The sequence below is a fragment of the Ideonella sp. WA131b genome (assembly GCA_023657425.1).
Taxonomy (GTDB): domain Bacteria; phylum Pseudomonadota; class Gammaproteobacteria; order Burkholderiales; family Burkholderiaceae_C; genus Rubrivivax.
Map to the genome: position 1 here is coordinate 1,925,285 of JAGTJW010000001.1, position 56,439 is coordinate 1,981,723.

At 70.7% G+C, this 56,439-nt stretch carries 51 protein-coding genes, 3 tRNA genes and 3 pseudogenes (2 of these 57 only partly in view); 48 read left to right on the top strand and 9 right to left on the bottom strand.

The features are described from left to right. Together KA711_08885 and KA711_08890 are read left to right on the top strand one after the other, a co-directional pair. On the top strand, positions 1–116 hold the 3' end of the coding sequence (locus KA711_08885; protein ID MCM0609100.1) for a DUF799 family lipoprotein. It extends 541 nt beyond the left edge of the window; 116 of the gene's 657 nt are visible here — the last part of the coding sequence; the start codon falls outside the window, past its left edge; the stop codon is at positions 114–116. A gap of 472 nt (positions 117–588) precedes the next feature. Continuing rightward, a complete protein-coding gene (locus KA711_08890) occupies positions 589–2,868 on the top strand; it encodes a patatin-like phospholipase family protein (protein ID MCM0609101.1) in 2,280 nt (759 codons plus the stop codon). On the opposite strand, the gene KA711_08895 is transcribed toward KA711_08890, so the two are convergent. Both KA711_08895 and KA711_08900 read right to left on the bottom strand, forming a co-directional pair. Next, on the bottom strand, positions 2,869–3,969 hold the full coding sequence (locus tag KA711_08895; protein ID MCM0609102.1) for a M14 family metallopeptidase: 1,101 nt from the start codon (positions 3,967–3,969) through the stop codon (positions 2,869–2,871). Beyond that, the gene (locus KA711_08900; protein MCM0609103.1) at positions 3,966–5,156 is read right to left on the bottom strand and encodes an amidohydrolase; all 1,191 of its coding nucleotides are present in this window, start codon (positions 5,154–5,156) and stop codon (positions 3,966–3,968) included. Before KA711_08900 ends, KA711_08895 begins: the two co-directional genes overlap by 4 nt. Positions 5,157–5,229: 73 nt before the next feature. On the opposite strand from KA711_08900, the gene KA711_08905 reads away from it, so the two are divergent. Genes KA711_08905 through KA711_08915 form a run of 3 tightly spaced genes read left to right on the top strand, consistent with a single transcriptional unit; the run spans position 5,230 to position 8,764 of the window. Beyond that, the gene (locus KA711_08905; GenBank protein MCM0609104.1) at positions 5,230–7,311 is read left to right on the top strand and encodes a molybdopterin oxidoreductase family protein; all 2,082 of its coding nucleotides are present in this window, start codon (positions 5,230–5,232) and stop codon (positions 7,309–7,311) included. Beyond that, a complete protein-coding gene (locus KA711_08910; GenBank protein ID MCM0609105.1) occupies positions 7,280–8,398 on the top strand; it encodes an aminopeptidase in 1,119 nt (372 codons plus the stop codon). The genes KA711_08905 and KA711_08910 overlap by 32 nt, the downstream gene beginning before the upstream one ends. A gap of 36 nt (positions 8,399–8,434) precedes the next feature. Next, a complete protein-coding gene (locus tag KA711_08915; protein ID MCM0609106.1) occupies positions 8,435–8,764 on the top strand; it encodes a polyhydroxyalkanoic acid system family protein in 330 nt (109 codons plus the stop codon). On the opposite strand, the gene KA711_08920 is transcribed toward KA711_08915, so the two are convergent. Genes KA711_08920 through KA711_08930 form a run of 3 tightly spaced genes read right to left on the bottom strand, consistent with a single transcriptional unit; the run spans position 8,691 to position 9,858 of the window. After that, positions 8,691–8,978 carry a hypothetical protein gene (locus KA711_08920; protein MCM0609107.1) on the bottom strand — a complete coding sequence of 96 codons (288 nt, stop codon included), beginning with the start codon at positions 8,976–8,978 and terminating at the stop codon, positions 8,691–8,693. The two genes, KA711_08915 and KA711_08920, sit on opposite strands and share 74 nt — an antisense overlap. Next, the gene (locus KA711_08925) at positions 8,975–9,343 is read right to left on the bottom strand and encodes a hypothetical protein (protein ID MCM0609108.1); all 369 of its coding nucleotides are present in this window, start codon (positions 9,341–9,343) and stop codon (positions 8,975–8,977) included. Before KA711_08925 ends, KA711_08920 begins: the two co-directional genes overlap by 4 nt. 20 nt (positions 9,344–9,363) lie before the next feature. Continuing rightward, positions 9,364–9,858, bottom strand: a complete 495-nt coding sequence (locus KA711_08930) for a hypothetical protein (GenBank protein ID MCM0609109.1) — start codon at positions 9,856–9,858, stop codon at positions 9,364–9,366. A gap of 187 nt (positions 9,859–10,045) precedes the next feature. Between KA711_08930 and KA711_08935 the strand changes: the two genes are divergently transcribed. Next, complete coding sequence (locus tag KA711_08935) at positions 10,046–10,519, top strand: hypothetical protein (protein ID MCM0609110.1); 474 nt, start codon at positions 10,046–10,048, stop codon at positions 10,517–10,519. A 248-nt stretch (positions 10,520–10,767) separates the two neighbouring features. After that, the gene (locus KA711_08940) at positions 10,768–11,352 is read left to right on the top strand and encodes a glutathione peroxidase (GenBank protein ID MCM0609111.1); all 585 of its coding nucleotides are present in this window, start codon (positions 10,768–10,770) and stop codon (positions 11,350–11,352) included. A gap of 3 nt (positions 11,353–11,355) precedes the next feature. On the opposite strand, the gene KA711_08945 is transcribed toward KA711_08940, so the two are convergent. Continuing rightward, a complete protein-coding gene (locus KA711_08945) occupies positions 11,356–11,610 on the bottom strand; it encodes an acyl-CoA-binding protein (protein ID MCM0609112.1) in 255 nt (84 codons plus the stop codon). Positions 11,611–11,774: 164 nt separating this feature from the next. On the opposite strand from KA711_08945, the gene KA711_08950 reads away from it, so the two are divergent. The 5 genes from KA711_08950 (at position 11,775) to KA711_08970 (ending at position 17,238) form a co-directional block, all read left to right on the top strand. Continuing rightward, complete coding sequence (locus tag KA711_08950) at positions 11,775–13,193, top strand: wax ester/triacylglycerol synthase family O-acyltransferase (GenBank protein ID MCM0609113.1); 1,419 nt, start codon at positions 11,775–11,777, stop codon at positions 13,191–13,193. A 31-nt stretch (positions 13,194–13,224) separates the two neighbouring features. Further along, positions 13,225–13,698 carry an SRPBCC family protein gene (locus tag KA711_08955; protein ID MCM0609114.1) on the top strand — a complete coding sequence of 158 codons (474 nt, stop codon included), beginning with the start codon at positions 13,225–13,227 and terminating at the stop codon, positions 13,696–13,698. A 52-nt stretch (positions 13,699–13,750) separates the two neighbouring features. Further along, on the top strand, positions 13,751–14,161 hold the full coding sequence (locus tag KA711_08960; GenBank protein ID MCM0609115.1) for a DUF2946 domain-containing protein: 411 nt from the start codon (positions 13,751–13,753) through the stop codon (positions 14,159–14,161). A 129-nt stretch (positions 14,162–14,290) separates the two neighbouring features. Continuing rightward, complete coding sequence (locus tag KA711_08965; protein ID MCM0609116.1) at positions 14,291–16,675, top strand: TonB-dependent receptor; 2,385 nt, start codon at positions 14,291–14,293, stop codon at positions 16,673–16,675. Positions 16,676–16,707: 32 nt separating this feature from the next. Further along, a complete protein-coding gene (locus KA711_08970; GenBank protein ID MCM0609117.1) occupies positions 16,708–17,238 on the top strand; it encodes a YcnI family protein in 531 nt (176 codons plus the stop codon). A gap of 19 nt (positions 17,239–17,257) precedes the next feature. Here the strand turns inward: KA711_08970 and KA711_08975 are convergent, their stop codons facing one another. Then, the gene (locus tag KA711_08975) at positions 17,258–18,463 is read right to left on the bottom strand and encodes a methyltransferase domain-containing protein (GenBank protein MCM0609118.1); all 1,206 of its coding nucleotides are present in this window, start codon (positions 18,461–18,463) and stop codon (positions 17,258–17,260) included. Between KA711_08975 and KA711_08980 the strand changes: the two genes are divergently transcribed. Then, positions 18,462–19,763 (top strand): SAM-dependent methyltransferase, encoded by a 1,302-nt coding sequence (locus tag KA711_08980; protein MCM0609119.1) that lies wholly within the window; start codon positions 18,462–18,464, stop codon positions 19,761–19,763. The genes KA711_08975 and KA711_08980 overlap by 2 nt on opposite strands. 115 nt (positions 19,764–19,878) lie before the next feature. Here KA711_08980 and KA711_08985 read toward each other — a convergent pair whose 3' ends face one another. Further along, a complete protein-coding gene (locus tag KA711_08985) occupies positions 19,879–20,523 on the bottom strand; it encodes a GntR family transcriptional regulator (GenBank protein MCM0609120.1) in 645 nt (214 codons plus the stop codon). Positions 20,524–20,687: 164 nt separating this feature from the next. Here KA711_08985 and scpA point away from each other — a divergent pair, with 164 nt between their 5' ends. The 35 genes and pseudogenes from scpA (at position 20,688) to KA711_09160 (ending at position 55,596) form a co-directional block, all read left to right on the top strand. Continuing rightward, positions 20,688–22,859 (top strand): methylmalonyl-CoA mutase, encoded by a 2,172-nt coding sequence (gene scpA, locus KA711_08990; protein MCM0609121.1) that lies wholly within the window; start codon positions 20,688–20,690, stop codon positions 22,857–22,859. A 72-nt stretch (positions 22,860–22,931) separates the two neighbouring features. Beyond that, positions 22,932–23,210, top strand: a pseudogene (locus KA711_08995) (GIY-YIG nuclease family protein). A 267-nt stretch (positions 23,211–23,477) separates the two neighbouring features. Next, entirely contained in the window at positions 23,478–24,437 is a 960-nt protein-coding gene (meaB, locus tag KA711_09000; GenBank protein ID MCM0609122.1) for a methylmalonyl Co-A mutase-associated GTPase MeaB, read from the top strand. 32 nt (positions 24,438–24,469) lie between these two features. Further along, positions 24,470–26,002, top strand: a complete 1,533-nt coding sequence (locus tag KA711_09005) for an acyl-CoA carboxylase subunit beta (GenBank protein ID MCM0609123.1) — start codon at positions 24,470–24,472, stop codon at positions 26,000–26,002. 155 nt (positions 26,003–26,157) lie between these two features. Continuing rightward, positions 26,158–26,421 (top strand): AbrB/MazE/SpoVT family DNA-binding domain-containing protein, encoded by a 264-nt coding sequence (locus tag KA711_09010; protein ID MCM0609124.1) that lies wholly within the window; start codon positions 26,158–26,160, stop codon positions 26,419–26,421. After that, complete coding sequence (locus KA711_09015; GenBank protein MCM0609125.1) at positions 26,418–26,813, top strand: type II toxin-antitoxin system VapC family toxin; 396 nt, start codon at positions 26,418–26,420, stop codon at positions 26,811–26,813. Before KA711_09010 ends, KA711_09015 begins: the two co-directional genes overlap by 4 nt. A gap of 2 nt (positions 26,814–26,815) precedes the next feature. Continuing rightward, positions 26,816–27,046 carry a hypothetical protein gene (locus KA711_09020; protein ID MCM0609126.1) on the top strand — a complete coding sequence of 77 codons (231 nt, stop codon included), beginning with the start codon at positions 26,816–26,818 and terminating at the stop codon, positions 27,044–27,046. Positions 27,047–27,080: 34 nt separating this feature from the next. Next, a complete protein-coding gene (locus KA711_09025) occupies positions 27,081–28,484 on the top strand; it encodes a DUF389 domain-containing protein (GenBank protein ID MCM0609127.1) in 1,404 nt (467 codons plus the stop codon). Between the two features lie 29 nt (positions 28,485–28,513). After that, positions 28,514–29,608: pseudogene (locus KA711_09030) on the top strand (ATP-grasp domain-containing protein). After that, a complete protein-coding gene (locus tag KA711_09035; protein MCM0609128.1) occupies positions 29,606–30,808 on the top strand; it encodes a hypothetical protein in 1,203 nt (400 codons plus the stop codon). Before KA711_09030 ends, KA711_09035 begins: the two are co-directional and overlap by 3 nt. Then, positions 30,805–31,881, top strand: coding sequence for an alkaline phosphatase family protein (locus KA711_09040; GenBank protein MCM0609129.1), 1,077 nt, complete (start codon positions 30,805–30,807; stop codon positions 31,879–31,881). Before KA711_09035 ends, KA711_09040 begins: the two co-directional genes overlap by 4 nt. 8 nt (positions 31,882–31,889) lie before the next feature. Beyond that, positions 31,890–32,357, top strand: a complete 468-nt coding sequence (locus KA711_09045; protein MCM0609130.1) for a VOC family protein — start codon at positions 31,890–31,892, stop codon at positions 32,355–32,357. A gap of 89 nt (positions 32,358–32,446) precedes the next feature. Then, positions 32,447–33,178, top strand: a complete 732-nt coding sequence (locus KA711_09050; GenBank protein ID MCM0609131.1) for a tellurite resistance TerB family protein — start codon at positions 32,447–32,449, stop codon at positions 33,176–33,178. A gap of 160 nt (positions 33,179–33,338) precedes the next feature. Then, a pseudogene (locus KA711_09055) lies at positions 33,339–33,883 on the top strand (LysR family transcriptional regulator). Then, positions 33,880–35,319, top strand: coding sequence for a 3-isopropylmalate dehydratase large subunit (gene leuC, locus KA711_09060; protein ID MCM0609132.1), 1,440 nt, complete (start codon positions 33,880–33,882; stop codon positions 35,317–35,319). Before KA711_09055 ends, leuC begins: the two are co-directional and overlap by 4 nt. Before the next feature lie 73 nt (positions 35,320–35,392). Then, positions 35,393–36,043 carry a 3-isopropylmalate dehydratase small subunit gene (gene leuD / locus KA711_09065; GenBank protein MCM0609133.1) on the top strand — a complete coding sequence of 217 codons (651 nt, stop codon included), beginning with the start codon at positions 35,393–35,395 and terminating at the stop codon, positions 36,041–36,043. Positions 36,044–36,057: 14 nt separating this feature from the next. Beyond that, positions 36,058–37,164: a 3-isopropylmalate dehydrogenase gene (gene leuB / locus KA711_09070; protein ID MCM0609134.1), complete on the top strand. Its 1,107-nt coding sequence runs from the start codon at positions 36,058–36,060 to the stop codon at positions 37,162–37,164. Between the two features lie 361 nt (positions 37,165–37,525). After that, the gene (gene asd, locus KA711_09075; protein MCM0609135.1) at positions 37,526–38,671 is read left to right on the top strand and encodes an aspartate-semialdehyde dehydrogenase; all 1,146 of its coding nucleotides are present in this window, start codon (positions 37,526–37,528) and stop codon (positions 38,669–38,671) included. A 206-nt stretch (positions 38,672–38,877) separates the two neighbouring features. Then, on the top strand, positions 38,878–41,331 hold the full coding sequence (locus tag KA711_09080; protein ID MCM0609136.1) for a hypothetical protein: 2,454 nt from the start codon (positions 38,878–38,880) through the stop codon (positions 41,329–41,331). Positions 41,332–41,338: 7 nt separating this feature from the next. Further along, positions 41,339–42,142 carry a tRNA pseudouridine(38-40) synthase TruA gene (truA, locus tag KA711_09085; protein MCM0609137.1) on the top strand — a complete coding sequence of 268 codons (804 nt, stop codon included), beginning with the start codon at positions 41,339–41,341 and terminating at the stop codon, positions 42,140–42,142. Between the two features lie 16 nt (positions 42,143–42,158). Further along, positions 42,159–42,830 carry a phosphoribosylanthranilate isomerase gene (locus KA711_09090; GenBank protein ID MCM0609138.1) on the top strand — a complete coding sequence of 224 codons (672 nt, stop codon included), beginning with the start codon at positions 42,159–42,161 and terminating at the stop codon, positions 42,828–42,830. Between the two features lie 16 nt (positions 42,831–42,846). After that, positions 42,847–44,115 (top strand): tryptophan synthase subunit beta, encoded by a 1,269-nt coding sequence (gene trpB / locus KA711_09095; GenBank protein ID MCM0609139.1) that lies wholly within the window; start codon positions 42,847–42,849, stop codon positions 44,113–44,115. Between the two features lie 76 nt (positions 44,116–44,191). Then, entirely contained in the window at positions 44,192–45,013 is an 822-nt protein-coding gene (gene trpA, locus KA711_09100; GenBank protein ID MCM0609140.1) for a tryptophan synthase subunit alpha, read from the top strand. A 28-nt stretch (positions 45,014–45,041) separates the two neighbouring features. Further along, on the top strand, positions 45,042–45,914 hold the full coding sequence (locus tag KA711_09105; protein ID MCM0609141.1) for an acetyl-CoA carboxylase carboxyltransferase subunit beta: 873 nt from the start codon (positions 45,042–45,044) through the stop codon (positions 45,912–45,914). A 111-nt stretch (positions 45,915–46,025) separates the two neighbouring features. Beyond that, positions 46,026–47,354 carry a bifunctional tetrahydrofolate synthase/dihydrofolate synthase gene (gene folC, locus KA711_09110; GenBank protein ID MCM0609142.1) on the top strand — a complete coding sequence of 443 codons (1,329 nt, stop codon included), beginning with the start codon at positions 46,026–46,028 and terminating at the stop codon, positions 47,352–47,354. A gap of 29 nt (positions 47,355–47,383) precedes the next feature. Next, complete coding sequence (locus KA711_09115) at positions 47,384–48,127, top strand: SPOR domain-containing protein (protein MCM0609143.1); 744 nt, start codon at positions 47,384–47,386, stop codon at positions 48,125–48,127. A gap of 18 nt (positions 48,128–48,145) precedes the next feature. Continuing rightward, positions 48,146–48,643 (top strand): CvpA family protein, encoded by a 498-nt coding sequence (locus tag KA711_09120; protein ID MCM0609144.1) that lies wholly within the window; start codon positions 48,146–48,148, stop codon positions 48,641–48,643. A gap of 10 nt (positions 48,644–48,653) precedes the next feature. Beyond that, complete coding sequence (purF, locus tag KA711_09125; protein MCM0609145.1) at positions 48,654–50,192, top strand: amidophosphoribosyltransferase; 1,539 nt, start codon at positions 48,654–48,656, stop codon at positions 50,190–50,192. Continuing rightward, the gene (locus tag KA711_09130; protein MCM0609146.1) at positions 50,189–51,394 is read left to right on the top strand and encodes an O-succinylhomoserine sulfhydrylase; all 1,206 of its coding nucleotides are present in this window, start codon (positions 50,189–50,191) and stop codon (positions 51,392–51,394) included. Before purF ends, KA711_09130 begins: the two co-directional genes overlap by 4 nt. Before the next feature lie 18 nt (positions 51,395–51,412). Further along, positions 51,413–52,864, top strand: coding sequence for a glutamate--tRNA ligase (locus KA711_09135; GenBank protein MCM0609147.1), 1,452 nt, complete (start codon positions 51,413–51,415; stop codon positions 52,862–52,864). A gap of 64 nt (positions 52,865–52,928) precedes the next feature. Next, positions 52,929–53,004, top strand: a tRNA-Ala gene (locus tag KA711_09140). A gap of 36 nt (positions 53,005–53,040) precedes the next feature. Then, positions 53,041–53,116: transfer RNA gene (locus KA711_09145), tRNA-Glu, on the top strand. 88 nt (positions 53,117–53,204) lie between these two features. Then, positions 53,205–53,281, top strand: a tRNA-Asp gene (locus tag KA711_09150). A gap of 97 nt (positions 53,282–53,378) precedes the next feature. Further along, positions 53,379–54,815: an aldehyde dehydrogenase family protein gene (locus tag KA711_09155; protein MCM0609148.1), complete on the top strand. Its 1,437-nt coding sequence runs from the start codon at positions 53,379–53,381 to the stop codon at positions 54,813–54,815. A 28-nt stretch (positions 54,816–54,843) separates the two neighbouring features. After that, positions 54,844–55,596: a glucose 1-dehydrogenase gene (locus KA711_09160; GenBank protein MCM0609149.1), complete on the top strand. Its 753-nt coding sequence runs from the start codon at positions 54,844–54,846 to the stop codon at positions 55,594–55,596. A gap of 796 nt (positions 55,597–56,392) precedes the next feature. Here the strand turns inward: KA711_09160 and KA711_09165 are convergent. Further along, positions 56,393–56,439: the final stretch of a zinc-dependent alcohol dehydrogenase family protein gene (locus KA711_09165; protein MCM0609150.1), read on the bottom strand. The gene runs 1,078 nt beyond the window's last position; the window shows 47 of its 1,125 coding nt (coding positions 1,079–1,125); its start codon lies off the right edge, out of view; the stop codon is at positions 56,393–56,395.

Genomic DNA, 56,439 nt, shown 5'->3' on the forward strand with positions numbered 1-56,439 from the left:
ACCGCAACCACGCGGTCGCGGGTGTGGCGATGAGCCGGCTGCTGGCCAGTCCCTCGCCGCGCGGGCTGCCGCCCGGGCCCCGGGCCTCGCCTTCGCGGTCGGGCGCCCGCCCTTGAATCGCCCTGCCCCTGCTGCGGCCCGAAGCACGGTCTGCGCTTGTCGCGGCGGCCCGCCCTGGACGATTCGAGACTGCGCGTCTCTCGGGCCGGCCGGCTCAGCCGGTGGCCGACCCGCGGCCGACGGGGTTCGTCCCCAGGATCTTCATGCCGGACTCTGGCCGCGCGCTGGCGCGACCGCCGGCTGTTGACGGCGGCTGTGAAAACGGACTGTCCAGATGCGTCGATGCGTGGCGCGCAGCCTCGCCCGCCCGGCGGCGGCGGCGAAGCTGAACGGCAAGGGATCCGGGGCCTTGCCCTGCGCTCCGTTTGTGGCAGTCTTGCGCCATGCCGAGGCCGCGAACCTGCCCGAACCCCGGAGGAGTGAACGCATGAGTGCCGATCGTTCCTGTGGCCCGTCGATCTGCCATCCGACGCCGCTGGCGCGCGCGATTGTGTTGCGCCGGTGCCGGCCGATCCGTGGCGCGCTCCAATGGGGCCGCCGCTTCGGCGAGCGACGCTCCGAGGCTGTTCTTGGGCAAGTGGCCGCCCTGGCCCCGCGCGAGATGCGCCGCGCCCCCATCGGCTTCTTGCAGTGAGGCTCGCGGCCGCGGCGGCGGCTCTCCTGCTGGCCCTGGCGCCGCTGGCCCTGGCCGCAGACCCGGCGCCGCGCATCGGCCTGGTGCTCGGCGGCGGCGGTGCGCGCGGGGCGGCGCACATCGGCGTGCTCGAGGAACTTGAGCGCCTGCGCGTGCCCGTGCATTGCGTGGCCGGCACCAGCATGGGTGCGCTGGTGGCCGGCGCCTGGGTGGCCGGCCGCAGCCCGGCCGAGATGCGCGCCGCCCTGCAGGCCGCCGACTGGAAGGAGATGTTCCTCGACGGCGCTGGCGATGCCGATCTCGACCTGCGGGCGCGCCGCCTGCGCCAGCGCTTCCTGCCGGGCAGCGAGACGGGCATCGTCGACGGCAGCGCCGTCACGCCGCCGGCCCTGTTGCAGGGCCAGCGCATCAAGTTCTTCCTCAACGCGCTGGTGCGCGCCGAGACGGGCGAGCCGCTGATCGAGCGGCTGCCGTTGCCGCTGTCCATCATCGCCACCGACATCGGCACCGGCGAGCGCGTCGTCATGCGCGACGGCCCGCTGACCGAGGCCATGCGCGCCAGCATGGCCGTGCCGGGTCTGCTCGCGCCGTTCACCTGGCGCGGGCGCAAGCTGGTGGACGGTGGCCTCGTGGACAACGTGCCCGTGCGCGAGCTGCGCGAGCGCTGTGGCGCCGACGTGGTGATCGCCGTCAACGTCGGTTCGCCGCCGCTGCCGGCCGACGCCATCTCAGGCGTGCTCAGCATCACGGCGCAGATGGTGGCGCTGCTGACCGAGCAGAACGTGGGCGCCTCGCTGGCCCAGCTCACGCCGCGCGACGTACTCATCCGCCCCGAGCTGGGCGACATCACCGCGGCCGACTTCGCGCGCCACGCCGAGGCGGCCGAACGCGGCCGCGCCGCCGTGCGCATGCACGAGACGGCGCTGGCCGCGCTGTCGGTGGACGAGCGCGCCTGGGCGGCGTGGCGGCGCGGTGCCCACGTGCGCGAGCGCGACGTGCCGCGCGTCGACGCCATCGAGGTGGTGGGCCTCGAGCGCGTGGCCCCGGAGGTGCTGCTGCGCCACGTGCGGCAGCGTACCGGCTCGCCGCTGGATGCCGACGAGCTGGCTGCCGACCTGCAGCGGGCCTACGGCGACGGCCACTACGAGCGCCTGGACTACACCGTGCGCCGGGAGGGTGCCCGCACCGTGCTGCGCCTGCTGCCGGTGGAGAAGACCTGGGGTCCGGACTACCTGCGCCTGGGCTTGCAGTTGCAGAGCACGCTCAACCAGGGCTCGACCTACCAGCTGCGCGCGGCACTGCAACGCACCTGGCTCAACGCCTTGGGTGCGGATCTGCTGCTGGCGGCCGAGCTCGGCAGCGTCACGGGCATCAAGCTTGAGTTCACGCAGCCGCTGCTGGCCTCGCAGCGCGTGGTCGTCGACGCGGTGGCCGAGTACCGTCGCGAGCGCAGCGACTATTTCTTTCTCGAGCAGCGCATCGCCGAGTACCGGAGCGTCCAGAAGCGGCTGGAGCTCGGGCTGGGACTGAACCTGATGCGCCTGGGTGGACTCCGCGTCGCCGGCTGGACCGGGCAGTCCGCGCGCACGCTGGAGACCGGTATCGACCTGTTCGCGGCCCTGCCCAGCCCCGACTCCACGGGCTGGGTGCTGGAGCTGGACTTCGACCGGCTCGACCGTCTGTACTTCGCCCGCAGCGGCTGGGCGCTGCGGGCCCGTTGGCTGGCCGATGAGCGCAACGGCTGGCGCCGCGCCCACGCCGAGGGCCGCGCCGCCGCGCCCTGGGGCAACTGGGTGTTCGCCGGCCGCGCCAGCTGGACGGCGTCCACCGAAGGCATGCTGCCGCTTCCGGAAGCGGCGCGCCTGGGCGGCTTCCTCAACCTCACGGGTTTCGCCGCGGGGCAGCTCATCGGCGACCATGTGGCCTATGGCCACGTGCGCGCCGAGCGCATCATCGGCCGCCTGCCGCTGGGGCTGCGTGGCGACATGCGCCTGGGCCTGGCGCTGGAGGCCGGCCGCGTGGGCGAGCCCTACACGCGCCAGAAGCGCGACGGCCTGCTGCGCGGCGCCGCGCTGTACCTGGGCGGCGAGACGCCGCTGGGCGCGGTCTACGTGGGCTTGGGGCGGGCCAGCGGTGGCGCCTACAACGCCTACCTGTTCCTGGGCACGCCCTGATCAGGCCGCCAGGCCGGCCACGGCCTGGCGGGCCGCGGCGAGGCCCTGCTCGACGATGGCCTGCTTCCAGGCCGGGGTGTCGGTGTAGAAGGCGTCGCGAAAGCGGCGCTTGATGGCCGTGCGCGTGGCGGCGTCGGCCTGCGGATGCAGCTCGAGCCACTGCTCGGCGCGCAGGCACAGGATGACCTCGTCGGTGGGCTCGGTGCCGTACTCCAGGGCCATGGGCGTGATCTCGGCCTGCGGGCAGTCGCGGTAGGCCAGTTCGGTGAGCAGGCCCTGCAGCCGGGCGCTGCTCGACGAGCCGTCATACATGGAGGTGACCTCGGCGCCCCACCACGCGCGGGCGCGTGCGATGGCCGCGGCGTCGTCAGGGCCGGCCCAGATCATCTCGCCGTGGCCCTGCGGACCGAGGCCCGTGTGCAGGTCGATCCAGCCCAGGCGCGTGCAGCGCGTGGCGTGCTCGCGCAGCACGGCGGCGAAGCTGCGCGCGCTCCAGGTGGGCGCCGTGCCGCCGAAGAACAGGCCCTGGGGGTGGCGGTACTGCCCGCCCGAGACAGCCGCCTGCAGGGCCTTGGGCCCGTGCGCCGCTGCGTAGGCGGCCAGCACGGCCTCGTTCTCGGGCGCGGGTGGCCAGGTGGCGGGAACGGCCGCCGCCGCGATGGTGTCGTAGGCCGGGTTGGCGGGCAGCTCGGTGAGCGTGGCGTAGTCCAGGCCGTTGCGATTGAGGTCGACGTTCTCGTGCGTGACGCGCCGCCACCACGAGAAGCCGTAGGGATTGAGCGCGTGCACGTAGAGCACCGCCACGCCGGCCGCGCGGGCGGCCGCGGCGAAGCCGGCATCGGCCAGCAGCGCACCCTGCACGCCCGAGCCGCAGTAGCCCTCCACGCCGTGGCAGCCGCTGCTCACGAGCAGCACACGTTCGGCAACCAGCGCGCCGGCCCGGGCCACGTCCATGGCCAGCGGCTCGCCGTCGCGCCCCTTCAGCGGGTGCTCGTGGCTCTGCACCGCCAGGCCCGCGGCGGCGCAAGCGCGCAGGAACCCTGCGCGCGCCTCGCTGTAGCTCTGTGCGAAGAAGCCGGTCGCGTCCACGGCGCCGCTCATTTCGGCGCCAGCCAGGCTTCGGCCAGCTTCACCCAGCAACTCGCGCCCACCGGGATCAACTCGTCGTTGAAGTCGTAGCTCGGGTTGTGCAGCATGCAGGGGCCGAGGCCGTGCCCGCCCTCGCGGTGGGTGCCGTCGCCGTTGCCGAAGGTGAAGTAGCAGCCGGGCTTGGCCTGCAGGAAGAAGCTGAAGTCTTCCGCGCCCATGGTCGGCTCGAAGGGCACGACCTTGGCCTCGCCCACCACCTGCGCCAGCGTGCGGCGCACGAACTCCGTCTCGGCGGCGTGATTGACCGTAGGGGGGTACACGCGCGTGAACTCGAACTCGCAGGTGGCGCCGAAGGTGGCGGCCAGCCCGGTGGCGATCTCACGCATGCGGGTCTCGATCAGGTCGAGCACCTCGATGCTGAAGGTGCGCACGGTGCCGCGGATCTCGGCCGAGTCGGGCACCACGTTGATGGCCTCGCCGGTGTGGATCATCGTGGCGCTGATCACGCCGGGGTCGATGGGCTTCTTGTTTCGCGTGAGGATGGTCTGCCAGGCCATCACCATCTGGCAGGCCACGAGCACCGGGTCCACGCCCAGGTGCGGCAGCGCGGCGTGGCTGCCCTTGCCGCGGATGACGGCCCGGAAGCCGTTGCTCGAGGCCATCATCGCGCCCGGGTTCACGCCCACCATGCCCACGGGCATGCCGGGCCAGTTGTGCGCGCCGAACACGGCTTCCATCGGGAACTTCTCGAAGAGGCCGTCCTTGATCATCTCGCGCGCGCCGCCGCCGCCTTCCTCGGCCGGCTGGAAGATCAGGTAGACGGTGCCGTCGAAGTGGCGGTGCCTGCTGAGGTGCTTGGCCGCGGCCAGCAGCATCGCGGTGTGGCCATCGTGACCGCAGGCGTGCATCTTGCCGGGATGCTTGCTGGCGTGTGGGAAGTGGTTGTGCTCGGTCATCGGCAGCGCATCGATGTCGGCGCGCAGACCCACGGCGCGCGGGCTGGTGCCGTTCTTCACGATGCCCACCACGCCCGTCTTGCCCAGCCCGCGGTGGACGGGGATGCCCCAGTCGGTGAGGGCCTTGGCGATGACGTCGGCGGTCCGCTCCTCCTGGAAGCACAGCTCCGGGTGGGCGTGGATGTCGCGGCGGATGCGCGCGATCTCGGCCGCGTCGGCCAGGATGGGTTCGAGCAGATTCATGGCAGGCCCGTCGGTCGAATAGTCGGCCATCTTAGCCATGCGGCAGCCCGGGGCGCGGGCGGATAATCCCGCCATGGACGAGAGCGCAAGCGCCCACGAGGCCAGCCGCACCGTGCAGGCCGTGTGCCCGCACGACTGCCCCGACACCTGCGCCTTGCACGTCAGCGTGGCTGGCGCGCCGGGCGCGGAGCGCGTGGTGCGCGTTGCCGGTGACCCGAAGCACCCGCCCACGCACGGCGTGCTTTGCACCAAGGTCAGTCGTTACGCAGAACGCACCTACAGCGCGCAGCGGCTGCTCACGCCGCTCAAGCGCTCGGGCCCCAAGGGGCCTTCGGGCGCAGGCAGCTTCCAGGCCATCGGCTGGGACGAGGCGCTCGACACCATCGCAGCCCGTCTGAGGGCCATCGCTGCGCGCGAGCCCGAGGCCATCCTGCCCTACAGCTACGCCGGCACCATGGGCCTGGTGCAGGGTGACGGCATGGCGGCGCGTTTCTTCCACCGCCTGGGCGCCAGCCTGCTGGACCGCACCATCTGCGCCAACGCCGGCGGCGAGGCGCTGGCCGCCACCTACGGCGGCAAGCTGGGCATGCGGGTGGAGCAGTTCGTCCACAGCAAGCTCATCCTGATCTGGGGCAGCAACCCGATCACGAGCAGCGTGCATTTCTGGACCTTCGCGCAGCAGGCCAAGCGCGCGGGTGCCAAGCTGGTGTGCATCGACCCGCGCCGCACCGAAACAGCCGAGAAGTGCCACCAGCACATCGCCCTGCTGCCGGGCACCGACGGCGCGCTGGCGCTGGGCCTCATGCACGAGCTGGTGATGAACGGCTGGCTCGACCACGATTACATCGCCCGCCATGTCGACGGCTGGGAGAAGCTGCGCGACAAGGCCCTGGCCTGGCCGCCCGAGCGCACGGCCGCGGTGTGCGGCATCACCGCCGACGAGGTGCGCGGCCTGGCGCGCGACTACGCGCAGACGAAGCCCGCCGCCATTCGCCTGAACTACGGCATGCAGCGCGTGCGCGGCGGCGGCAATGCCGTGCGGCTGGTGGCGATGCTGCCCTGCCTGGTGGGCGCCTGGCGCCACCCGGCTGGCGGGATGCTGCTCAGTGCCAGCGGCAGTTTCCGCGGTGCCCGGCGCGATGCGTGGCTGCAGCGGCCCGATCTTCTCGGCCCGCGGCACCCCCGCACCATCAACATGAGCACCATCGGCGACGCACTCACCCACCCGGGGGGCGGCGGCTTCGGCCCGCGCATCGAGGCCGTCGTCGTCTACAACAGCAATCCCGTGGCCGTGGCGCCCGACAGCCGCAAGGTGGTGCAGGGCTTTGCGCGGGAGGACCTCTTCACCGTCGTGCTGGAGCACTTCCAGACGGACACCGCCGATCACGCCGACCTCGTGCTGCCCGCCACCACGCAGCTGGAGCACTGGGATGCCCACTCGGCCTACGGCCACACCTACGCCATGCTCAACCGCCCGGCCGTGCCGCCGCTGGGGCAGGCGCTGAGCAACGCCGAGATCTTCCGCCGTCTGGCTGCGCGCATGGGCTTCGACGAGCCGTGTTTTGCAGACAGCGACGAGGCCATGGCGTTGGGTGCCTTCGATGCCGCCGTGGTCGACGTGGACGAGCTGCGCGCGCGCGGCTTCAGCCGCCTGAAGCTGCCCGAAGCACCGTTTGCCGAGGGTGGTTTTGCCACGCCGTCGGGCAAGGTGGTGGTCGACGCCCCCGGCCTGGGCGTGCCCGACTTCGTGCCCAACTACGAAAGTGCGCAGTCGGCGCCCGAGCTGGCCGCGCGCTATCCCCTGGCGATGATCTCGCCGCCGGCGCGGCATTTCCTCAACAGCAGCTTCGTCAACGTCGAGAGCCTGCGCGCCGCCGAAAAGGAGCCCCGTCTGGAGATCCACCCCGACGACGCCGTGGCGCGCGGCATCGCGCAGGGTGCGACCGTGCGCGTGTTCAACGACCGTGGCAGCTACGTCTGCAAGGCCGACCTCAACGGCGCCGCGCGGCCCGGCGTCGTCAACGGGCTGGGCATCTGGTGGCGCAAGATGGGCCTGAACGGCACCAACGTCAACGAGCTCACGCACCAGCGCCTCACCGACATCGGCCGTGCGCCGGCCTTCTATGACTGCCTCGTCGAGGTCGAAGCCTGTTGAGCGGCGGAGGCGCCTGGTGAGGCTGGGTCTGCTGGGCGCGCTGGCCGTGGGTACGCTGGCGCTGATGCTGGGCGGCTGCGGCACGATCGGCTACTACGCGCAGGCCGTGGGCGGCCACATGGACCTGATGCAGCGCGCCCGCCCGGTGCCCGAGGTGCTGGCCGACCCGGCCACGCCCGCGCCGCTGCGCGAGCGGCTCGCGCTGAGCCAGCGCATGCGCGACTTCGCCGTGGCCGAGCTCAAGCTGCCCGAGGGCCCGAGCTACCGCCGCTACGCCGACCTGGGCCGCAACGCCGTGGTCTGGAACGTGGTGGCCGCGCCCGAGCTGAGCCTGCAGCTCAAGACCTGGTGCTTTCCGGTGGTGGGCTGCGTGGGCTACCGCGGCTACTACACGCAGGCCCGCGCCGAGGCGCTGGCCGCCGAGCTGCGCGAACAGGGCCATGAGGTCATGGTGTACGGCGTGCCGGCCTACAGCACGCTGGGCAAGCTCGAGTGGATGGGCGGCGACCCGCTGCTCAATACGTTTGTGAGCGGCTCCGAGGCCGACCTGGCGCGGCTGATCTTCCACGAGCTCACGCACCAGGTGGTCTACGTCGACGACGACACCACCTTCAACGAGAGCTACGCCACGGCGGTGGAGCGCATCGGCGGCCGGTTGTGGATGGAGCGCTTCGCCACGCCCGAGGCGCGCGCGGCCGACGCGCTGCGTCAGGCGCGCGCCGCGGCCTTCCGCGCCTTCGTGCGGCCCTGGCGCGCCGAGCTCGACGCGCTGTACCGCAGCGGCCAGCCTCCCGGGGCCCTGCGCGCCGCCAAGGCCGAGGTGATGGCGCGCGGGCGCCGCGCCTACGAGGTGCTCAAGGCCGACCCGGCCAGTCCGCTCGCGGGTTTTGCCGGCTACGACGGTTGGTTCGCGCGCGCCAACAATGCCTCCTTCGCGGTGATGGGGGCGTACAACGACCTCGTGGCCGGCTTCGAGCGCCTGCACGAGGCCTCGGGCCGCGACTTCGCGCGCTTCCACGCCGAGGTGCGTGCCCTGGCCGCGCTGCCGCGGGCGGAGCGCCGAGCCAGGCTCGGCGCGGCGCCCTGATCCCCTGCCACCCTGCTGCAAGACGGAGCTGACCCCGTGCCCGACATCCACATCCACCGCGACCATTCGCTCGGCCTCCAGCGCGCCCGCGAGGTGGCCTGGCAATGGGCCGAGCAGGCCGAGACCAAGTTCGACATGGAATGCACCGTGATCGAGGGCGAGACGAGCGACACGGTGGAGTTCACGCGCAGCGGTGTCAGCGGCCGCCTCATCGTCGCGCCCGACCACTTCGATCTCGAGGCCAAGCTGGGCTTCCTGCTCGGCGCCTTCGCCAAGACGATCGAGGGCGAGATCACGAAGAACCTCGACGCCCTGCTGGCGGCACCGGCAAAGAAGCCGGCTGCGTCCCGAAAGGGCGCTCGCTGAGCCGCGCCCGCACCAGCTGCCACAGCCGCCAGGCGTTGACGGGCGCCAGCACCAGGTGCAGCACCAGCACCGGCAGCAGGCCGGCCTGCGTGGCGTAGGGCACGAAGGCGACGTTGGCCACGAGCGCCAGGATGCGCAGCCGCAGCATCTCGGACGACGCGAAGCAAGCCAGCGTTGCCAGCGCCGCCATCCAACCCAGGATGTCGTGGTTCATGGCGCTGCCCCGGGCGCGACCCGGTAGCAGACGATCAGCGCCGCCGTCAGCGCGCACATCATGGCGTTGACGAGGTTCACCCGCACGGCGGTGTCGAAGCGGCGGCCGTTGTGCTCGTGCAGCCAGCCGGCCATCGTCAGATTGGCGCCCAGCCAGGTGCACCAGGTCAGGAGCGATTGCTGGCTGGAGTTCTGCTCCTGCACGATCAGCGCCATGTTCGGCAGGTAGGACAGCACGCGCACCGAGCTGAACAAGGTGAAGGCCCAGCCCAGCAGCAGCAGGTAGCGCTCGCGCGTGAACAGCGCCGGCCGCGGCGCGCGCAGCGGCCGGCCGACGCGGTCGGTGGTGTGCTCGGTGGGCAGCATGGCGTGCTTCTGGCGCTGCTTCAGTGCGTGACGAGGAACACGCGCGGGTAACCCTGAGCCTCCAAGTGGTGCACCGTGGTCGCGCCCAGGCGCAGGTCGCTGCTGCGCACCAGCACCGGCACCTCGGCCGACAGGTCGTGCGCCACCTGATGGCCCCACACCATCTGCGTTGCCAGTTCCACCGCCGCGGCTGCGTCCGGTCCAGGCTCCACGTTGACCGGGATCACCTGCGTTCCCATGGCGTCTTCGAGCTGCCTGGCCTGCGCCTGCGTGGCGTACAGACCCCGGCGCGTACGGGCACCGGTGTCGGCGGGCGCGGCCCATGGAGATGCCGGCATCACGTGGCCGGTGTCGTCGAACAAGGGTGGGATCACGGTGGGTGCGGCGGCCAGCGCTTGTGCGCGGCCGTCGACCGCGGCGTAGATGTCGGGCCCGGTGCCGCCACAGGCCGCCATCAGGACGGCCAACGCGGCGCTCGCCATCAGCTGCAGCGGGCGAAGAGGGGGATGGTTCATGGCGGTGTTTCTCCGGTGTCGGGGACTTTGACGTGAGGCCCTCATCAGGAGATACGCCGTCGCCCACCATGACCGGACATGCCGGACAGCCAGAAGCCGACCCGCTTCGTGCGTTCGAGCGACAGCCCGATGCCGCCGCACCGGCGCGTTCGCTACCATGGCCGGCACAACAACCAGGGCGGTCCCGATGGGCGACATCACCCCATTGCTGGCCCGTACCCGTGACGGCGACCGGCTGGCCTTCGACGCGCTGTTCGAGCGCCTCTACCCCGAGCTGCGCCGCCTGGCGCATGCACGGCTGTCGGGGCACCAGCGGGGCACCGTCATGGAGACCACCGTGCTGCTGCACGAGTGCTACCTGCGTTTCCTGAAGGCCGGCAACCTGGCGCCGGCTGACCGCGGGCACTTCATCGGCTATGCGTCGCACGTGATGCGCTCGATCATCGTCGACGCCGTGCGCGCAGCCAGTCGCGAGCGGCGCGGCGGCGGTGCCGAACACGTGACGCTGGACACCTTCATCGCGGAAGGTCTGGCTCAGCCGTACGAGGAGCTGCTCGACATCGACCGGGCGCTCGACGACCTGGCGCGCCTGGAGCCGCGGCTGGCGCAGGTGGTGGAGATGCGCTACTTCGTCGGCCTCACCGACGCCGAGATCGCCTAGGCGCTGGGCGTCACCGACCGCACCGTGCGCCGCGACTGGGAGAAGGCGCGGCTGTTGTTGGCGCACGCGCTGCGCGGCTGATCCGCCGTCGCTGAAGCGGCCCGACGGCCGCGTCGGCGCTGTCTGGACGCAGCCTCAGTCCGGCCCGCGAACCCGGCCATCCGGTCGACGCCTCGGCGTCTCGGCGACAGTTGCGAGATCATCCAGGCTCAACCGCTCGCCCCCGCGGTTTTGCCGGACACCCTGCCATGCCTGGACTCCCGATTCCGATCGCCGCCGCCGCCCTGGGGCTGCTTCTGGGGCTTGTCGCCCCCGCCGCCGCCCAGTCGCGACCGGCTCCCGCTGCGTGTCCGCCGCTGCTCCAGCAGACCGTGCCCCGCCTGCAGGACGACAAGCCCCAGGATCTGTGCCAGTACGCGGGCCGGGTGCTGCTGGTCGTGAACACCGCCAGCTACTGCGGCTTCACCTCGCAGTTCGAGGGCCTGGAGGCGCTGAACGCCCGCTACGCGGCGCGCGGCCTGGTGGTGATGGGCTTTCCCAGCGGCGACTTCAAGCAGGAAGACAAGGACGCGAAGAAGACCGCCGAGGTCTGCTTCAACACCTACGGCGTGAAGTTCCCGATGTTCGCCACCGGCCCGGTGCGCGGCGCCGACGCGCAGCCCATCTTCCGCCAGCTGGCCCAGGCCACCGGCCAGCAGCCGAGCTGGAACTTCAACAAGTACCTCGTGGGCCGCGACGGCAAGCCCATCGCCCACTGGGGCAGCATGACCGGGCCCACCAGCGGCAGCATCACCAGCGCCATCGAGAAGGCGCTGGCCTCACCGGCCCCGTAGCGCCTACTTCAGCGACTCGATGAGGTCGGTGTATTCCTGCATCGCCTCGTCGGCGCTCTTGCCCTTCACGGCCGCCCAGGCGTCGTACTTGGCGCGGCCCACCATGTCGGTGAAACCGGGGCGCTTGCCCTCGACGTCGCCCTCGGTGGCCTGCTTGTACAGCGAGTAGATCTGCAGCAGCGTCATGTTGTCGGGCTTCTCCGGCAGCTGCTTGCTGGCAGAGACGGCGGCTTCGAACGCGGCTTTGAGGTTGGCCATGGCGGGTGCACCCGGGTGAGTCTGAGCTTGACGCTGGCGATGCTACACAGCATCGTCGCCGCCTTCGGCGCGTCGCGCCGCGTCCGTTGCCCAGGAGAAACCCGATGAACGGCGTCGCCAGCACGCCGCAGCCCAGCCCCCACGCCGACCCGCGCGCCGAGCGCATGTCGCGCGTGGACACCGCCTGGCTGCGCATGGACAACGACGTCAACCTGATGATGATCGTCGGCGTCTGGCTGCTCACGCCGGCCATCACGCTGGAGGCCCTGCGCGAACGCATCCAGGCCAAGCTGCTGCAATACGACCGCTTTCGGCAGAAGGCGGTGGCCGACGCCATGGGTGCCCAGTGGGTGGACGACGAGGCCTTTGACATCACGCAGCACGTGCTGCCGATGACGCTGGAGCCTCGGCCCGGCGAGAGCGAGCGCCATGCGCTGCAGCGTGCCTGCGGCGAACTGGCCGCCACGCCGCTCGATCCGCATCGCCCGCTGTGGCAGATGCACCTTGTCCAGGACTACGAGGGCGGCAGCGCCCTGGTGGCGCGCATCCACCACTGCATCGGCGACGGCATCGCCCTCATCAGCGTGATGCTGAGCATCACCGACGGCGGCGCCGATCCTCCCAGGCGTCGCCGCAAGGCCGTGCCCGACGAGGGCCACGAGCCCGACTGGCTCGCCGATGCCGTGCTCAAGCCGCTGACCGATCTCACCATCAAGGCCATCGGCATGTACGGCAGCGGCGTGGGCCGCAGCATGGAGGTGCTGGCCAATCCGGCGCAGCCGCTGCTGTCGAGCGTGGGCATGGCGCGCGGCGGGCTGCAGGTGGCGCAGGACGTGGCCGCGCTGGCGCTGATGTCCGACGACTCGCCCACGCTGCTCAAGGGCAAGCCGGTGGGCCGCAAGGTCGTGGCCTGGGGCGAGCCGATCCCGCTGGATCAGGTCAAGGCCATCGGCAAGGCCCTGGGCTGCACCGTCAACGACGTGCTGCTGGCCTGCGCGGCCGGCGCCATCGGCAGCTGGCTGGCCGATCAGGGCCAGGATCCGGCTGGCAAGGAGATCCGCGCCATGGTGCCGGTGAACCTGCGCCCGCTCGACAAGGCCTGGCAGCTGGGCAACCGCTTCGGCCTGGCGCCACTCGTGCTGCCGGTGGGCATCGACAACCCCATCGAGCGTGTGTACGCCGTGCACCGCCGCATGGCCGACATGAAGGGCAGCTACCAGCCGCTGCTGGCGTTTGCGATCCTCAGCGTCAGCGGTCTGTTCATCAAGCCCGTGCAGGACGCCGTGCTGGGCCTGTTCGCCAAGAAGACGACCGCCGTGATGACCAACGTGCCCGGTCCGGCCGTGCCGCTCAAGTTCTGCGGCAGCACGCTGCGCCAGACCATGTTCTGGGTGCCCGCCTCGGGCGATGTGGGCGTGGGCGTGAGCATCCTCAGCTACGGCGGCGGCGTGCAGTTCGGCCTGATCACCGACGAGAAGCTCTGCCCCGAGCCGCAGCAGATCATCGACCGCTTCGAGCCGCAGTTCGAGCAGCTCACCTGGCTGACGATGATGCTGCCCTGGGCCGGCGAGCCCGATTTCTGAACCCCGAACCCCACCACGAAGGAGCAAGGCCATGGCCGTGAGCGTTGACATCGACCTGGGCTACGAGTTCACCGTCAAGGCCTCGTTCGACGAGGTCTTCGACCTGCTGTCCGACGTGCCCACCTCGGTGGGCCACTTTCCCAAGGTCGAGCAGCTCGTCGACATGGGCAAGGGCGTCTACCGCTGGGAGATGGAGAAGGTCGGTACGGCGCAGGTCAACATCCAGACCGTCTACGCCAGCCAGTACGTGGCCGACCGCAAGAAGGGCTCGGTGGTCTGGACGCCGGTCAAGGGCGTGGGCAACGCGCAGGTCGGCGGCAGCTGGAGCATCGCCAAGGCCAAGAAGGGCACGGCCATCACGCTCAAGACCCAGGGCACGGTGGAGGTGCCGCTGCCGGGCCTGATGAAGATGGTGGTGGTGCCGGTGGTGAAGAACGAGTTCGAAGGCCTGGTCGAGAAGTACATCGACAACCTCATCAAGCGCTTCGGTGGCGAGGTCGGCTGAGCAAGCCTCGCTGCGCCGGGCCGCCCTGCGGCTGGTGAACAATCGTGGCCCCGTGAGCCCGCTGAACCGACTCCGTCACCGCTTTCGCCTTCCGGCCTGGACCGCCCTGTGGGCCGTCTGGGCCATGGCGTTGATGCCGGCGGTGTCGCAGATGCTGGTGCACGCCGGGGGCGGTGGCACCGCCTGGGCCGAGGTCTGCACGCCGCAGGGCACGCGCTGGGTGGCTTTGCCCGAGGCGGTGGCCGACGGCGCGGGTGGCGACGTGACTCACCCGGCCAGCCACCTGGAACACTGTCCCTTGTGCCGGCTGGCGCACGACGCGCCGCCGCTGCCTGCCAGAAGCACCGAAGCACCGGCGCTGCTGCACCTGTCGCAGGCCGTGCCGGCCCTGTTCCTGCACGCCCCCCAGAGGCTGCATGCCTGGCGCAGCGCCCAGCCGCGCGGGCCCCCACTCCTGAGCTGAACCCTCAGCAGCCGGCCCTGCCGCGCCCCGCCCCTGGGCGGTCGGCGGCAGGGTCTTTTCCGGGTTCCCGGCCGCCTGTTCGCGCCCCCTCGGCGCGGCGCGTGGCCTTCAGGAGTGTTCCTCGTGCAACTGTCCTTCAGATTTGGGCCGCCGTCCCCCCGGCAGGCCGTCGCCTTGGCCTGTGTTCTCTCGTTCGCGTCCGGGGCTCAGGCCCAGACCGCCGCTTCCAGCGAAGCCGCCAGCAGCCGCAACGCCGGCATCGTCACCGTCACGGCGACCCGGCTGGGGTCGCTGCCGACGCAGATTCCGACCACCATCGAAGGCATCAGCGGCGTCGAGATCGACGCCACCATCAACGCCACCGACAGCGCCGACGCGCTGAAGTACTTCCCGAGCCTGCTGGTGCGCAAGCGCTACCCGGGCGACTACGACCACGCCGTGCTGTCCACGCGCGCCAGCGGCACCGGCAACAGCGCCCGTTCGCTGGTCTACGCCGACGGCATCCTGCTGTCCAACCTCCTCGGCAACGGCGCCTTCTTTGCGCCCCGCTGGGGCCTGGTCACGCCCGAGGAGATCGAGCGCGTCGACGTGCTCTACGGCCCCTTCAGCGCGGCCTACCCCGGCACCAGCGTCGGCGCGGTGGTGGACTACGTCACGCGCATGCCCACGCGCTTCGAGGCGCACGCGAAGCTGGCCGGCTTCTCGCAGCGCTTCGACGTCTACCGCACCGACGAGCGCTTCGGCGGCGGCCAGGCGGCCGCCAGCGTGGGCAGCAGCGTGGGTGACTTCGCGTGGTGGTTCAACCTCAGCCGCCAGGACAGCGAGAGTCATCCACTCGTCTACGCCACGCGCACGCCCAGCACGGCAGCGCCCGCCGCCGGCGCCGTGGCCGTGACGGGCGCGGTGGCCGAGAAGAACCGCTTCGACCAGGACTGGCTGCTCATCGGCACCAGCAGCCAGGCGCACACGGTGCAGGACCACGCCAAGCTCAAGCTGGCCTGGCGGCTGCAGCCCGCGCTGCGCGCCAGCTACACGCTGGGCTTCTGGGACAACTCCGTCGAGCGCCAGCCCGGGGGCTGGTTGCAGGACGCCAGCGGCCAGCGCGTGGACATCCGGCCCGACAACTTCCCCGTCAGCGTCGGCGGCACGCGGGCCGTCGCCATCGACGGCCGCAGCTACACGCTCAGCGCCGCCGACTTCGGCCGCACGCGCGAGCGGCTGCAGCACGTGATGCAGGGCCTGTCGCTGCGGAAGTCCACGGGCGGGGTGTTCGACTGGCAGTTCGCGGCCAGCCTGTTCGATTACGCGAAGGACGAGGTTCGGGCTTGGGCGCCGGTGGCCGCGACGGCCACAGCGGCCTCCAACCCGGCCGGCGGCCGCATCACCGACCAGGCCGGCACCGGCTGGAACACCCTGGCTGCCAAGGGCACGTGGCGGCCCACAGGCCCGGGCAGTGGCGAGACCGGCCGCCACGTCGTCGAGTTCGGCCTGCAGCGCGACGCGCACCAGCTGCGCAACAAGGTGTCGACGACGGCCGACTGGATCTCGGGCGCGCCCGCAGCCGGCAACCCGGCCTCGCGCTTCGAGGGCAACACCACGCTCACCAGCCTGTGGGCGCAGGACGCCTGGGCCTTTGCCACCGACTGGAAGGCGGTGATGGGCCTGCGGTTCGAACAGTGGCAGGCCGAACGCGGCCTGACGGCCAACGGCGCCGCTGCGTTTGCCCACCCGACGCGCCGGGAGAGCGCCGCCAGCCCCAAACTGGCGGTGGGCTGGCAGCCGCGTGACGACTGGTCCTTGAAGCTGTCCAGTGGCCGTGCCGTGCGCTTCCCGACGGTGAGCGAGCTGTTCCAGGGCGGCGTCAACGCCAGCACCGGCGCCTTGAGCAACGGCGATCCCAACCTCAAGCCCGAGGACTCCTGGACGACCGAGCTCAGCAGCGAGTGGGCCTGGCCGCAGGGCGCCTCGTTGCGCGTCACGCTGTTCCACGAAGGCACGCGCGACGCGCTCTACAGCCAGACCAACACCACGGTCACGCCCAACGTGACCAACATCCAGAACGTCGACCGCATCCGCACCCAGGGCTTCGAGCTGGCGACGTCGGCACGCGACCTGGGCGTGCGCGGGCTGGACCTGAGCGGCAGCGTGACCTTCGCCGACTCCATCATCACGGCCAACAGCCGTTTCCCCGCCAGCGTGGGCAAGTGGCAACCGCGCGTGCCGCGCTGGCGCGCCAACGCCGTGGCCACCTGGCGGCCGACCGAGGCGCTCAGCGGCACGCTGGGCGTGCGCTACGGCGGCAAGCAGTTCAACAGCCTCGACAACAGCGACCCGAACGGCGCGCGCTACCAGGGCGCGAGCAGGTTCCTGGTGGCCGACCTGCGTCTGCGATGGCAGGCCACGCGGCAGTGGAGCGCCGCGGTGGGCATCGACAACCTGACCAACGAGCTGTACTGGAACTTCCACCCCTACCCGCTGCGCACGGTCGTGGCGGAACTCAAGTTCGACCTGTGAGCAAAGCCATGAAGAAGCACCGAGTCCTTTCGATGGCCGCCATCCTGGCGGCAGCGGCCTGCGCCCCGGTGGCGGCGCACGTCACCCTGGAGGAGGCCAAGGGCCAGGCAGGCCGGCCCTACAAGGCCACGCTGCGCGTGGGCCATGGCTGCGAAGGCAGCGCCACGCACACCTTGCGTGTGCTGGTGCCGGCGGGCTTTCGGGGTGCCAAGCCCATGCCCAAGCCGGGCTGGACGCTGCAGACGAAGCGCGAGCCGCTCGCGCAGCCCTACGAGAGCCACGGCCGCCGCATCACCGACGACGTGGTCGAGATCACCTGGGCGGCGGCCCGCCGCGAGGCCTGGCTGGCCGACGCCCACTACGACGAGTTCGTGCTGCGCGGCCAGTTGCCGGCGCAGCCCGGACCCCTCTGGTTCAAGGTGCAGCAACTCTGCGAGAAGGGCCAGTGGGACTGGTTCGAGACGCCGGCGGACCCCAAGAGCACGAGCCGAGCCGGCCTGAAGGCACCCGCTGCGCTGCTGGAGGTGCTGCCCGCCGCGAGCATCGAGCAGCACCGGCACTGAGCCGAGGCCCGCGAGGACCTCACGCCGTCGCGGCCAGCCACCAGAGCTGGCCGGCCACGGGCTGGCGCTGCTCCAGCCGCAGTGTGGCGGCCTCGGGCGGCTGGCGGTGCGCCAGGCCGTGCCGCTCGGCCAGGGCCTGCAGGTAGGCGCGGCCGTGCGCGTAGCGCGCGGTGGGCAGCAGGGCCACGGCGGTGCCCGCGGGCGCGGACTCCACGCTGAAGGCGAACACGCCGCCGGGGGCCAGCGCGCGCCGCACGGCAGCGAACACGGGGTCGAGGTCGCCGAGGTAGATGAACACGTCGGCCGCCAGCACCAGGTCCAGCGAACCCGCGGGCTGCTGGCGCAGGTGGGCCAGCAGCTCGGCGGCGTGCAGGGCGTCGTAGACGCCCGTGGCGCGGGCGCGCTCGATCATCGCGGTCGAGACGTCCAGGCCCTCCAGCCGCTGCGCCAGGGGCCGCACCAGGCGGCCGACGACGCCGGTGCCGCAGCCCAGGTCCAGCGCGGTGGCATAGCGGCGGGCCACCAGGCCCGGCAGCAGCAGCTCGGGGGCCCGGTACTCCAGCGTCTCCAGGTGCCGGTCGAAGTCGGCGGCGTAGCCGTCGAACAGCGCCTCGACGTAGCCGTCGGGGGGCAGGGGCGGCGCGTCTGCGTCGTGGGCGCCCCGCAGGCCGGCCAGCAGCCAGGCGGCCAGCGGGCCGGGCTCCAGCGCCTGCGCACGCTCGAGCGCGGTGACGGCGGCAGCGGACTGGCCCAGGTCCTTGTGCAGCGAACCCGCCAGCCGCCAGGGCTCGGCCCAGTCGGCGTGCCGCTCGCACAGGGCCCGCGCCCCGGCCAGGGCCTCGTCGAGGCGGCCCAGCCGCGCCAGGCACTCGGCGCGGCGCAAGGCCGCGCGGGGTGGCGCCTCGGGCAGCGAGATCAGCTGCTCATACGCGAGCAGCGCATCGGCCGGGCGGCCCAGGGCCAGCAGCGCCTCGCCCAGGTGGGCCCAGGCCGGCCCGTGCGCGGGCGCCGTGGTGCTGGCCTGCCGCAGCAGCGGCAGCGCCTCGGCCGCACGGCCCCGCGCCAGCAGCGTGGCGCCCAGGTTGGCCAGCGTCGAGGGCCGCCCGGGCAGCGCCGCCAGCGAGGCGCGGTAGTGCGCCTCGGCCTCGGCCAGCCGGCCGGCCTGCTGCTCGGCCAGGCCGGCCCCGAAGGCGCGGCGGGCGGTGTCGAAGGCGGCGTCGTCCATGCGCCCGATTGTCGCGGCCGCCCTGGCCAGGGCCACGCGGCCCGCCGCCACACAATCAGGTGCCGTGAACGAACCTGCCGTCACCGACCCCGCGCCTGCTGCCGCCGACCCGGCACGCGAGCGCTTCGTCGCGCTGCTGCGCGAGCAGCTGGTGCAGGGCAGCTGGCGCCGGCTGGTGCTGTCGGGTCCGCGCATGGCCGCCGGGGCCGAGCCCGACCTGCAGCGCGTGACCGTGCGCCCGCTGCTGCTGCGCGGCGGCCCGGTGCTCAGCGTCGTCAGCCGCCACGCCACGCGCGAGCTCACGCACAACCACCCGCCCGAGGAGGGCCTGGCGCTCGTCGCCGGCTGGCTGGGCACGCGCTTCCGCCACGCGCACTTCGACGGCGCTGCCCTCGAGGCCGAGCTGCGCTTCGGCAAGCGAGGCAGCGGCCATGTCAGCGTCGCGCCGCGTGCCGCTGCTGCGCCGGCCGCGCCCCAGGCGCACGACCGCGCCAAGCCGCGGCCGCTGCCCGCCGACCGGCCCTACCTCGCTGCACTGGGCCTGACCACGCCGGATGGCCAGCCGGTGCCGGCCATGGCACGCAAGTGGAAGCAGATCAACCGCTTCGTCGAGATCGTCTCGCAGGCGCTGGCGCGCACGCCGCTGCTGCAGCCGAGCGCCGAGCCGGTGCGCGTGGTGGACTTCGGCGCCGGCCGCGCCTACCTGACGTTCGCGCTGCATGACTGGCTGGCCCGCCAGGGCCTGGCGCTCGACGTGCGGGGCATCGAGCAGCGCGCCGACCTGGTGGCCGAGGGCAACCGCATCGCCCAGGGCCTGGGCCTGCAGGGCCTGCGCATGGTGCAGGGCGATGTGGGCGACGCGGCCGCGGCACCGGAGTGCTTCGACGTGATGATCGCGCTGCATGCCTGCGACACCGCCACCGACGCCGCCCTCCACCGTGGCATCGTGGCCGGCGCACAGCTCATCGTGTGCTCGCCCTGCTGCCACCAGCAGCTGCGCCCGCAGCTGCTGAGCCCGGGGCCGCTGCGCAGCGTGTTCCAGCACGGCATCCACGCCGAGCAACAGGCCGAGATGATCACCGACACGCTGCGCGCGCTGCTGCTGCAGGCCGAGGGCTACGAGACGCAGGTCTTCGAGTTCGTGGCGCTGGAGCACACGCGCAAGAACAAGATGATCCTGGCCGTGAAGCGGCCGCACGCCAGCGATGCCGAGCGCGCCGCGGCGCTGGCCCAGGCCGACGAGCTGCAGCGCTTCTTCGGCATCCGCGAGCAGGCGCTGCGCTCGCTGCTCACGGTGTGAGCGGATTGCAGCGTGTCTGATCTCCACAGCCACCGTTCGGGCTGAGCCTGTCAAAACCCTGGAGTCCGACAGGCGGCCCTTCGACAAGCTCAGGGCGAACGGAGGGCAGGTTCGCTCAGGCCGCCGCTTCCAGCCCGTGCGCGAAGTGCTCGCGCATCAGTGCCGCCGCGCCGTCGGCGTCGCGCCGCTCGATGGCGGCCATCAGCTCGCGGTGCTCGGCCAGGCTCTCGGCCAGCCGACCGCGCTTGAACAGCGAATGGTGGCGGTTGAGCTTCATCACCTTGCGCAGGTCCAGCACCGTCTGCTCGGCCCAGCGGTTGCCGGCCAGCCGCAGCAGCGCGAGGTGGAAGCGCTCGTTGGCGGCGAAGAAGGCGTCGCGCTGGCGCACCCGGCGCTCGAGCTCGTCGTGCAGCCCGCGCAGCTCGGCGCGGCCGGGTTCGTCAGCGCGCTCGGCCACGCGCGCGGCGGCATCGCTTTCCAGCAGCGCGAGCAGGTGGTACACCTGCGCCACGTCGTCGCGCGACATCTCCGTCACGTAGGCCCCGCGGCCGGCCTTGAGCGTGACCAGCCCCTCGACGGCCAGCACCTTGAGCGCCTCGCGCAGCGGCGTGCGGCTGATGCCGAAGGCGGCCGTGAGCTTGAGCTCGTCGATCCAGCTGCCGGGCTCGAGCTCGCGCGCGAAGATCTGCTGGCGCAGGCGGTCGGCCACGTCCTGGTAGAGGGCGCGGCGCGGCAGTGGGGCGGGGGCAGGGGCGCTCAAGGCGGGGCGGCATCGGGCATGGCAGCGGGCATGACAGCGGGCATGACAGCGGGCGTGGCAGCTCCAAGTTCGTCAGATCCGCGCAGGTTTTGCATTCATAATTATGCCGACCGGAGCCGCGCCCGCAAGGCCCAGGCCCCCGACGCAGCGAGTGGAGCGCGACGATGAGCGAAACCGACAAGACCCCCCGTGCCGAGGCCGGCAGCGATGCCCTGGCCGCCTGGCGCAAGGCCGCCGCCAGGAGTGCGCCAGGGGGCGAGGTCGAGGCGCTGAACTGGACCACGCCCGAGGGCCTGGTGGTCAAGCCCCTCTACACCGCAGCCGACCTGGCGGGCCTGCCGCACACCGACACGCTGCCCGGCTTCGAGCCCTTCATCCGCGGCCCGCAGGCCACGATGTACGCGGTGCGGCCGTGGACCATCCGCCAGTACGCGGGCTTTTCCACCGCCGAAGACAGCAACCGCTTCTACCGCCAGGCCCTGGCCGCGGGCGGGCAGGGCGTCAGCGTGGCCTTCGACCTGGCCACGCACCGCGGCTACGACAGCGACCACCCGCGCGTGCTGGGCGACGTCGGCAAGGCTGGCGTGGCCATCGACAGCGTTGAAGACATGAAGATCCTCTTCGACGGCATCCCGCTTGACCAGGTCAGCGTGAGCATGACCATGAACGGTGCCGTGCTGCCCGTGCTGGCGGGCTACGTGGTGGCGGCCGAGGAGCAGGGCGTCAGGCCTGAGCGCTTAAGCGGCACGATCCAGAACGACATCCTCAAGGAGTTCATGGTCCGCAACACCTACATCTATCCGCCCGAGCCTTCGATGCGGATCGTGGCGGACATCATCGAGCACACGGCACGCCAGATGCCGAAGTTCAACTCCATCAGCATCAGTGGCTACCACATGCAGGAAGCCGGCGCGAACCAGGCACTGGAGCTGGCCTTCACGCTGGCCGACGGCAAGGAGTACGTCAAGACGGCCGTGGCCCGCGGCTTGGACGTCGACGAGTTCGCGGGCCGCCTGAGCTTCTTCTGGGCGATCGGGATGAACTTCTATCTCGAGATCGCCAAGATGCGCGCGGCGCGCTTGCTGTGGTGCCGCATCATGCAGGGCTTCGGCGCGAAGAACCCCAAGAGCCTGATGCTGCGCACGCACAGCCAGACCAGCGGCTGGAGCCTGACCGAGCAGGACCCGTACAACAACATCGTGCGCACCACCATCGAGGCCATGGCGGCGGTGTTCGGCGGTACGCAGTCTCTTCACACCAACAGTTTCGACGAGGCCATCGCGCTGCCCACGGAGTTCAGCGCCCGCATCGCGCGCAACACCCAGCTCATCCTTCAGGAAGAGACGCACATCACGAGCGTGGTCGATCCCTGGGCCGGCAGCTACCTGATGGAGCGGCTCACGCAGGAGATGGCCGACAAGGCCTGGGCGATCATCGAGGAGGTCGATGCGTTGGGCGGCATGACCAAGGCCGTGGACTCCGGCTGGGCCAAGCTCAAGATCGAAGCCAGCGCGGCTGAAAAGCAGGCGCGCATCGACTCGGGCGCCGACGTGATCGTGGGCGTCAACAAGTACAAGCCCAAGACCATCGACAAGATCGACATCCTGGATGTCGACAACGTGAAGGTGCGCGAAGGGCAGATCGCGCGGCTGGCGCAGATCCGTGCCACGCGCGATGGCGCGAAGGTGCAGGCCTGCCTGGCCGCGCTGACGGAGGCCGCGCGTTCTGGCCAAGGCAACCTGCTGGCGCTGAGCATCGACGCGATGCGTGCGCGCTGCACGGTGGGGGAGGTGAGCGATGCACTCGAGCAGGTCTTCGGCCGCCACCGCGCCGACATCCAGAAGGTGACCGGCGTGTACGCCGCCGCCTACGACAGCGCCGAGGGCTGGGCCAAGCTGCAGGGCGAGATCGCCGCCTTTGCCACCGAGCACGGCCGCCGCCCGCGCGTGATGATCGCCAAGCTCGGCCAGGACGGCCACGACCGCGGTGCGAAGGTGGTGGCCACGGCCTTTGCCGACCTGGGCTACGACGTCGACATCGGCCCGCTGTTCCAGACGCCCGAAGAATGTGCGCGCCAGGCCATCGAGAACGACGTGCACGCCGTGGGCGTGAGCACGCTGGCGGCGGGGCACAAGACGCTGGTGCCGGCCATCATCGCGGCGCTGAAGGCGCAGGGTGCCGACGACATCATCGTGTTCGTGGGCGGCGTGATCCCGCAGCAGGACTACGACTTCCTGTGCGACGCCGGCGTGAAGGGCATCTATGGCCCGGGCACGCCGATCCCGGTGAGCGCGAAGGACGTGCTCGAGCAGATCAAGGCCTCTCTGGCGCGCTGAGCGGCACGTCGGCCCGAGCGAATCTCTCCGTTCGGGCTGAGCCTTTCGAAGCCCCTTTCACCGCAGCCCCGCATGCGCCCCTTCCACGTCTACATGCTCCAGTGCGCCGACGGCAGCTACTACGTTGGTCACACCGACGAGCTGGCGCGGCGCGTGGCGCAGCACGAGGAGGGCGAGGTGGCGGGCTATACGCACGATCGACGGCCCCTGAAGCTGGTGTGGCAGCAGGAGACGGCCACGCGCGAGGAGGCGCTGGCGGCGGAACAGCGGATCAAGGGCTGGTCACGCGCCAAGAAGGAGGCCTTGATCGCGGGGGATTGGGATCGGCTGAGGTGGCTCGCGAGGGCTTCGACAGGCTCAGCCCGAACGGAGGGTGGGGCTGCGACGGGCTCATCCCGAACGGAGGGTGGGGCTGCGACGGGCTCAGCCCGAACGGAGGGTCGGCCTGCGAAAGGCTCAGCCCGAGTGGGGGGTGAGGCTTCGACAGGCCCAGCCCGAGCGGGGGATGGGGTGCCGGTTGAACTGGGCCGAGCGGTGAAGGCCTCCGTTCGCGCTGAGCCTGTCGAAGCGCCCGTCCCAGCGCCTGAATACCCCGTTCGGGCTGAGCCTGTCGAAGCCCTGCACCACGCCCTGATTGCCTCCCCCGGACCCGCCCAGCGCCGCGCGCTCGCCAAGGCCATCACGCTGCTCGAAAGCACCCGCCCTGACCACCGCGCGCAGGCCGACGAGCTGCTGAATCGCCTGCTCCCCCACACCGGCCGCAGCCTGCGCATCGGCCTGTCCGGCGTGCCCGGCGTCGGCAAGAGCACCTTCATCGAGGCCCTGGGCCTGTTCCTCGTGGCGCAGGGCCACCGCGTGGCCGTGCTGGCGGTGGACCCGAGCAGCCGCGTCACCGGCGGCAGCATCCTCGGCGACAAGACGCGCATGGAGCGCCTCTCGGTCCACGAGCGCGCCTTCATCCGCCCCAGCCCGAGCAGCGGCACTCTGGGCGGCGTGGCCGAGAAGACGCGCGAGGCGCTGCTGGCCTGCGAGGCCGCGGGCCATGACGTGGTGATCGTCGAGACCGTGGGCGTGGGCCAGAGCGAAACCGCCGTGGCCGGCATGACCGACTGCTTCGTGCTGCTGCAGTTGCCCAACGCGGGCGACGACCTGCAGGCCATCAAGAAGGGCGTCATGGAGCTGGCGGACCTGGTGGTCATCAACAAGGCCGATCTCGACGAGGCCGCGGCCACGCGGGCGCGGGCGCAGATCACCAGCGCGCTGCGCTTTCTCGGCCCGCACGCGCATTCGGGCACCGAGGTGCTGCAGCTCAGCGCGCTCAAGGCGGCCGGCATCGACGGCTTCTGGGCCGCCGTGCAGCGTTTTGCGCAGCGCCAGCGCGAGGGCGGTCGCTTCGAGACACGCCGCACGCAACAGAGCGAGGCTTGGATGTGGGAGCGCATCGAGGCCGGCCTGCGCCAGCGCTTCCGTGCCCACCCGGCCGTGGCCGGCGCACTCGCCGCCACCACCGACGACGTGCGGGCCGGGCGGCTGGCCGCCTCGGTGGCGGCACGGCGCCTGCTGGACCTGCTTCACTGACGAACCGATCCGAAGAACACGAGGACGAGCACATGCACGACATCCACGAACGGCTCGACCAGATGCGCGCCGCCGCGCGCCTGGGCGGTGGCGACAAACGCATCGCCGCGCAGCACGCCAAGGGCAAGCTCACCGCGCGCGAGCGGCTGGAGCTGCTGCTCGACGACGGCAGCTTCGAGGAGTGGGACATGTTCGTCGAGCACCGCTGCACCGACTTCGGCATGCAGGACCAGAAGGTGCCCGGCGACGGCGTCGTCACCGGCTACGGCATGATCAACGGCCGGCTCGTCTTCGTGTTCAGCCAGGACTTCACCGTCTTCGGCGGCGCGCTCAGCGAGGCCCACGCCGAGAAGATCTGCAAGGTCATGGACCAGGCCATGAAGGTGGGCGCGCCCGTGATCGGCCTCAACGACAGCGGTGGCGCGCGCATCCAGGAGGGCGTGGCCTCACTCGGTGGTTACGCCGAGGTCTTCCAGCGCAACGTGCTGGCCTCGGGCGTGGTGCCGCAGATCAGCCTGATCATGGGCCCGTGCGCGGGCGGCGCGGTGTACTCGCCGGCCATGACGGACTTCATCTTCATGGTCAAGGACAGCAGCTACATGTTCGTCACCGGCCCCGAGGTGGTGAAGACCGTCACGCACGAGGAGGTCACGGCCGAGGAACTGGGCGGCGCGTCCACCCACACCGGCAAGAGCGGCGTGGCCGACCTCGCCTTCGACAACGACGTCGAGGCGCTGCTCATGCTGCGCCGCTTCTTCAACTATCTGCCGCAGAACAACCGCGACGGCGTGCCCACCCGGCCCAGCGGCGACGCGCCCGAGCGCCTGGACTTCAGCCTCGACACCCTGGTGCCCGAGAACCCGAACAAGCCGTATGACATCAAGGAGCTGATCCTCAAGACGGTCGACGACGGCGACTTCTTCGAGCTGCAGCCCGACTACGCGAAGAACATCGTCATCGGCATGGCGCGTCTGGCCGGGCGCACGGTGGGCATCGTGGCCAACAACCCGCTGGTGCTGGCCGGCTGCCTGGACATCAAGAGCAGCATCAAGGCGGCGCGCTTCGTGCGGTTCTGCGACGCCTTCAACATCCCCGTGGTCACCTTTGTCGACGTGCCCGGCTTCATGCCCGGCACCAGCCAGGAGTACGGCGGCATCATCAAGCACGGCGCCAAGCTGCTGTACGCCTACGCCGAGGCCACGGTGCCCAAGATCACGGTGATCACGCGCAAGGCCTACGGCGGCGCCTACGACGTGATGGCCAGCAAGCACCTGCGCGGCGATGTCAACTTCGCCTGGCCGAACGCCGAGATCGCGGTGATGGGGGCCAAGGGCGCGGTGGAGATCATCTTCCGCGAGGAGAAGAAGGACCCCGCCAAGCTGGCCGCGCGCGAGGCCGAGTACAAGGCCCGCTTCGCCAACCCGTTCGTCGCCGGCGCGCGCGGCTTCATCGACGACGTGATCCAGCCGCACGAGACACGCAAGCGCATCTGCCGCAGCCTGGCCATGCTCAAGGACAAGAAGCTCGACAACCCGTGGCGCAAGCACGGCAACATCCCACTGTAGTGATGGGGCCCCCAAGCTCCCTTCGGTCGCTACCCCCCGAGGTGGCCGCCCGCCGGCGGCCCGGCAGAGCCGGTTCCGCGGCGGGAAGCTGGGCCGGAGCCTGGGTACTCGACGGCCTTACTATTGAGTAAGGCAGTGTCCTCAAGGAGCGTCTCGTGACCACCGCCACACTCACCAGCAAGGGCCAGATCACCATTCCCGCCGATGTTCGGCGGGCCTTGAACGTGCAGACCGGCGACCGGGTCGAGTTCGTCCAGGTGCAGCCCGGCCGGTTCGAGCTGGTGGCCGCCACGCGTTCGGTGCGCGAGTTGAAGGGCATGTTCGGCAAGCCTGCCCGCACCGTCTCCATCGAGGAGATGAACCGCACGATCGCCGAGCAGGCGGCCAAGGCGGGGATGCGCCAGGGGCGCTCGAAGTGATTGGCCTCGATACCAACGTACTGGTTCGGTACGTGATGCAGGACGACCCTCGCCAATCGCCCCGTGCCACCCGCTTGATGGACTCGCTCGCGCCGCAGGCGCCCGGCTACGTGTCGCTCGTCGTTCTCGTTGAACTGGTGTGGGTGCTGAGGAGCAACTACGGCCTTGCACGCGGTCAGGTGGCCACGGTGCTGGAGACGCTGCTGCGCAGCAAGGAGTTGCTGGTCGAACGGGCGGAGACCGTGGCGCGGGCGCTGGAGCGCTTCGAGAGCGCCGGCGCCGACCTCGCCGATGCCTTGATCGAGCGCATCGCTGCCGCCTCTGGTTGCGAAGCCACCTACACATTCGACGCCGGGGCCGTGAAGAGCGCCAACATGACCCTGGTGCCCTGAGCATGGCCGCGATTCACGACCTGAATGCGCAGGTGGCCGACGAGCGGCTGCGTGAACGCCTGGCCGCCGAGTCGGCGCGAGCCGTGCCTGAGCATCGCCCACGCAGGCCGAGATGGGGCTGTTGGAGGCCGCAGCACGCCGCTGGGCGCACCCACATCTGCCGCTCGCTGGCCATGCTCAAGGACAAGAAGCTGGACAACCCGTGGCGCAAGCACGGGAACATCCCGCTCTGAAACTCGGCGCACCAGCCATGACCGGGCAGAGACCATGAACCGCGGCATCCGCAAGCTCTTCGACCTGCGCGAAGACCAGGACGAGCCCGAGGCCATCGACGCCAGCGTGCGCGCAGGCGTGCGCTTCGCGGGCACCAACCTGTGGGTCCTGTTCTTCGCCATCCTCGTGGCGTCGGTGGGGCTGAACGTCAACTCCACCGCGGTGATCATCGGTGCCATGCTCATTTCGCCGCTCATGGGCCCCATCGTCGGCCTGGGTTACGCGGCGGCCGTCAACGACTTCGGACTCATCCGCCAGAGCGCGCGCAACCTCGGCACCTTCACCGGGCTGAGCCTGCTGACCTCGCTGGTGTACTTCTCGCTGAGCCCGCTGGACGTGCCCGGCACCGAGCTGATGGCCCGCACCACCCCCACGCTTTGGGACGTGCTCATCGCGGCCTTCGGCGGCGCCGCGGGCATGGTGGCACTCACGCGCAAGAGCTTCAGCAACGTGGTGCCGGGCGTGGCCATCGCCACGGCGCTGATGCCGCCGCTGTGCACAGCCGGGTTTGGTCTGGCCAACGGGCGCTGGGAGATGTTCGTCGGCGCCTTCTACCTGTTCCTCATCAATGGCGTGTTCATCGCCGCCAGCACGCTGGCCGTGGCCAAGCTGGTGCGATTGCCCTCGGTGGCGGACGTCGGTCCCGCCGTGCGTGCCCGCCACCGCGCCTTCATCACGCTGGGCCTGGCCTTGGTGCTGGTGCCCAGCGTCTGGCTGGGCTGGCGCTTCGTGCAGCAGGAGGTCTTCGCGGCCGACGCGCAGGCGCTGCTGCGCAGCGTGGAGGCCGACGAGCGCTTCGCCGTCGTCGGCCAGGGGATCGACCGGGCGGAGCGCCGCATCAGCATCACCGTCGTGGGGGCGGACGCCGAGCAGAGGCTGCGCGATCGGGCGCCGCTGCTGTTGGCCGAGCACCGCCTGAGCGGCGCCGAACTGCTGGTGCGGCGCGCCGGTGGCAGCGATGTCGACGTGGGCCGCCTGCGCGCGCAGCTGCAGGCCGACGTGCAGCGCGACGTGACCGCGCTGCTGAGCGACCGCCTGGCCCGCAGCGAAGAGCAACGCGCGGCACTGCAGGCCGAGTTGCAGGCGCTGAACCGCGGCACCGAGGCCGCCGACGCCCTGACCCCGGCCGTGCTGGCTGAGCTGCGCGCGCAGCAGCCCGATGTGCTGGCGGCCACGCTGGCCGAGGGCCGACGCAGCCGCGTGGCCGGCGCTGCGCCAGCGCTGCCGGCCGCAGCCGCCTCGGCGCCTGTCGCCACCGAGGCGGTGCTGGTGGTGGTGATCGACGTGAGGCGCCCGTTGCGGGCCGCGGACCGCGAGCGCCTGGCCGCCTGGCTGGCCGTGCGCCTGGGCCGCGAGCCCGTGGACCTGATCGAACGCCTGGTGCGGCCGTCACGCTGAGCCTGCACCACCCCTTGGAGACACCGACGATGTTCAAGAAGATCCTCATTGCGAACCGCGGGGAAATCGCCTGCCGTGTCATCAAGACGGCGAAGAAGATGGGCATCGCCACGGTGGCGGTGCACTCCGAGGCCGACAAGGACGCCCGCCATGTGGAGCTGGCCGACGAGGCCGTGCTGCTGGGCCCGGCGCCGTCTCGAGAGAGCTACCTCGTCGCTGACAAGATCATCGCCGCCGCCAAGGCCACGGGTGCCGAGGCCATCCACCCCGGCTACGGCTTCCTCAGCGAGAACGAGGACTTCGCCCGGCGCGTCGAGGAGGAGGGCCTCGTCTTCATCGGCCCCAAGCACCACAGCATCGCGGCCATGGGCGACAAGATCGCCTCCAAGAAGCTCGCGCTGGAAGCGGGCGTGAGCACCATCCCCGGCTGGAACGACGCCATCGACAGCCCGGAGCGCGCGGTCGAGATCGCGCGCGGCATCGGCTACCCGGTGATGATCAAGGCCAGCGCCGGCGGCGGTGGCAAGGGCCTGCGCGTGGCCTTCAACGACCAGTCGGCCCACGAGGGTTACACCAGTTGCCGCAACGAGGCCCGCAACAGCTTCGGCGACGACCGCGTGTTCATCGAGAAGTTCGTCGAGAGCCCGCGCCACATCGAGATCCAGGTGCTGGGCGACGCGCACGGCCACATCGTCTACCTGCATGAGCGCGAGTGCAGCATCCAGCGCCGCCACCAGAAGGTCATCGAGGAGGCGCCCTCGCCCTTCATCAGCGAGGCCACCCGCAAGGCCATGGGCGAGCAGGCCGTGGCGCTGGCCAAGGCCGTGCGCTACCAGAGCGCAGGCACGGTGGAGTTCGTGGTCGGCAAGGACCAGAGCTTCTACTTCCTGGAGATGAACACGCGGCTGCAGGTGGAGCACCCGGTCACCGAGTGCATCACGGGGCTCGATCTGGTGGAACTGATGATCCGCGTGGCCGCCGGCGAGGCGCTGCCCTTCGCTCAGGGCGACATCCGGCGCGACGGCTGGGCCATCGAGTGCCGCATCAACGCCGAAGACCCGTTCCGCGGCTTCCTGCCCAGCACCGGGCGGCTGGAGCGCTTCGTGCCGCCGGCCACCACGATGGAGGCGGGTGACAACTGCTCCGTTCGCGCTGAGCCTGTCGAAGCGCCTGCTCCGAACAGCGGGCTTCGACAAGCTCAGCCCGAACGGGAGGAAGGGCTTCGACTGGCTCAGCCCGAACGGGAGGAAGGGCTTCGACTGGCTCAGCCCGAACGGGAGGAAGGGCTTCGACTGGCTCAGCCCGAACGGGAGGAAGGGCTTCGACTGGCTCAGCCCGAGCGGAGGGAAGGGCTTCGACAAGCTCAGCCCGAACGGGGCTTCGGCGGCGTGCGCGTGGACACCGGTGTGGCCGAGGGCGGCGAGATCCCGATGCACTACGACTCGATGATCGCCAAGCTCATCGTGCACGGGAAGGACCGTCTGGACGCCATCGCGAAGATGCGCGAGGCGCTGGGCGGCTTCGTCGTCCGCGGCGTCAGCAGCAACATCCCTTTCCAGGCGGCGCTGTTGGCGCACCCGAGGTTCGTCTCGGGCGACTTCACCACCGGCTTCATCGCCGAGCACTACGGCAAGGGCTTCTCCAGCGCCGACGTGCCGCACGCTGACCCCATGTTCCTGGTGGCGGTGGCGGCCTTCGTGCGACGCAAGGCGCGCGAGCGCTCGGCCGGCATCAGCGGCCAGCTCGCCGGCCACGGCGTGAAGAACCTGCCCGATCTGGTGGTGGTGGTGCTGGGGCGTGACGGCGCGCACGAGCACCACCCCGTGCGCATCGACGAGTTCGACGCCGGCTCGGGCCATGCCGAGGTGCTGGTGGGCACGGGCGACTCCGCTCGCCGCTACGCCATCGACAGCACCAGCCCGCTGGGCAGCCTGCTGATGCAGGGCCGCTGCAACGGCCTGCCCTTCACGGCCCAGGTCGAGCGTGGCGGCGCGAAGAATCCGCTCGCCATCCGTGTGATGCACGACGGCAGCCAGATTGAGACGCTGGTGCTGCTGCCGCGCGCGGCCGAGCTGTTCAAGCTGATGCCGCACAAGGCGCCGCCCGACCTGAGCCGTTTCCTGCTCTCGCCCATGCCGGGGCTGCTGGTGGACCTGGCCGTGCAGCCGGGGCAGAAAGTGCTGGCCGGCGAGCGGCTGGCCGTCATCGAAGCCATGAAGATGGAGAACATCCTCGTGGCCGCGCAGGATGGCACCGTGGGCGAGTTGCTGGCCACGAAGGGCGAGAGCCTGGCCGTGGACCAGCCCATCCTGAGTTTCCAGTGAGCGCGCCCTCGCGCCGGCAAGCGCTGCTCGGCGGCCTCGCGGCCGGCGCGGCGCTGGCCGGCTGCGCGCAGCCCGCACCGCCGGCCGCGGGTGCTGCGGCGCCGGGCCGTGTGCGCATCGGCGTGTTCTCGTGCTGCGACCAGACCCAGCCCCAGCCCCTTTGGGATGCCGTGCTGGCCGAGGCCCCCGATCACCTGGTGTTCGCGGGCGACAACGTCTATGCCAGCCGGCAGCCCTTCGACATCGCCGAGCTGCGCGCGGCCTATGCGCAGCAGGCCCGGGTGGAGAGCTTCCGCCGCGTCCGCGAGCGCATCGCCCACAGCGCCATCTGGGACGACCACGACTACGGCCTCAACGATGGCGGCGCCGAGTTTGCCCACAAGCAGGCCAGCAAGGACGCCTTCCTCGACTTCTGGGCCGTGCCGGCGGCCGACGACCGCCGCGCGCGCGAGGGCCTGCACCATGCCGCCTGGGTGCAGCCGGGCGGGCGGCGCGTGCAGCTCATCGTGCTGGACACGCGCTGGTGGCGCAGCGCGCTCAGGCCCACCGACCAGCGCGGCGCCCGGGGCCGCGAGCGCTACCTGCCCGACCCCGACCCGGCGAAGACCCTGCTCGGTGACGCGCAGTGGGCCTGGCTCGGGCAGCGCCTGCGCGAGCCGGCCGACGGCCACGTGGTGGTCAGCAGCATCCAGCTGCTGGCCGAGGGCCATGGCTTCGAACGCTGGGGCAACCTGCCCCTGGAGCGCGAGCGTTTGTTCCGCACCGTGCGTGCCAGCGGTGCGCGTGGTGTGGTGCTGGTCTCGGGCGACCGCCACATCGGCGGCCTGTACCACCACGCCGGCCCCGACGTCGCCTACCCGCTCTGGGAGATGACCTCCAGCGGCGTCACCCACCCCTGGACGACGGCCGACGAACCCGGCCCCAACCGCGTGGGCCCGCTGGTGCGGGAGCGTCACTGGGGACTGGTCGTCTTCGACTTCGCTGCCGCGTCGCTGACGCTGTCACTCCGCGGCGAGGCCAACCAGGTGCTGCACGAGCACACCGTGCCGCTGGCTCGCCTGCAACCCGCCTGACGATCCCCATGAGCGACACCAAGCCCTTCCGCATCCTCGGCATCCAGCAGATCGCCATCGGTGGCCCCGACAAGCAGCGGCTGAAGTCGCTGTGGGTCGACGTGCTGGGCCTCAAGGTCAAGAGCACGTTCGTCAGCGAGCGCGAGAACGTCGACGAGGACATCTGCGAGCTCGGCCGCGGCCCCACCGCCGTGGAGGTGGACCTGATGCAGCCGCTGGACCCCGACAAGAAGCCCGCCGTGCACAGCACGCCGCTCAACCACGTGGGCCTGTGGGTCGACGACCTGCCGGCCGCCGTGGCGTGGATGGCGGAAAACGGCGTGCGCTTCGCGCCGGGTGGCATCCGCCAGGGCGCGGCCGGCCATGACATCTGCTTCATCCACCCCAAGGGCAACGAGGAATTCCCGCTGGGCGGCGAGGGCGTGCTGATCGAGCTGGTGCAGGCGCCGCCCGAGGTGGTGGCGGCGCTGGGCTGAAAGGCGGTGTCCTCACGCCGCGCGGTGCGATGGCGGCGCTGGCTACAGTGAGGCATTGATCGCCTTTCCGGCTCCCAGGAGTGCCCCGCATGAACATCCAGTCCCTGCTCAACCAGATCCTCGGCAGCGGCGGCTCGCAGCCGGGCGGCTATGCCGGCCAAGGCCAGCGCCCCACGGGCGGCGAGAGCCACCTCGGCAAGTACCTCGTCGGCGGCGCGGCCGGTGGCGCCCTGGGTCTGCTGCTGGGCAGCAAGCGCGGCCGCAGCGTGGGCGGCAAGGCGCTGAAGTACGGCAGCGTGGCGGCGGTGGGCGCGCTGGCCTGGAAGCTTTACCAGGACCACCAGGCCAAGCAACAGGCCCAGCAGGCGCCTCAGGGCATGCCCCAGGGCCGGCCGATCACGGGCACCGTGCCCGTGCCGGGCTACGTGCCGCCGGCGCAGTCCGGCTTTGCCGCGCTGCCCGCGCCGCAGATGGAGCTGCACGCCCAGGCCATGCTCAAGGCCATGATCGCCGCCGCCAAGAGCGATGGCCACCTCGACGCGCGCGAACGCGAGTTGCTGCACGGCGAGATGGCGCGCCTGAACGCCGATGCCGAGACGCGCGCCTGGTTCGATGCCGAGATCGCCAAGCCCGTGGAGCCGGCCGAGGTGGCGGCCGCCGTCACGTCGCCCGAGATGGCGGCCGAGGTCTACCTGGCCAGCCTGCTGGTGGTGGACGAAACCACCACGATGGAGCGCGCCTACCTCGATGAGCTGGCGCGTCGCCTGCAACTGGCCCCCGGCCTGAAGGCCGACCTCGAGGCGCGCGCCGCGCAAGCCTGAGCACGGGCTGCACGCCGCGACCGGCCGGGTGGCGCCGGGGCGGTCGTCCAGGCCCTTCGTGAGGCGCGATGGTGCGAGGGCAAGGGCCATCTCGGATCGCGAAGGCTTGGTTCACAATCTGCGCAATCCGCCGCCTTCGGCGAAGGCCAAGGTGCGCCCCTTGCGTCTGGATCTCACCACCCTGAACCCTGTGCTGTCCACTGCCGACACCCGCAACATCACCCGCCGCGCCGAGCGCGGGCACCTGGCGCTGGCGGCGGCGAGCCAGCGCATCTCGGTTCTCGGGGCGCGATTCGGCGTGCAACTCTTCGAGCGCCGAGCCCCCGGCGTGGAGCCCGCCGAAGCCGGGCGTGCGTTGTTGCGCCCAGTGCGCCAGCTTCACGCCAAGCTGCACGCGCTGCCGAGCGAGGTCGTGGAGCTCAGCCGCGGCATCATGGGCCACCTGCGCATCGTGGCCAACGCCAGCGCCCTCAGCGAGTGCCTGCCACCGGCGCTGGCGCGCAGGAGCTGATGCGCGCCCGGGCCAAGGCGGCCGGCCGCCCGCTGAAGGCACGCCTGTCTGTGCGCGGCTTCGACGCCATCGCGCAGGCCGTCGAGGCCGGCCCGGGCGTGGCCGAGATGCCCGCCACCACGGCCGAGCCCCTGGCGCGCCTGCATGCCGTGGACGCCCTTGCCCAAGAATCCCCTGCTGGAGACCTTCCATGAGTTCCGTGAGCCATCCCGCCCGAACCCTGTACGACAAGCTCTGGGACGAGCACGTCGTGCACACCGAAGGCGACGGCACCACGGTGCTCTACATCGACCGCCACCTCGTCCACGAAGTCACCAGCCCGCAGGCCTTCGAGGGCTTGCGGCTGGCCGGCCGGCCGGTGTGGCGCAACAGCAGCATCGTCGCCACAGCGGATCACAACACGCCCACGCAGGGTTGGGAGCGCGGCTACGACGGCATCGAAGACCCCACCAGCAAGGCCCAGGTGCAGGCACTGGACGCCAACATCCGCGCATTCGGCGCCGCGGCGTACTTTCCGTTCCTCGACAAGCGCCAGGGCATCGTGCACGTCATCGGCCCCGAGAACGGCGCCACCCTGCCGGGCATGACGGTGGTCTGCGGCGACAGCCACACCAGCACGCACGGCGCCTTCGGCGCGCTGGCGCACGGCATCGGCACCAGCGAGGTCGAGCACGTGATGGCCACGCAGACGCTGCTGGCCAAGAAGGCGAAGAACATGCTCGTCAAGGTCGAGGGCACGCTCGGCCGCGGCGTCACGGCGAAAGACGTGGTGCTGGCCATCATCGGGCGCATCGGCACCGCCGGCGGCACCGGCTACACGATCGAGTTCGGCGGCAGCGCCATCCGCGCGCTCAGCATGGAAGGTCGCATGACGGTGTGCAACATGGCCATCGAGGCCGGTGCGCGCGCTGGGCTGGTGGCGGTGGACGAGAAGACGATCGACTACGTGCGCGGCCGGCCCTTCGCGCCAGGCGGCGCGGCCTTCGAGATGGCGGCCCGCTACTGGCGCACGCTGCAGTCCGACCCCGGCGCGCACTTCGACACCCTGGTGGAGCTCGATGCCGCGCAGATCCAGCCGCAGGTGACCTGGGGCACCAGCCCGGAGATGGTGCTGCCGGTGGACGGCCGCGTGCCCGACCCCGACAAGGAAGCCGACGCCGTCAAGCGAGGGGCCATCGAGCGCGCGCTGGTCTACATGGGTCTGCAGCCGAACAAGGCCATCACCGACATCACCGTCGACAAGGTGTTCATCGGCAGCTGCACCAACAGCCGCATCGAAGACCTGCGCGAGGCGGCTGCGGTGGTCAAGCGCCTGGGCCAGAAGGTGGCGGCCGGCGTGAAGGTGGCGATGGTGGTGCCCGGCTCCGGCCAGGTGAAGGCGCAGGCCGAAGCCGAGGGCCTGCACGAGGTGTTCAAGGCGGCAGGTTTCCAGTGGCGTGAGCCCGGCTGCAGCATGTGCCTGGCGATGAACGCCGACCGCCTGGAGCCTGGCGAGCGCTGCGCCAGCACCAGCAACCGCAACTTCGAGGGCCGCCAGGGCGCCGGCGGTCGCACGCACCTGGTGAGCCCGGCCATGGCCGCCGCCGCCGCGGTGCACGGCCACTTCGTCGACGTGCGCCGCTTCGTCTGAACCCCTTCCGTTCGGGCTGAGCTTGTCGAAGCCCACGCTCACCACCCCGAACGGAGACCGAGAGGAAGACCCCATGCAAGCCTTCACCGTGCACACCGGCCTCGTGGCCCCGATGGACCGCGCCAATGTCGACACCGACGCCATCATCCCCAAGCAGTTCCTCAAGAGCATCGCGCGCAGCGGCTTCGGCCCCAACCTGTTCGACGAGTGGCGCTACCTCGACAAGGGCGAGCCCGGGCAGGACGCCGCGCAGCGCAAGCCCAACCCCGACTTCGTGCTCAACCAGCCGCGGTACAGCGGCGCCAGCGTGCTGCTGTGCCGCCAGAACTTCGGTTGCGGCTCCAGCCGCGAGCACGCGCCCTGGGCGCTGGAGCAGTACGGTTTCCGCGCACTCATCGCGCCGAGCTTTGCCGACATCTTCTTCAACAACTGCTTCAAGAACGGCCTCCTGCCCATCGTGCTGCCAGAAGGCGTGGTGAGCCGGCTGTTCGACGAGGTTGCGGCCTTTCCGGGCTACCGGCTCACCATCGACCTGCCGCGCCAGGTGGTGGTCAAGCCCGACGGCGAGGAGATCCCGTTCGAGGTGCAGGCCTTCCGCAAATACTGCCTCGTCAACGGCTTCGACGACATCGGCCTGACGCTGCGGCACGCCGACAAGATCCGCGCCTTCGAGGCCGAGCGCCTGGCAAAGATGCCGTGGCTGGCCAAGACACAACTGGGTTGAGGAGACACAAGACCATGAAGATCGCCATCCTGCCGGGCGACGGCATCGGCACCGAGATCGTGCGCGAGGCCGTGCGTGTGCTCGACGCGCTGGAGCTGCGCTATGAGAGCGAAACTGCCCTCGTTGGCGGCGCTGCGTACGAGGCGCACGGCCACCCGCTGCCCGACAGCACGCTGCAGCTGGCCAAGGACGCCGACGCGGTGCTGTTCGGCGCCGTGGGCGACTGGAAGTACGACAAGCTCGAACGCCAGTTCCGCCCCGAGCAGGCCATCCTCGGCCTGCGCAAGCACCTGGGCCTGTTCGCCAACTTCCGCCCAGCGCTGTGCTACGAGCAGCTGTCGCACGCCTCGTCGCTGAAGCCCGAGCTGGTGGCGGGCCTGGACATCCTGATCATCCGCGAGCTCACCGGCGACATCTACTTCGGCCAGCCGCGCGGCCGCCGAACGGCGGTGGACGGGCACTTCCCGGGCGCCGAAGAAGCCTTCGACACGATGCGCTATAGCCGGCCGGAGATCGAGCGCATCGCGCACGTGGCGTTCCAGGCCGCACGCAAACGCAACAAGAAGGTGACGAGCGTCGACAAGGCCAACGTGCTGGAGACCTTCCAGTTCTGGAAGGACGTCGTCACCGAGGTGCACGCGCAGTACCCCGACGTGGAGCTGCAGCACATGTACGTCGACAACGCCGCCATGCAGCTGGTGAAGGCGCCGAAGGCTTTCGACGTCGTCGTCACCGGCAACATGTTCGGCGACATCCTGTCGGACGAAGCCGCCATGCTGACCGGCTCGATCGGCATGCTGCCCAGCGCCAGCCTCGACAAGAACGGCAAGGGCCTGTACGAGCCCAGCCACGGCAGCGCGCCCGACATCGCCGGTCAGGGTGTTGCAAACCCGCTGGCTACAATCTTGTCTGCTGCCATGATGCTCCGCTTCACGCTCAACCAGCCGGCTGCCGCCGACCGCATCGACACCGCCGTCAAGGCCGTGCTCGCGGCCGGCCTGCGCACGGCCGACATCTGGAGTGAAGGCACCACCAAGGTGGGCACGCGCGAGATGGGTGATGCGGTGGTTGCCGCCGTCCTGGACCAGAGCGCTGGCAAAACCATTACCAAGACCACCTAGGAGCGTGGGCGGCAGAAATCCAGCCCCGCGTTGGGCCGACTTCGGGGCCCAGGCCAGGCGCCGCGCGCAGCCCGGGCTGTGCGCCCGGGCCAGCGTGGCAACGCCGCATGGGCCCCGAAATCGGCCCAACCCGAAGGGCCGGGGCGGCCAAAGCCGCTGGCGGGTGTTGCGCCGCTGGCGCGGGCGTCAAGCCCGCGCTGCGCGACGCGCCTACGCCAGTGACTTTGGCCGCCCCGGCGCGGGGCTGGATTTCTGCCGCCCACGCTCCTAGGTCTCGGATCGTTTCGCCTCCACCCCAGGACCCCGGCGATTCGAACCGGGAACACCAGGGGTCCGAAACTCTCGGAAAAAGGCAATCAAGATGGCACTCTCTTCCAATCCCGTGGTCGGCCTCGTCGGCTGGCGCGGCATGGTCGGCTCGGTCCTCATGGACCGCATGCAGGCCGAAGGTGACTTCGCGCTCATCGAGCCGCTCTTCTTCAGCACCAGCAATGCCGGCGGTGCCGCACCTGTGCAGGCGAAGAACGAGAAGAAGCTGTTCGACGCCAACGACATCGGCGCGCTGAAGCGCTGCGACGTGGTCATCACCGCGCAGGGCGGCGAGTACACCAAGGCCGTCTACCCGCAGCTGCGCGCCGCCGGCTGGAAGGGCTACTGGATCGACGCCGCCAAGACGCTGCGCATGAACGACGACGCGGTCATCATCCTCGATCCCGTCAACATGCACGTGATCCAGAACGCGCTGGCCAAGGGCGTGAAGGACTACGTCGGCGGTAACTGCACCGTCAGCTGCATGCTGATGGGCCTGGGCGCCCTCTTCAAGGCCGATCTGGTGGAGTGGATGACGGCCACCACCTACCAGGCCGCCAGCGGCGGTGGCGCGCAGCACATGCGCGAGCTGCTCACGCAGTACGGCACGCTGAACGCGGCCGTGCGGCCGCTGCTCGACGACCCCGCCAGCGCCATCCTCGAGATCGACCGCCAGGTGGCGGCCACGCAGCGTGGCCTCAGTGCAGAAGAGACGAAGAACTTCATGGTGCCGCTGGGCGGCAGCCTGATCCCCTGGATCGACGTCGACCGCGGTGACGGCACCAGCCTGGAGGAGTGGAAGGGCGGCGCCGAGACGAACAAGATCCTCGGTCGGGGCCCGGGCTTCGCCGGCACGGCGGCCATCCCCATCGACAGCACCTGCGTGCGCGTCGGCGCCATGCGCTGCCACAGCCAGAGCCTGAGCATCAAGCTGAAGAAGAACGTGCCGCTGGCCGACGTCGAGCAGATGATCCGCGCCGACAACGCCTGGGTGCGCTTCGTGCCCAACACCCGAGAGGCCACCGTGCGCGGCCTCACGCCGGTGGCGGTGACGGGCACGATGGACATCGCGGTGGGCCGCGTGCGCAAGCTGGCGCTCGGCGACGATTACCTGGGTGCCTTCACCATCGGCGACCAGCTGCTGTGGGGCGCCGCCGAGCCGCTGCGCCGCATGCTGCGCATCTTGCTGCAGGCCTGATGCGGCGGACGGTGGGCCGTTGCCTTTGGTCAAGCGCTGTGCCGCCCCGTGAAGCAAAGGCTTGCAGCCCCGTCAATGTCAGGCTCCCTGCGAGATTCAGCGCCAATATGCCCGATACTTTTGCGTTTTCGCCATTCACGCCGCCTGGTGCGCAGCGCCCAGGGGGCATGGTGCGCGCGCTGACGTGTCACGAAGCAGGGCTGCCCATGCAGGGAACAGCGGCCCTTTGGCCTGGGGGATCCGCCTTGAATCAACGCTTGAAGTCCACGGTGCGGTCTGCGCTCCGAGGCATCGCTGTCGCCGCCGCCTGTCTCTGGGGCAGCCAGGTCTGGGCCCTGGGCCTGGGCCGTCTTCAGCTGCAATCCGCCCTCGGCGAGACCCTGCGCGCCGAGATCGAGGTCACCAGCATCACGGCCGAAGAAGCCGCCTCGTTGCGCTTGCGCGTGGCGCCGCCGGAGGTGTACCGCGCTTCCGGTGTCGACTACAACGCCGTGCTGCCCGGCACCTCCGTGCAGCTGGTGCAGCGCAATGGGCAGCAGGTGCTGGAGGTGCGCAGCGAGCGGGCCGTGCTCGATCCCTTCGTCGGCCTGATCGTCGAGGCCACCTGGGCCAGCGGCCAGCTGGTGCGCGACTACTCGATGCTGTTCGACGCGCCGCAGGCGCGTCCCGCCGCGCAGGTGCCGGCCGAAGCGTCGGCCGTGGCCGCGCCCGCGTCGGCCACGATCACGCCCCTGGCGCCGCCGTCGGTCACCCCGGCGTCGGCCCCGGCCTCGGCGCCGCTGGCGGCCGCGCCGACGCCCGCCCCTGTGGCGGCGCGGCCCAGGCAGGGCAGGGACCCGGTGCGCGTCGTATGGGGCGATACGCTGTCGCGAGTCGCCGGTCGCACCGTGCCCGCGGGGGTGTCGCTCGACCAGATGCTGGTGGCGCTGTTCCGCGCCAACCCGCAGGCCTTCATGGGCGAAAACATGAACCGGCTCAAGGCCGGCAGCCTGCTCACCGTGCCGTCGGCTGAAGTGGCGAGCCAGGTGTCGCCTGCCGAAGCGCGGCAGATCATCCTGGCGCACAGCGCTGATTTCGACGCCTACCGCCGGCGTCTGGCCCAGGGCATCACGGCTGCGCCAGTGGACACGCCGGCGCGTCGGGCCACTGGTCAGGTGCGGGCCCAGGTCGAAGACCGCCGCCCCGGAGCCGCCTCGGCGCCCGAGCGGCTGATCCTGTCGCAGGGTGGGGTCAAGCCCACATCGCCCGAGGCGCAGGTCTCCAGGGAAACCGAGCGCAAGGAAGCCAGCACGCGCATCGCGGAGATGTCGCGCAACGTCGACCAACTGAAGCAACTGCAGCAGGGGCCAGGCGCCGCCGTCCCGGCAGCCCCGGGTTCCGCCCCAGCCAGGTCGTCCTCCCCCCCGGTTGCAGCGGCACCCCGCTTGCCGGCCTCAGCGCCGCCGCCGGCGTCTGCTCCCGCCGCTCCTGCCAAGCCCCTGGCGCCGGTCTCCCAGGCCGACAGCGGCGGGTTCCTGGATTCATTGAGCGGGAACTCGCTGCTCCTGCCTGCCGGCGGTGCGTTGCTGCTGCTGCTGAGTGGACTGACCGCTTACCGCCTGCTGGGCAAGCTGCGCAAGCTGTCCAGCGAGACCTCCTTCCTGAAGAGCCGACTGCAGCCCGACAGTTTCTTCGGCGCCAGCGGAGGCCAGCGCATCGACACGCATCAGGCCGCCGCCAGCGCCACGGGCGGCACCTCGTCGATGAGCTACTCGCTCAGCCAGCTCGACGCCATCGGTGACGTCGACCCCGTGGCCGAGGCCGACGTCTACCTGGCCTATGGCCGCGATCTGCAGGCCGAGGAGATCCTCAAGGAGGCCATGCGCTCAAACCCCGAGCGCATGGCCATTCGCAGCAAGCTCCTGGAGGTGTACGCCAAGCGGCGCGACATCAAGAGCTTCGAACTCCTGGCCACCCAGATGTTCAACCTCACCCGCGGCGAAGGCGAGGACTGGACGAATGCGCAGGAGCTCGGCCGTAGCATCGACCCGGACAACCCCCTGTATCAGCCGGGCGGCAAGCCCGAAGGTGAGTCCGGCCCCGTGGCCCAGGCGACGGAGCCGCTCGGCGCGCCCACCCTGCCCCAGACAGCAGCTTCGCAGCCGCCGGACTTCGAGCCCGCGGTTGACGCCGTCCTGGATGGCATCGACCTGGAACTCGACCTCGGTGGCGACACCCCGCCTCGCCCCGTCGAGACGACGCAGCCTGTCCCCCCGCAGGTCGCGCTCGAGCCCGAGTCCGGGACGGTGCGCGTTGATCAGCCGGCCCCTGCCCGCCGCGAAGAGCAATCGCAGCCAGGGTCGCCGGACAAGCCCACGCCAGCGGCCAAGCCGGACGTCAGCCTGGATTTCGACCTCGACGCTCAGCCCGACGCGGCGCAGGCACCTGCCGCGGCCCCGGTGGAGTCGGAGGCGGGCAGCCTGCTCGACTTCGGCGCCGAGCCGGCGGCGCCGGGCGACAGCACCGCCGACGGCCCGCTGGCGCGCAAACTGGAGCTGGCCGAGGAGTTCCGCCAGATCGGCGACCTTGAAGGTGCCCGAGACCTGCTCGACGAGGTCGTGTCCAAGGCCGACGGTGCACTGAAGGCCAAGGCCCTGGGCATGCTCGAAAAGCTGGGTTGACGCACGAATGCCGTCGCGCCTGGCGCTCGGCGTCAGCTACCGCGGCGGCGCCTACCACGGCTGGCAGAGCCAGCCTGGCTGCCGCACCGTGCAGGACGCGCTGGAGCAGGCGCTGGCCGCGTTTGCCGACCAGCCTGTGCGTACCGTGTGCGCCGGTCGCACCGATGCCGGCGTGCACGCGCTGAACCAGGTGGTGCACGCCGACGTCGCCGTCGAGCGCGAAGCGTTCTCGTGGGTGCGGGGCACCAACCGATTCCTGCCGGCTGACATCGCCGTGCAATGGGCGATGCCGGTCGGCGAGCGATTCCACGCCCGCAACGGCGCGCTCGGCCGGCGCTACCGCTACCTGCTGCGCGAGTCGCCCGCGCGGCCGGCGCTCGATGCCGGCCTCGTGGGCTGGACCTTCCGGCCGCTGGATGCCGTCGCGCTCCGCGAAGCGGCTGCTCACCTCGTCGGCACGCACGACTTCAGCTCATTCCGTTCCAGCGCCTGTCAGTCGCCGACGCCGGTGAAGACGCTCAAGCGCATCGACATCGCTTTCCGCGGCCAGCCCATGGCCGGCTGGTGGACCTTCGAATTCGACGGCAACGCCTTCCTGCACCACATGGTGCGCAACCTCATGGGCAGCCTGGTGATGGTGGGCAGCGGCCGCCGGCCGCCGGGCTGGATGGCCGAGGTGCTGACCGCGCGCGACCGCGACGCCGCCGCACCCACCTTCAGTCCCGACGGGCTGTGCTTCCTGGGGCCGTACTACGATCCTGCGCTCGGCATCCCCGAGACCGTGGCTGCCGCGCCCTGGCTGATGCCCTGACCCTGGCCCGAGCCCCATGCACCGTACCCGCATCAAATTCTGCGGCTTCACGCGAGAGACCGATGTCGACGCCGCCTGTGCGGCCGGCGCCGACGCGCTGGGCTTCAACCTCTACGCCAAGAGCCCGCGCGCCGTGACGCCGACGAGGGCGCGCGAGCTGGTGGCCCGCATGCCGCCCTTCGTGACGCCGGTGCTGCTGTTCGTCAACGCCACCCCGGCCGAAGTGGCCGCGGGCGTGCAGGCCGTGCCGCAGGCGGTGCTGCAGTTTCACGGTGACGAGACCCCGGCCTTCTGCCAGAGCGTCAGCGAGGCGGCGGCAAGACCTTATCTGCGCGCCGTGCGCATGGGGACGCCAGGCTCGGGCCACGAGGTCGATTTGTTAGACTGCGCCGCGCGCTACGCCAGCGCCCAGGCCCTGCTGCTCGACGCCTTCGTCGAGGGTTTCGGTGGCGGTGGGAAGGTCTTCGATTGGTCACTCATTCCACGCAACGTGCCCGCTCCGGTCGTTTTGTCTGGTGGGTTGAATCCTGCCAATGTGACCGATGGCGTGCGGCTCGTCCGGCCCTGGGCCGTTGACGTGAGCTCCGGCGTGGAGCAGGCCAAGGGCGTGAAGGACGCCGGCCTGATGCGCCGGTTTTGCCAGGCGGTGCGCGAGGCCGATGCCCGCATCGCCGAAGCCGCCCTCTAGAGGACCCATCCGCATCATGTTCGAGTACCAGCAGCCCGACGCGCGCGGGCACTTCGGCCCCGTGGCCGGACCCAACGGCCAGCCCAGCTTCTACGGCGGCACCTTCGTTGCCGAGACCCTCGTTCATGCGCTGGCCGAGCTCGAGGCGGCCTACACGGCGTACAGCGAGGATCCCGAGTTTGTGGCCGAGTTCCGGCATGAGCTGGCGCACTTCGTGGGCCGGCCCAGCCCGATCTACCACGCCGTGCGCCTGAGCCGCGAGCTCGGCGGCGCGCAGATCCACCTCAAGCGCGAGGACCTCAACCACACCGGCGCGCACAAGGTCAACAACACCATCGGCCAGGCGCTGCTGGCGCGCCGCATGGGCAAGCCGCGCGTGATCGCCGAGACGGGCGCCGGCCAGCACGGCGTGGCCACCGCCACGATCTGCGCCCGCTACGGCATGGAGTGCGTGGTCTACATGGGTTCGGAGGACGTCAAGCGCCAGAGCCCCAACGTCTACCGCATGCACCTGCTGGGTGCCCGCGTCGTGCCCGTCGAGAGCGGCAGCAAGACGCTGAAGGACGCGCTCAACGAGGCGCTGCGCGACTGGGTCACGAACGTCGAGAACACCTTCTACATCATCGGCACCGTGGCCGGCCCGCACCCCTACCCGATGATGGTGCGCGACTTCCAGCGCGTGATCGGCGACGAGTGCATCGAGCAGATGCAGCGCCAGGTGGGTCGCCAGCCCGACGCGGTGCTGGCCTGCGTGGGTGGTGGCAGCAACGCCATGGGCATCTTCTACCCCTACATCCCGCAAGAGGGCACGCGCCTCATCGGTGTGGAGGCGGCCGGGCAGGGCATCGCCAGTGGCCGCCACGCGGCCAGCCTCTCGGCCGGCACGCCCGGCGTGCTGCACGGCAACCGCACCTACCTGCTGCAGGACGACAACGGCCAGATCACCGAGACGCACAGCATCAGCGCCGGCCTCGACTACCCCGGTGTCGGCCCCGAGCACGCCTACCTCAAGGACATCGGCCGCGCCGAGTACGTGGGCGTGACGGATGCCGAGGCGCTGGAGGCCTTCCACCGCCTGTGCCGCACCGAGGGCATCATCCCGGCGCTGGAAAGCAGCCACGCCGTGGCCCATGCGATGAAGCTGGCGGCCACGATGCGCCCCGACCAGCATCTGCTCGTCAACCTCAGCGGCCGTGGCGACAAGGACATCGGCACCGTGGCCGACCTGACCGGCGCCGAGTTCTACTGCCGGCCGTCCTGCCGCGGCCAGAGCGTGAAGCAATGAGCTCCCACACTCGCTATCGCTCGCTGCCCGCCGAGGGGGCGTCCGGCCACCTTGGGGTGGCCCTGCGGAGGCCGCAATGAGCCGCATCGCCACCACGCTGGCCGCGCTCAAGGCCCAGGGCCGCAAGGCGCTGATTCCGTACGTGACCGCCGGCGATCCCTACGCCGACGTCACGCCGCAGATCATGCAGGCGTTGGCCGACGGCGGCGCCGACATCATCGAGCTTGGCGTGCCGTTCTCCGACCCCATGGCCGACGGTCCCGTCATCCAGAAGGCGAGCGAACGCGCGCTGGCGCGTGGCATCGGTGTGCCGCAGGTGCTGGCGATGGTGCGCGAGTTCCGTCGCACCAACCAGGCCACGCCGGTGGTGCTGATGGGCTACGCAAATCCAGTGGAGCGTTATGACCAGAAGCACGGCCACCCTGGTGAAGACAGCGCATTCGTGCGCGCCGCAGCCGAGGCCGGCGTCGATGGCCTCCTGATCGTCGACTACCCGCCCGAGGAGTGCGAGGCTTTCTCCGCGCAACTCAGGCAAGCCGGCCTGGACCTCATCTTCCTGCTCGCTCCGACCAGCACCGACGCGCGGATGGCCCAGGTCGGCCGCGTGGCCAGCGGCTACGTCTACTACGTGTCGCTCAAGGGCGTCACGGGCGCGGGTCACCTGGACACCGAGGCCGTGGCGCAGATGGTGCCCCGCATCCGCGCCCACGTGAGCGTGCCAGTGGGCGTGGGCTTCGGCATCCGCGACGCCGCCAGCGCCCGGGCTGTGGCGGCGGTGTCGGACGCCGTGGTGATCGGCACCCGTCTGATCCAGCTGATCGAATCCCAAACCCGCGAGAATGCGCCCCTCGCGGCCCGCGCCTTCATGGCCGAGATCCGCGCTGCGCTCGACGCCTGAGCGCCAACCCCACCAGGAGCACGTTCCCATGAGCTGGCTCGAAAAACTGCTGCCGCCGAAGATCCAGCCCACCGACCCGGCCGAGCGCCGCGCGGTGCCCGAGGGGTTGTGGATCAAGTGCCCGTCGTGCGAGACGGTGCTCTACAAAGCCGACCTTGAAGGCAACCTCAACGTCTGCCCCAAGTGCGACCACCACCATCGCATCGGCGCTCGCAAGCGGCTCGATGCCTTCCTCGACCCCGAGGGCCGCTGGGAGATCGGGCAGGAGGTGCTGCCGGTCGACGCACTGAAGTTCAAGGACAGCAAGAAGTACCCGCTGCGCCTGAAGGCCGCGCTGGAGCTCACCGGCGAAACCGACGCATTGGTGGTGCTGGGCGGCGCCGTGATGAGCGTGCCGGTCGTGGCTGCCTGCTTCGAGTTCGAGTTCATGGGCGGCAGCATGGGCAGCGTGGTGGGCGAGCGCTTCACGCGTGGCGTGGAGGCCGCGGTGGAGCAGAAGGTGCCCTTCGTGAGCTTCACGGCCACCGGGGGCGCACGCATGCAGGAGGGCCTGCTGAGCCTGCTCCAGATGGCCAAGACCAACGCCGCGCTCACCCGTCTGGCCAAGGCGAATCTGCCCTACATCAGCGTGCTCACCGACCCCACGATGGGCGGCGTGTCGGCCAGCTTCGCCTTCATGGGCGACGTGGTCATCGCAGAGCCCAAGGCGCTGATCGGTTTCGCCGGTCCGCGCGTGATCGAAAACACCGTGCGCGAGAAGCTGCCCGAGGGCTTCCAGCGCAGCGAGTTCCTGCTCGGCACCGGCGCGCTCGACATGATCTGCGACCGCCGCCAGCTGCGGCCCACCGTGGCGCGGCTGCTGGCGCTGTTGCAGCGGCAGTCGGCCGACGCCGTGGCGTAGGCCGCCCACGACCGCGCCCCAGCCCTCCACCGTTCGGGCTGAGCCTGTCGAAGCCCACGAGAACCACGGGCGCTTCGACAGGCTCAGCGCGAACGGATCTCTGCGACTGAGATGACCGATCGCCCATCCCTATCCGACTGGCTCGCGCACTGCGCCGCCATGCACCCCAAGACCCTGGACCTGTCGCTGGAGCGCACGGTCCAGGTGGCCCGCGCCTTGGGCATCCACTTCGAAGTGCCCGTCATCACGGTGGCCGGCACCAACGGCAAGGGCAGCACCTGCGCCATGCTCGAGAGCATCCTGCGCCACGCCGGCTACCGCACCGGCCTGTACCAGAAGCCCGAGCTGGTGCGGTTCACCGAGCGCTGCAAGATCAACGGCCAAGCGGTCGACGAGGTGCTGCTGCTGCCCCACTTCGAGGCCGTGGAGCGCGCACGCGGCGACACCACGCTCACGCAGTTCGAGTTCACCACCCTGGCCATCGCGCGCTGCTTGTCGATGGCCGAGGTGGACGTCGTCATCCTCGAGGTCGGCCTGGGCGGGCGCTACGACAGCGTCAACGCCTTCGACTGCGACTGCGCCGTCATCACCAGCATCGACCTCGACCACATGGAGTGGCTGGGCCCCGACCGCGAGACCATTGGCCTGGAGAAGGCGCAGATCATGCGCCCCGGCCGCCCCTGCGTGGTGAGCGACCCGCTGCCGCCGGCCAGCGTGGTGGGTCACGGCGAGTCCATCGGCGCCGACCTGTGGCTGGTGGGCCGCGACTTCAACCACCAGGGCGACCGCCAGCAGTGGAGCTGGAACGGTCGCGGCCGCCGCTACAGCGGCATGGGCTATCCGGCGCTGCGCGGCGCCAACCAGCTGATCAACGCTTCCGGCGCCATCGCGGCGCTGATCGCATTGAAGGACCGGCTGCCGATCAACGCCCAGGCCGTGCGCACGGGCCTGGCGCTGGTGGATCTGCCCGGCCGCTTCCAGATCGTGCCCGGCCAGCCCACGCTGGTGCTGGATGTGGCCCACAACCCGCAGTCGGTGGGCGCGCTGGCTGCCAACCTCGACGCGATGGGCTACTACCCACGGACGCACGCGGTCTTCGGTGCGATGGCCGACAAGGACATCCCGGCGCTCCTGGGCCGCATCGCTGCGCTGGTGGACAGCTGGCATCTGTGTCCCTTGCCCAGCGCGCGTTCGGCGAAGCTCGACGACCTCGTGGCGATGGTGGGCGCCGCGGCCGCAGGGCGCATCGGCGGCACACCCGCGGTGCACCGGCATGGCGATCCTGCCGCGGCCCTGGCGGCCGCCGTGGCCGCGGCCGACCCCGCCGATAGAATCGTCGTTTTCGGGTCGTTCTACACGGTGGGCGGCGTGCTCAAGGCGGGCCTGCCGCGGCTCGGCGCCCCGCACGCCGCACCGCCATCGGCACCCACACCCGGCTGATCCGGCCCCGAATCCCCGCCCCAGACCGCATGCGACTGCCGTTCTTCCGCGCCAAGGACACGGCCTCCGAGCCCACACCGCCGCAACGGCCGAAGCGTTCCTCGGGTGCACCACCGCCGCCCGACGACGCCACCATCGCTGCTGCGCGCACGCAGGCGCGGCGCCGGCTGGTGGGGGCGGTGCTGCTGCTGACGGTGGGCGTGATCGGCTTCCCGCTGCTTTTCGAGACCCAGCCCCGGCCGCTGCCGCGGGACACGCCGATCGTGCTCTCGGCCGAGGCCCAGGCCGCCCGTGCTGCGGCCACGCCCGTGGCGCCGCCGCCCTTGGTGCCCGCCGACGCTGGCGTGGAGCCGGTGGCGCCGGGCCTGGCCGCCAACGCGGCATCCCAGCCGGCGGCCGCGGCAACGGCGGCTGTGAAGCCGCCGACCGCCGTCCCGGCCGCATCGAAGCCGACCGCCTCGAAACCCACCGCGTCCGCCGCGCCCCCGCCCGCAAGCCCCGCCGCACGCGCCTCGGCCCCGACTGCCGCGCCCAAGGCTGCCGCTGGCCGTTGGATCGTGCAGGTCGGGGCCTACAACGACATGGAGCGCCTGCGCGCCGCCCGCGCCAAGCTGCAGTTGCTGGGCTATGCCAGCTACACGCAGGACGTCGACTCGCCCACTGGCAAGCGCACCCGCGTGCGTGTGGGCCCGTTCAAGAGCCGCGCCGAGGCCGACGCGGTGGCCGCCCGCGTCAAGGCTGCCGGCCTGCAGGCCGCGGTGCTGGCGCCCTGATTCACCCCGGCCATGACGCTGCCGGACCTCGGCTTCGTCGACTGGGCCTTGCTGGGGGTGCTGGCAGCGTCGGTGGTGGTGGGTCTCGTCCGCGGTTTTGTGTTTGAACTGCTGTCGCTGGCAGGCTGGCTGGTGGCCTGGTTTGCCGCCCAGTGGGGCTCGCCGCAGCTGGCGCCGCACTTGCCGGTGGGCACACCGGGCTCGGGACTGAATGCCGGGGTGTCCTTCGCGCTGGCCTTCGTGGTCGCGCTGCTGGCCTGGGCGCTGCTGGCGCGGCTGGTGCGCCTCCTGATCCATGCCACGCCGCTCTCCATCCCCGACCGGCTGCTGGGCGCGCTGTTCGGTGCTCTGCGCGGCGGCGTGCTGCTGCTGGCGCTGGCCACCGTGCTGGCGCTCACGCCGGCCTCACAATCGGCGGCGTGGCAGGGCTCGCACGGTGCGCGCTGGCTGCACCAGGGCCTGGCGGCGCTGAAGCCGCTGCTGCCCGAGGCCGTTTCCCGGCACATCCGAACCTGAGGCTTCCACCATGTGCGGCATCGTCGGCGCGATCGCCACCGGCCCCGTCAACCAGCTGATCTACGACGCACTCCTGCTGCTGCAGCACCGTGGGCAGGACGCGGCCGGCATCGTCACCATGCAGGGCACCAAGTGCTACATGCACAAGGCGCGTGGCATGGTCCGGGACATCTTCCGCACCCGCAACATGCGCGCGCTGCCGGGCCAGGTGGGCCTGGGCCAGGTGCGCTACCCCACGGCCGGCAACGCCTACAGCGAAGAGGAGGCGCAGCCCTTCTACGTCAACGCGCCCTACGGCATCGTGCTCGTGCACAACGGCAACCTCACCAACGCGCAGGCGCTGAAGGAGGAGCTGTTCGACATCGACCGCCGCCACATCAACACCGAGAGCGACACCGAGGTGCTGATCAACGTGCTGGCGCACGAGCTGGAGCTGGTGGCGCGCGACCTGCCGCTGATGCCCGAACACGTGTTCAAGGCCGTGGCCGGCGTGCACCGGCGCGTGAAGGGCAGCTACGCCGTCATCGCGCTGATCGCCGGGCACGGGCTGCTGGCCTTCCGCGACCCCTTCGGCATCCGCCCGCTGTGCTTTGGCGACGCGCTCAGCGACAGCGGGCGCGAATTCATGGTGGCCAGCGAGTCCGTGGCGTTGGAGGGCACCGGCCACCGCCTCGTGCGCGACCTCGCCCCTGGCGAGGCGCTCTACATCGATCTGCAAGGCCAGGTGCACACCCGCCCCTGCGCCGACCACCCGAGCCTGAACCCCTGCATCTTCGAGTACGTGTACCTGGCGCGCCCCGACAGCGTGCTCGACGGCATCAGCGTCTACCAGGCGAGGTTGAACCTGGGCGAGACGCTGGCGCAGCGCGTCATCAACACGCTGCCGCCCAGCGAGATCGACGTCGTCATCCCCATCCCCGAGAGCAGCCGCCCGAGCGCGATGCAGCTCGCGCACCGGCTGGGCAAGCCCTACCGCGAGGGCTTCGTCAAGAACCGCTACGTCGGCCGCACCTTCATCATGCCCGGGCAGTCGGTGCGCAAGAAGAGCGTGCGCCAGAAGCTCAACGCCATCGGCGTGGAGTTCCGAGGCCGCAACGTGCTGCTGGTGGACGACAGCATCGTGCGCGGCACCACCAGCAAGGAGATCGTCCAGATGGCGCGCGAGGCCGGCGCGCGCAAGGTCTACATGGCCAGTGCCGCGCCGCCGGTGCGGCACCCCAACGTCTACGGCATCGACATGCCGACGAAGGAAGAGCTCATCGCCCACGGCCGCACGCTGGAGGAGATCCGCGCCTTCATTGGCGCCGACGCGCTGGTCTACCAGGACGTCGATGCGATGAAGCGCGTGGTGGCGGCGCTCAACCCCAAGGTCCAGGGCTTCGAGGCCAGCTGCTTCGATGGCCGCTACATCACCGGCGACGTGACCGAAGACGAGTTCGAGGCGCTGCGGGCGCAGCGCCAGCTGCAGTTCGACGAAACCGAGCCGGATGGCGACGGCGAAGGCCGCTCGCGCCTGGCGCTGCAGCAGGGCCCGGGGGAGCGCGCATGATTCCGAAGAAACACTTCGCGCCCGGCACGCGCCGCGCCACGCTGGCGGTGCGTGAGGGTCTGCCCCCATCGCCCTGGGGCGAGAACAGCGAGGCCCTGTTCCTCACCAGCTGCTTCGTGCACCCCGACGCTGCCACCGCCGCGCGGCGCTTCGCCAACGAGGAAGACGCCTTCGTCTACAGCCGCTTCTCCAACCCCAGCGTCACCATCATGGAGCGGCGGCTGGCGGCGCTGGAGGGCACCAGCGGCTGCATCGGCACCAGCAGCGGCATGGGCGCCATCCTGCTGATGTTCATGGGCCTGCTGAAGGCTGGCGATCACGTGGTGTGCTCGGGCAGCGTGTTCGGCGCCACGATCAAGCTGCTGCAGGGCGAGTTCGGCAAGTTCGGCGTCGAGAGCACGTTCGTGAGCCAGACCGAGGTGGCCGAGTGGAAGGCCGCGATGCGCCCGACGACGAAGCTGCTGTTCGCCGAGACGCCCACGAACCCAAGCTGCGAAGTGTGCGACATCCAGGCGCTTGCCGACATCGCCCACGAGGCCGGCGCGCTGCTGGCGGTGGACAACTGCCTGTGCTCGCCCGCGCTGCAGCGGCCAGTGGAGTTCGGCGCCGACATCGTCATGCACTCCGGCACCAAGTTCCTCGACGGCCAGGGCCGCGTCAATGCCGGCGCACTGTGCGCTGACGAAGCGCTGATCAACGAGAAGTTCGTGCCCGTGATGCGCAGCGCCGGCATGAGCCTGAGCCCGTTCAATGCCTGGGTCGTGGCCAAGGGCCTGGAGACGCTGGACGTGCGTGTGAAGGCGCAGAGCGCCGCCACGCTGCGGCTGGCGCAGTGGCTGGAGGCCCACCCGGCGGTGGCGCGTGTGTACCACCCCGGCCTGGCCTCGCACCCTCAGCATGCCCTGGCGATGCGGCAGCAGCACGGCGAGGGCGGGGCGGTGCTGAGCTTCGACGTCAAAGGCGGCCGCGAGGCCGCGTTCTCGGTGATCGACGCCACCGAGCTGTGCAGCATCGCGGCCAACTTTGGCGACGTGCGCAGCATCATCACCCACCCCGCCAGCACCACGCACGGGCGGCTCACCGCGGCCCAGCGCACCGCCGCCGGCATCGGCGAAGGCATGATCCGCCTGGGCGTGGGCCTCGAAGACCTCGACGACCTGAGGACCGACCTCGATCGCGGTCTGTCGGCGCTCGCGCGCTGACACCGCCGGCCCACCCCCATGACGCTCAACCGACCCGTCCGCACCCGCATTGCCCCGTCGCCCACCGGCTATTTGCACCTCGGCACGGCGCGCACCGCGCTGTACTCCTGGGCCTACGCGCGCCACCACGGCGGCAGCTTCGTGCTGCGCATCGAAGACACCGATGTCGCGCGCTCCACGCAGGCGTCGGTGGACCAGATCCTCGAGAGCATGCGCTGGCTGGGCCTGGCCCACGACGAGGGCCCGTTCTTCCAGATGCAGCGCCTGGAGCGCTACCACCAGGTGGTGGAGCAACTCATCGCGCAGGGCCTGGCCTACCGCTGCTACGCCACGCCCGAGGAGCTCGATGCCATGCGCGAGGCGCAGCGCGCGCGCGGCGACAAGACGCTGTACGACCGCCGCTGGCGCCCCGAGCCCGGCAAAGTGTTGCCGGTTCCCCCCGAAGGTGTGCAACCTGTCGTGCGCTTCGCCAACCCGGTGGACGGCGCCGTCACCTGGGACGACCTTGTCAAGGGCCTGATCACCATCCGCAACGAGGAGATCGACGACCTGATCATCCTTCGGCCTGCACCCGACAACGCGCCGGCTGGCCCCGCCGCGTGGGGGGTACCCACCTACAACTTCGCCGTCGTCGTCGACGACATGGACATGGGCATCACGCACGTGTTTCGTGGTGACGAGCACATCAACAATACGCCCTGGCAGATCAACCTGTGGCACGCCATCGGCGGCCCGGGCGTGCAGCTGCCCTTCTTCGGCCACTGCCCGGTGATCCTGGGCGAGGACGGCAGCAAGCTCAGCAAGCGCCGCGGCGCGGTCAGCGTCACGGCCTACAAGGACGCCGGCTACCTGCCCGAGGCCATGCTCAACTACCTGGCTCGCCTGGGTTGGAGCCATGGCGACGACGAGCTGTTCACGCTGGGGCAGATGGTGCAGTGGTTCGATGGCAGCCATCTGGCCAGGAGCCCCGCGCAGTGGGATCCCGCCAAGCTGGCCTGGGTGAACGCGCACCACCTGAAGCAGGCGCCCGATGATCGGCTGGCTGGCTTGGCGCGTGAGCAGCTGGCAACGCGCGGTGTGGCGACTGACGACCTGGCGTTGCTGGCGTGCGCCGCGGCTCTCTTCAAGGAGCGCTGCAGCACCGTGGTGGAACTGGCCGACTGGTGCGAGATGCTGTTCGTGGCTCTCACTCCGCCCGAGGCCGAACTCGCCGCGCACGTGACCGACGCGGTCAAGCCCGGCCTGCGTGCGCTGCGCGAGCGTCTCGCCGACGAGGCCCTCACGCCTTGGGACAAGGCCGGCATCGCCGCCGCCATCAAGGCCGTGCTGGCCGAGTGCGGCCTGAAGATGCCGCAACTGGCACCGGCCGTGCGTGTGCTGGTGTGCGGCCGCTCGCAGACACCGAGCATTGACGCCGTCCTGGCGCTCTTTGCACGGCCGCGCGTGCTGGCCGCGCTGCAGCATGTCTGAAACCTGGGCTATACTCTAGGGCTCTGTTTGGACAGCACCGAGTCTTCGGGTACGAAAGTGCAACGGGGGTATAGCTCAGCTGGGAGAGCGCTTGCATGGCATGCAAGAGGTCAGCGGTTCGATCCCGCTTACCTCCACCAACCAAGATGCGGCTCTGTTCAGACGGAACCAGTCCTGTCCCCTTCGTCTAGAGGCCTAGGACACCACCCTTTCACGGTGATTACAGGGGTTCGAATCCCCTAGGGGACGCCAAGTTGGTCGGGGGGCGGCAACGCAGCTCGATGGCACTTGGGACAGCGATTCAAGGCGTACAGCGCCTGAATTCCTGGCCAAAGCCGCTGGAGTGGTAGTTCAGTTGGTTAGAATACCGGCCTGTCACGCCGGGGGTCGCGGGTTCGAGCCCCGTCCACTCCGCCAAGCATTTCGAAGCCACCGCATGCATCATGCGGTGGCTTTTTTCTTGCCCAGGCGCGGCACAGGCAAGATCCGAAACACCGAACCGGAGACACGCACCATGGCCCAACACTTCATCGCCGGGCAGTGGGTCGCATCATCCAGCGGCGAGACGCTGCCGGTGATCGACCCCGCCACCGGCCAGCCCTTCGATGAAATCCCGCGCGGCACTGCGGCCGACATCGACGCCGCCGTATCGGCTGCGCGCGCTGCACGCAACGGCGCCTGGGGCCGCATGACGGCCACCGAGCGTGGCCGCATCCTGATGCGCATGAGCGCGCTCATCCTCGAGCGCCAGGAGTCGCTGGCACAGCTGGAAGCGCGCGACACCGGCAAGCCGATGAGCCAGGCGCGCAACGACATCGTCGTGGCCGCGCGCTACTGCGAGTTCTACGGCGGCGCCGCCGACAAGCTGCATGGCGAGCACCTGCCCTACCTGAACGACTTCCAGGTCGTCGTCGTGCACGAGCCCTATGGCGTGACGGCGCACATCCTGCCCTGGAACTACCCGGCGCAGATGTTCGGCCGCTCGGTCGTGCCGGCGCTGGCCACCGGCAACGCCGCCGTGCTCAAGCCCAGCGAAGACGCCTGCATGACGCCGCTGGCCTTGTGCGGCATCGCCAAGGAAGCCGGGCTGCCGGACGGCGCGCTCAACGTCGTCTGCGGCCTCGGCGAGGAGGCCGGCGACGCACTGACGCACCACCCGGACATCGACTTCGTCACCTTCACCGGCAGCCCCGAGGTCGGCACGATCGTGCAGAAGGCCGCCGCCGAGCGCACGCTGAAGTGCGTGCTCGAACTCGGCGGCAAGAGCCCGCACCTGGTGTTCGAAGACGCCGATCTCGAGCGCGCCGCCACCTTCGTGATCAAGGCCATCACGCAGAACGCTGGCCAGACCTGCAGCGCCGGCAGCCGGCTGCTGGTGCAACGGAGCATCTACGAGCGCTTCGTGGCGATGGTGGCCGAGCGCTTCGCCCACACCCGCGCCGGCACGCCTGAGCAAGACCGCGACTGCGGCCCGCTGATCAACCGCGCCCAGCAGCAGCGGGTGCAGGGCTTCATCGACCGCGCCCGCGCCAGTGGCCTGCCGGTGCTGGCGCAGGGCCGCGTCGCCGACGGCGTGCACCCAGGCGGCTACTACGTGGCGCCCACGCTCTTCGGCCCGGTGCCGCGCCAGCACGAGCTGGCCTGCGACGAGGTCTTCGGCCCGGTGCTGAGTGCCATGCCCTTCGAGGACGAGGCCGATGCCATCGCGCTGGCCAACGCCACCGACTACGGCCTGATCGCTGCCGTCTGGACACGCGACGGCGGCCGCCAGACGCGCGTGGCGCGTGCCATGCACTGCGGGCAGGTCTACATCAACGCCTATGGTGCGGGCGGCGGCGTGGAGCTGCCGTTTGGTGGCGTCAAGCGCAGCGGCCACGGCCGCGAGAAGGGGTTTCTCGCCTTGCAGGAGTTCTGCACCGTGAAGACCATCGTGCAGTACCACGGGCCCTGAACCCGAAGCGCCCTCCAGGAGACAAGCCATGAGACTGCTAAACAAGATCGCCATCGTCACCGGCGCCGCCAGCGGCTTTGGCGAAGGCATCGCGCGCCTCTTCGCGGCCGAAGGAGCCAAGGTGATGTTGGCCGACATCAACGGCGCCGGCGCGCAGGCCGTGGCCACCAGCATCGGCGCGCCGTCGATGGCCAACACTTGCGACGTCACGCAGCGCAGCGACATCGACTCGCTCGTGGCCGCCACGTGCCAGGCCTACGGCGGCCGCATCGACATCGTCGTCAACAACGCCGGCTGGACGCACCGGAACGGCCCGCTGCTCGATGTCGACGAGGCCACCTTCGACAAGGTGTATGCCGTCAACGTGAAGAGCATCTTCCACATGGTGCACGCGGTGGTGCCGCTGATGCGCCAGCAAAAGAGCGGCGTCATCCTCAACGTCGGCAGCACCGCCGGCATGCGGCCGCGGCCGGGCCTGACCTGGTACAACAGTTCCAAGGGCGCCGTGAACCTGATGAGCAAGTCGCTCGCGGTCGAGCTGGGGCCCGACAACATCCGCGTCAACGCCATCTGCCCGGTGATGGGCGTGACGGGGCTGCTCGAGCAGTTCATGGGCATGCCCGACACGCCCGAGAACCGCAAGAAGTTCCTCGCCACCATTCCGCTGGGCCGGCTGTCGACGCCGATGGACATCGCGAAGGCCGCGCTGTTTCTCGCCAGCGACGATGCCGAGTTCATCACCGGCGTGGAGTTCCCGGTGGACGGCGGCCGCACGGTCTGAGAGGCCCGCTCGCGCTGTGAGTCGCGCACGAAGTCCGTTGGTCTGTCGGCGCAGGTCGATGTCGGCTTCATGGTGAACGGGATTCACGTTGCCGGCCCTTTGCCGACGTACCTGCCGCGCCTCGACTCCGTTCGGGCTGACCCTGTCGAAGCGCTCCTCCCCGTTCGGGCTGAGCCTGTCGAAGCCCTCCCCTCCGTTCGGGCTGAACGTGTCGAGGTCCTCCCCTCCGTTCGGGCTGAGCCTGTCGAAGCCTGGTGCCGTGCAAACACTCGCTCTCGACGCATCGCAGCGGCAAAGGGCTGTGCGGGCGGGTGCTGCGACGTGAGTTGAAGCGGTCGGCCCTGTGGGCCGACTGCCCTGTGCTGCTCGAGTTCATGGCCCGCCGCAAAACTCGCTACGCGGGCTGCGCCCGCTGCGCTCGAACAGTTGCGGCGAGTCAGTTCACGAAGCGCGCTGCGCGCGCGGCCATGAACTCTGCGCTGCTCGGCGCTTCAAGATCACGCCGCAGCCCCCGCCCGCACAGCCCTTTGCAACAACCGGGGTTGGCTTTCGGACCGAACCCTCGCACCCTGTACCGCCTGCCGCGATGCGCGATGCTGAGGGGAGGGCTTCGACAGGCGTGTTCTGAGCCTGTCGAAGGACTCAGCCCGAACGGAGGAGGACGAGAGGGCTGCCTGAAATGCCGCTCCGGGCCGTGCAGAGACCTGCCGCTCGTCAGCAGACGCACGCTCTCGCCGCCCACGATTGCCCTGCCTCGACAAGCTCAAGACAGAGCAGCACACCAGACACCGCCCCACTAAAACATCACCACGTCGCGCATCGCCTGCCCCGTGGCCAGGCGGT

What these genes read in the sequence shown, in the direction of transcription:
- KA711_08890 (MCM0609101.1), top strand. Translation starts at nt 589, where the DNA reads ATGGGGCCGCCGCTTCGGCGAGCGACGCTCCGAGGCTGTTCTTGGGCA.
- KA711_08895 (MCM0609102.1), bottom strand. Translation starts at nt 3,969, where the DNA reads ATGAGCGGCGCCGTGGACGCGACCGGCTTCTTCGCACAGAGCTACAGC.
- KA711_08900 (MCM0609103.1), bottom strand. Translation starts at nt 5,156, where the DNA reads ATGAATCTGCTCGAACCCATCCTGGCCGACGCGGCCGAGATCGCGCGC.
- KA711_08905 (MCM0609104.1), top strand. Translation starts at nt 5,230, where the DNA reads ATGGACGAGAGCGCAAGCGCCCACGAGGCCAGCCGCACCGTGCAGGCC.
- KA711_08910 (MCM0609105.1), top strand. Translation starts at nt 7,280, where the DNA reads ATGACTGCCTCGTCGAGGTCGAAGCCTGTTGAGCGGCGGAGGCGCCTG.
- KA711_08920 (MCM0609107.1), bottom strand. Translation starts at nt 8,978, where the DNA reads ATGAACCACGACATCCTGGGTTGGATGGCGGCGCTGGCAACGCTGGCT.
- KA711_08925 (MCM0609108.1), bottom strand. Translation starts at nt 9,343, where the DNA reads ATGCTGCCCACCGAGCACACCACCGACCGCGTCGGCCGGCCGCTGCGC.
- KA711_08930 (MCM0609109.1), bottom strand. Translation starts at nt 9,858, where the DNA reads ATGAACCATCCCCCTCTTCGCCCGCTGCAGCTGATGGCGAGCGCCGCG.
- KA711_08935 (MCM0609110.1), top strand. Translation starts at nt 10,046, where the DNA reads ATGGGCGACATCACCCCATTGCTGGCCCGTACCCGTGACGGCGACCGG.
- KA711_08940 (MCM0609111.1), top strand. Translation starts at nt 10,768, where the DNA reads ATGCCTGGACTCCCGATTCCGATCGCCGCCGCCGCCCTGGGGCTGCTT.
- KA711_08945 (MCM0609112.1), bottom strand. Translation starts at nt 11,610, where the DNA reads ATGGCCAACCTCAAAGCCGCGTTCGAAGCCGCCGTCTCTGCCAGCAAG.
- KA711_08950 (MCM0609113.1), top strand. Translation starts at nt 11,775, where the DNA reads ATGTCGCGCGTGGACACCGCCTGGCTGCGCATGGACAACGACGTCAAC.
- KA711_08955 (MCM0609114.1), top strand. Translation starts at nt 13,225, where the DNA reads ATGGCCGTGAGCGTTGACATCGACCTGGGCTACGAGTTCACCGTCAAG.
- KA711_08970 (MCM0609117.1), top strand. Translation starts at nt 16,708, where the DNA reads ATGGCCGCCATCCTGGCGGCAGCGGCCTGCGCCCCGGTGGCGGCGCAC.
- KA711_08980 (MCM0609119.1), top strand. Translation starts at nt 18,462, where the DNA reads ATGCGCCCGATTGTCGCGGCCGCCCTGGCCAGGGCCACGCGGCCCGCC.
- KA711_08975 (MCM0609118.1), bottom strand. Translation starts at nt 18,463, where the DNA reads ATGGACGACGCCGCCTTCGACACCGCCCGCCGCGCCTTCGGGGCCGGC.
- scpA (MCM0609121.1), top strand. Translation starts at nt 20,688, where the DNA reads ATGAGCGAAACCGACAAGACCCCCCGTGCCGAGGCCGGCAGCGATGCC.
- KA711_09005 (MCM0609123.1), top strand. Translation starts at nt 24,470, where the DNA reads ATGCACGACATCCACGAACGGCTCGACCAGATGCGCGCCGCCGCGCGC.
- KA711_09020 (MCM0609126.1), top strand. Translation starts at nt 26,816, where the DNA reads ATGGCCGCGATTCACGACCTGAATGCGCAGGTGGCCGACGAGCGGCTG.
- KA711_09025 (MCM0609127.1), top strand. Translation starts at nt 27,081, where the DNA reads ATGAACCGCGGCATCCGCAAGCTCTTCGACCTGCGCGAAGACCAGGAC.
- KA711_09035 (MCM0609128.1), top strand. Translation starts at nt 29,606, where the DNA reads ATGGAGGCGGGTGACAACTGCTCCGTTCGCGCTGAGCCTGTCGAAGCG.
- KA711_09045 (MCM0609130.1), top strand. Translation starts at nt 31,890, where the DNA reads ATGAGCGACACCAAGCCCTTCCGCATCCTCGGCATCCAGCAGATCGCC.
- KA711_09050 (MCM0609131.1), top strand. Translation starts at nt 32,447, where the DNA reads ATGAACATCCAGTCCCTGCTCAACCAGATCCTCGGCAGCGGCGGCTCG.
- leuC (MCM0609132.1), top strand. Translation starts at nt 33,880, where the DNA reads ATGAGTTCCGTGAGCCATCCCGCCCGAACCCTGTACGACAAGCTCTGG.
- leuD (MCM0609133.1), top strand. Translation starts at nt 35,393, where the DNA reads ATGCAAGCCTTCACCGTGCACACCGGCCTCGTGGCCCCGATGGACCGC.
- leuB (MCM0609134.1), top strand. Translation starts at nt 36,058, where the DNA reads ATGAAGATCGCCATCCTGCCGGGCGACGGCATCGGCACCGAGATCGTG.
- asd (MCM0609135.1), top strand. Translation starts at nt 37,526, where the DNA reads ATGGCACTCTCTTCCAATCCCGTGGTCGGCCTCGTCGGCTGGCGCGGC.
- KA711_09080 (MCM0609136.1), top strand. Translation starts at nt 38,878, where the DNA reads ATGCAGGGAACAGCGGCCCTTTGGCCTGGGGGATCCGCCTTGAATCAA.
- truA (MCM0609137.1), top strand. Translation starts at nt 41,339, where the DNA reads ATGCCGTCGCGCCTGGCGCTCGGCGTCAGCTACCGCGGCGGCGCCTAC.
- KA711_09090 (MCM0609138.1), top strand. Translation starts at nt 42,159, where the DNA reads ATGCACCGTACCCGCATCAAATTCTGCGGCTTCACGCGAGAGACCGAT.
- trpB (MCM0609139.1), top strand. Translation starts at nt 42,847, where the DNA reads ATGTTCGAGTACCAGCAGCCCGACGCGCGCGGGCACTTCGGCCCCGTG.
- trpA (MCM0609140.1), top strand. Translation starts at nt 44,192, where the DNA reads ATGAGCCGCATCGCCACCACGCTGGCCGCGCTCAAGGCCCAGGGCCGC.
- KA711_09105 (MCM0609141.1), top strand. Translation starts at nt 45,042, where the DNA reads ATGAGCTGGCTCGAAAAACTGCTGCCGCCGAAGATCCAGCCCACCGAC.
- folC (MCM0609142.1), top strand. Translation starts at nt 46,026, where the DNA reads ATGACCGATCGCCCATCCCTATCCGACTGGCTCGCGCACTGCGCCGCC.
- KA711_09115 (MCM0609143.1), top strand. Translation starts at nt 47,384, where the DNA reads ATGCGACTGCCGTTCTTCCGCGCCAAGGACACGGCCTCCGAGCCCACA.
- purF (MCM0609145.1), top strand. Translation starts at nt 48,654, where the DNA reads ATGTGCGGCATCGTCGGCGCGATCGCCACCGGCCCCGTCAACCAGCTG.
- KA711_09130 (MCM0609146.1), top strand. Translation starts at nt 50,189, where the DNA reads ATGATTCCGAAGAAACACTTCGCGCCCGGCACGCGCCGCGCCACGCTG.
- KA711_09135 (MCM0609147.1), top strand. Translation starts at nt 51,413, where the DNA reads ATGACGCTCAACCGACCCGTCCGCACCCGCATTGCCCCGTCGCCCACC.
- KA711_09155 (MCM0609148.1), top strand. Translation starts at nt 53,379, where the DNA reads ATGGCCCAACACTTCATCGCCGGGCAGTGGGTCGCATCATCCAGCGGC.
- KA711_09160 (MCM0609149.1), top strand. Translation starts at nt 54,844, where the DNA reads ATGAGACTGCTAAACAAGATCGCCATCGTCACCGGCGCCGCCAGCGGC.